Annotated in this window: 54 protein-coding genes and 2 pseudogenes (2 of these 56 running past the window's edge); 20 read left to right on the plus strand and 36 right to left on the minus strand. The window is 66.4% G+C overall.

Annotation, left to right across the window (positions count from 1 at the left end; all coding sequences use genetic code 11):
- The 7 genes and pseudogenes from cls to icd all read right to left on the minus strand — a co-directional run.
- Positions 1 to 357 carry the 5' end (the start) of a cardiolipin synthase gene (gene cls / locus AC3WQR_RS03170; RefSeq protein WP_139706230.1) on the minus strand. The gene continues 1092 nt to the left of window position 1, outside the view, so 357 of the gene's 1449 nt are visible here — the first part of the coding sequence; the start codon lies at positions 355 to 357; the stop codon falls past the left edge of the window.
- A gap of 100 nt (positions 358 to 457) precedes the next feature.
- The gene (gene clpA / locus AC3WQR_RS03175) at positions 458 to 2779 is read right to left on the minus strand and encodes an ATP-dependent Clp protease ATP-binding subunit ClpA (RefSeq protein ID WP_062471453.1); all 2322 of its coding nucleotides are present in this window, start codon (positions 2777 to 2779) and stop codon (positions 458 to 460) included.
- A 67-nt stretch (positions 2780 to 2846) separates the two neighbouring features.
- A complete protein-coding gene (gene clpS / locus AC3WQR_RS03180; protein WP_062471456.1) occupies positions 2847 to 3206 on the minus strand; it encodes an ATP-dependent Clp protease adapter ClpS in 360 nt (119 codons plus the stop codon).
- Between the two features lie 140 nt (positions 3207 to 3346).
- Positions 3347 to 3931, minus strand: coding sequence for a hypothetical protein (locus AC3WQR_RS03185; protein WP_492741139.1), 585 nt, complete (start codon positions 3929 to 3931; stop codon positions 3347 to 3349).
- 743 nt (positions 3932 to 4674) lie between these two features.
- A pseudogene (gene tssB, locus AC3WQR_RS03190) lies at positions 4675 to 4962 on the minus strand (type VI secretion system contractile sheath small subunit); the annotation flags it as partial.
- A gap of 96 nt (positions 4963 to 5058) precedes the next feature.
- On the minus strand, positions 5059 to 7764 hold the full coding sequence (gene tssH, locus AC3WQR_RS03195) for a type VI secretion system ATPase TssH (protein WP_492741140.1): 2706 nt from the start codon (positions 7762 to 7764) through the stop codon (positions 5059 to 5061).
- 360 nt (positions 7765 to 8124) lie between these two features.
- Positions 8125 to 9384, minus strand: a complete 1260-nt coding sequence (gene icd / locus AC3WQR_RS03200; RefSeq protein ID WP_492741141.1) for an NADP-dependent isocitrate dehydrogenase — start codon at positions 9382 to 9384, stop codon at positions 8125 to 8127.
- A gap of 219 nt (positions 9385 to 9603) precedes the next feature.
- On the opposite strand from icd, the gene AC3WQR_RS03205 reads away from it, so the two are divergent.
- From AC3WQR_RS03205 to AC3WQR_RS03215, 3 genes are all read left to right on the plus strand, one after another.
- Positions 9604 to 9942, plus strand: a complete 339-nt coding sequence (locus AC3WQR_RS03205; protein ID WP_062471494.1) for a hypothetical protein — start codon at positions 9604 to 9606, stop codon at positions 9940 to 9942.
- Between the two features lie 152 nt (positions 9943 to 10094).
- Positions 10095 to 10280 (plus strand): hypothetical protein, encoded by a 186-nt coding sequence (locus AC3WQR_RS03210; RefSeq protein WP_062471496.1) that lies wholly within the window; start codon positions 10095 to 10097, stop codon positions 10278 to 10280.
- Positions 10281 to 10371: 91 nt separating this feature from the next.
- Positions 10372 to 10842, plus strand: a complete 471-nt coding sequence (locus AC3WQR_RS03215) for a DUF192 domain-containing protein (protein WP_492741142.1) — start codon at positions 10372 to 10374, stop codon at positions 10840 to 10842.
- Between the two features lie 69 nt (positions 10843 to 10911).
- On the opposite strand, the gene AC3WQR_RS03220 is transcribed toward AC3WQR_RS03215, so the two are convergent.
- Both AC3WQR_RS03220 and xseA read right to left on the minus strand, forming a co-directional pair.
- Positions 10912 to 11493, minus strand: a complete 582-nt coding sequence (locus AC3WQR_RS03220; protein ID WP_095745206.1) for a superoxide dismutase — start codon at positions 11491 to 11493, stop codon at positions 10912 to 10914.
- 50 nt (positions 11494 to 11543) lie between these two features.
- Positions 11544 to 12857: an exodeoxyribonuclease VII large subunit gene (xseA, locus tag AC3WQR_RS03225; RefSeq protein ID WP_492741143.1), complete on the minus strand. Its 1314-nt coding sequence runs from the start codon at positions 12855 to 12857 to the stop codon at positions 11544 to 11546.
- Between the two features lie 312 nt (positions 12858 to 13169).
- Here xseA and AC3WQR_RS03230 point away from each other — a divergent pair, with 312 nt between their 5' ends.
- The 6 genes from AC3WQR_RS03230 to adk all read left to right on the plus strand — a co-directional run bounded on the left by AC3WQR_RS03230 (position 13170) and on the right by adk (position 17094).
- Positions 13170 to 13802 (plus strand): MotA/TolQ/ExbB proton channel family protein, encoded by a 633-nt coding sequence (locus tag AC3WQR_RS03230; RefSeq protein WP_070060550.1) that lies wholly within the window; start codon positions 13170 to 13172, stop codon positions 13800 to 13802.
- A 145-nt stretch (positions 13803 to 13947) separates the two neighbouring features.
- Complete coding sequence (locus AC3WQR_RS03235) at positions 13948 to 14373, plus strand: ExbD/TolR family protein (RefSeq protein ID WP_062471507.1); 426 nt, start codon at positions 13948 to 13950, stop codon at positions 14371 to 14373.
- Positions 14374 to 15369 carry a tetraacyldisaccharide 4'-kinase gene (lpxK, locus tag AC3WQR_RS03240; RefSeq protein WP_492741144.1) on the plus strand — a complete coding sequence of 332 codons (996 nt, stop codon included), beginning with the start codon at positions 14374 to 14376 and terminating at the stop codon, positions 15367 to 15369. It begins immediately after the preceding gene.
- Positions 15350 to 15532, plus strand: a complete 183-nt coding sequence (locus tag AC3WQR_RS03245) for a Trm112 family protein (protein ID WP_013541700.1) — start codon at positions 15350 to 15352, stop codon at positions 15530 to 15532. Before lpxK ends, AC3WQR_RS03245 begins: the two co-directional genes overlap by 20 nt.
- Positions 15529 to 16302: a 3-deoxy-manno-octulosonate cytidylyltransferase gene (gene kdsB, locus AC3WQR_RS03250; RefSeq protein WP_492741145.1), complete on the plus strand. Its 774-nt coding sequence runs from the start codon at positions 15529 to 15531 to the stop codon at positions 16300 to 16302. The genes AC3WQR_RS03245 and kdsB overlap by 4 nt, the downstream gene beginning before the upstream one ends.
- 135 nt (positions 16303 to 16437) lie before the next feature.
- Positions 16438 to 17094 (plus strand): adenylate kinase, encoded by a 657-nt coding sequence (adk, locus tag AC3WQR_RS03255; protein ID WP_492741146.1) that lies wholly within the window; start codon positions 16438 to 16440, stop codon positions 17092 to 17094.
- A gap of 30 nt (positions 17095 to 17124) precedes the next feature.
- Here the strand turns inward: adk and AC3WQR_RS03260 are convergent, their stop codons facing one another.
- On the minus strand, positions 17125 to 18111 hold the full coding sequence (locus AC3WQR_RS03260; RefSeq protein ID WP_492741147.1) for an asparaginase: 987 nt from the start codon (positions 18109 to 18111) through the stop codon (positions 17125 to 17127).
- Positions 18112 to 18184: 73 nt separating this feature from the next.
- Between AC3WQR_RS03260 and lexA the strand changes: the two genes are divergently transcribed.
- The 9 genes from lexA (at position 18185) to AC3WQR_RS03305 (ending at position 27379) form a co-directional block, all read left to right on the plus strand.
- Positions 18185 to 18868: a transcriptional repressor LexA gene (gene lexA / locus AC3WQR_RS03265; RefSeq protein WP_062471522.1), complete on the plus strand. Its 684-nt coding sequence runs from the start codon at positions 18185 to 18187 to the stop codon at positions 18866 to 18868.
- 140 nt (positions 18869 to 19008) lie between these two features.
- Positions 19009 to 19392 (plus strand): hypothetical protein, encoded by a 384-nt coding sequence (locus AC3WQR_RS03270; RefSeq protein ID WP_492741148.1) that lies wholly within the window; start codon positions 19009 to 19011, stop codon positions 19390 to 19392.
- A 158-nt stretch (positions 19393 to 19550) separates the two neighbouring features.
- Positions 19551 to 20558: a D-2-hydroxyacid dehydrogenase family protein gene (locus tag AC3WQR_RS03275; RefSeq protein WP_062471528.1), complete on the plus strand. Its 1008-nt coding sequence runs from the start codon at positions 19551 to 19553 to the stop codon at positions 20556 to 20558.
- Positions 20559 to 20562: 4 nt separating this feature from the next.
- On the plus strand, positions 20563 to 21723 hold the full coding sequence (locus tag AC3WQR_RS03280; protein ID WP_492741149.1) for an MFS transporter: 1161 nt from the start codon (positions 20563 to 20565) through the stop codon (positions 21721 to 21723).
- A 133-nt stretch (positions 21724 to 21856) separates the two neighbouring features.
- Complete coding sequence (locus tag AC3WQR_RS03285; protein ID WP_070060543.1) at positions 21857 to 23377, plus strand: 3-hydroxyacyl-CoA dehydrogenase; 1521 nt, start codon at positions 21857 to 21859, stop codon at positions 23375 to 23377.
- Positions 23378 to 23388: 11 nt separating this feature from the next.
- Positions 23389 to 24168, plus strand: a complete 780-nt coding sequence (locus AC3WQR_RS03290; protein ID WP_070060542.1) for an oxepin-CoA hydrolase, alternative type — start codon at positions 23389 to 23391, stop codon at positions 24166 to 24168.
- 60 nt (positions 24169 to 24228) lie between these two features.
- Positions 24229 to 24948: a Crp/Fnr family transcriptional regulator gene (locus AC3WQR_RS03295; RefSeq protein WP_062471540.1), complete on the plus strand. Its 720-nt coding sequence runs from the start codon at positions 24229 to 24231 to the stop codon at positions 24946 to 24948.
- Between the two features lie 12 nt (positions 24949 to 24960).
- Positions 24961 to 26067 (plus strand): phosphotransferase, encoded by a 1107-nt coding sequence (locus tag AC3WQR_RS03300; protein WP_492741150.1) that lies wholly within the window; start codon positions 24961 to 24963, stop codon positions 26065 to 26067.
- A 34-nt stretch (positions 26068 to 26101) separates the two neighbouring features.
- Positions 26102 to 27379 (plus strand): acyl-CoA dehydrogenase family protein, encoded by a 1278-nt coding sequence (locus AC3WQR_RS03305; RefSeq protein ID WP_062471546.1) that lies wholly within the window; start codon positions 26102 to 26104, stop codon positions 27377 to 27379.
- 103 nt (positions 27380 to 27482) lie between these two features.
- Here the strand turns inward: AC3WQR_RS03305 and AC3WQR_RS03310 are convergent.
- From AC3WQR_RS03310 to AC3WQR_RS03330, 5 genes and pseudogenes are all read right to left on the minus strand, one after another.
- Positions 27483 to 27966 (minus strand): annotated as a pseudogene (locus AC3WQR_RS03310) (GNAT family N-acetyltransferase).
- Positions 27963 to 29300 carry a phosphoglucosamine mutase gene (gene glmM, locus AC3WQR_RS03315; protein ID WP_492741151.1) on the minus strand — a complete coding sequence of 446 codons (1338 nt, stop codon included), beginning with the start codon at positions 29298 to 29300 and terminating at the stop codon, positions 27963 to 27965. The pseudogene AC3WQR_RS03310 and the gene glmM overlap by 4 nt, the downstream one beginning before the upstream one ends.
- The gene (folP, locus tag AC3WQR_RS03320; RefSeq protein ID WP_159277089.1) at positions 29297 to 30109 is read right to left on the minus strand and encodes a dihydropteroate synthase; all 813 of its coding nucleotides are present in this window, start codon (positions 30107 to 30109) and stop codon (positions 29297 to 29299) included. The genes glmM and folP overlap by 4 nt, the downstream gene beginning before the upstream one ends.
- 115 nt (positions 30110 to 30224) lie before the next feature.
- The gene (gene ftsH, locus AC3WQR_RS03325; protein WP_062471558.1) at positions 30225 to 32141 is read right to left on the minus strand and encodes an ATP-dependent zinc metalloprotease FtsH; all 1917 of its coding nucleotides are present in this window, start codon (positions 32139 to 32141) and stop codon (positions 30225 to 30227) included.
- Positions 32142 to 32307: 166 nt separating this feature from the next.
- The gene (locus AC3WQR_RS03330; protein ID WP_159277090.1) at positions 32308 to 32976 is read right to left on the minus strand and encodes an RlmE family RNA methyltransferase; all 669 of its coding nucleotides are present in this window, start codon (positions 32974 to 32976) and stop codon (positions 32308 to 32310) included.
- Between the two features lie 33 nt (positions 32977 to 33009).
- Here AC3WQR_RS03330 and AC3WQR_RS03335 point away from each other — a divergent pair, with 33 nt between their 5' ends.
- Positions 33010 to 33489, plus strand: coding sequence for a YhbY family RNA-binding protein (locus tag AC3WQR_RS03335; protein WP_062471564.1), 480 nt, complete (start codon positions 33010 to 33012; stop codon positions 33487 to 33489).
- A 41-nt stretch (positions 33490 to 33530) separates the two neighbouring features.
- The gene (locus AC3WQR_RS03340) at positions 33531 to 34250 is read left to right on the plus strand and encodes a glycosyltransferase (RefSeq protein WP_167395020.1); all 720 of its coding nucleotides are present in this window, start codon (positions 33531 to 33533) and stop codon (positions 34248 to 34250) included.
- 36 nt (positions 34251 to 34286) lie between these two features.
- On the opposite strand, the gene AC3WQR_RS03345 is transcribed toward AC3WQR_RS03340, so the two are convergent.
- The 21 genes from AC3WQR_RS03345 to rpsB form a co-directional block, all read right to left on the minus strand.
- Positions 34287 to 34709, minus strand: a complete 423-nt coding sequence (locus AC3WQR_RS03345) for a DUF4149 domain-containing protein (RefSeq protein ID WP_447743848.1) — start codon at positions 34707 to 34709, stop codon at positions 34287 to 34289.
- 5 nt (positions 34710 to 34714) lie between these two features.
- Complete coding sequence (greA, locus tag AC3WQR_RS03350) at positions 34715 to 35191, minus strand: transcription elongation factor GreA (protein WP_056518766.1); 477 nt, start codon at positions 35189 to 35191, stop codon at positions 34715 to 34717.
- A 66-nt stretch (positions 35192 to 35257) separates the two neighbouring features.
- Positions 35258 to 36127, minus strand: a complete 870-nt coding sequence (kdoO, locus tag AC3WQR_RS03355) for a Kdo hydroxylase KdoO (RefSeq protein WP_095947722.1) — start codon at positions 36125 to 36127, stop codon at positions 35258 to 35260.
- A gap of 12 nt (positions 36128 to 36139) precedes the next feature.
- Positions 36140 to 39388 (minus strand): carbamoyl-phosphate synthase large subunit, encoded by a 3249-nt coding sequence (carB, locus tag AC3WQR_RS03360; RefSeq protein ID WP_095745193.1) that lies wholly within the window; start codon positions 39386 to 39388, stop codon positions 36140 to 36142.
- Entirely contained in the window at positions 39381 to 40565 is a 1185-nt protein-coding gene (gene carA / locus AC3WQR_RS03365; RefSeq protein WP_062471578.1) for a glutamine-hydrolyzing carbamoyl-phosphate synthase small subunit, read from the minus strand. Before carA ends, carB begins: the two co-directional genes overlap by 8 nt.
- 142 nt (positions 40566 to 40707) lie before the next feature.
- Entirely contained in the window at positions 40708 to 41493 is a 786-nt protein-coding gene (locus AC3WQR_RS03370; RefSeq protein WP_492741152.1) for a TrmH family RNA methyltransferase, read from the minus strand.
- A 7-nt stretch (positions 41494 to 41500) separates the two neighbouring features.
- On the minus strand, positions 41501 to 42232 hold the full coding sequence (gene rnhB, locus AC3WQR_RS03375; RefSeq protein WP_492741153.1) for a ribonuclease HII: 732 nt from the start codon (positions 42230 to 42232) through the stop codon (positions 41501 to 41503).
- Complete coding sequence (gene lpxB / locus AC3WQR_RS03380) at positions 42204 to 43352, minus strand: lipid-A-disaccharide synthase (RefSeq protein WP_492741154.1); 1149 nt, start codon at positions 43350 to 43352, stop codon at positions 42204 to 42206. Before lpxB ends, rnhB begins: the two co-directional genes overlap by 29 nt.
- A gap of 10 nt (positions 43353 to 43362) precedes the next feature.
- Positions 43363 to 44151: an acyl-ACP--UDP-N-acetylglucosamine O-acyltransferase gene (gene lpxA / locus AC3WQR_RS03385; RefSeq protein WP_095745191.1), complete on the minus strand. Its 789-nt coding sequence runs from the start codon at positions 44149 to 44151 to the stop codon at positions 43363 to 43365.
- 25 nt (positions 44152 to 44176) lie between these two features.
- The gene (fabZ, locus tag AC3WQR_RS03390; RefSeq protein WP_255221048.1) at positions 44177 to 44659 is read right to left on the minus strand and encodes a 3-hydroxyacyl-ACP dehydratase FabZ; all 483 of its coding nucleotides are present in this window, start codon (positions 44657 to 44659) and stop codon (positions 44177 to 44179) included.
- Complete coding sequence (gene lpxD, locus AC3WQR_RS03395) at positions 44656 to 45633, minus strand: UDP-3-O-(3-hydroxymyristoyl)glucosamine N-acyltransferase (RefSeq protein ID WP_492741155.1); 978 nt, start codon at positions 45631 to 45633, stop codon at positions 44656 to 44658. Before lpxD ends, fabZ begins: the two co-directional genes overlap by 4 nt.
- A gap of 14 nt (positions 45634 to 45647) precedes the next feature.
- Positions 45648 to 46193 carry an OmpH/Skp family outer membrane protein gene (locus tag AC3WQR_RS03400; protein ID WP_070060531.1) on the minus strand — a complete coding sequence of 182 codons (546 nt, stop codon included), beginning with the start codon at positions 46191 to 46193 and terminating at the stop codon, positions 45648 to 45650.
- Complete coding sequence (gene bamA / locus AC3WQR_RS03405) at positions 46194 to 48626, minus strand: outer membrane protein assembly factor BamA (RefSeq protein ID WP_062471595.1); 2433 nt, start codon at positions 48624 to 48626, stop codon at positions 46194 to 46196.
- A gap of 38 nt (positions 48627 to 48664) precedes the next feature.
- The gene (rseP, locus tag AC3WQR_RS03410) at positions 48665 to 50038 is read right to left on the minus strand and encodes an RIP metalloprotease RseP (protein WP_492696033.1); all 1374 of its coding nucleotides are present in this window, start codon (positions 50036 to 50038) and stop codon (positions 48665 to 48667) included.
- A gap of 24 nt (positions 50039 to 50062) precedes the next feature.
- Positions 50063 to 51250: a 1-deoxy-D-xylulose-5-phosphate reductoisomerase gene (ispC, locus tag AC3WQR_RS03415; RefSeq protein ID WP_492741156.1), complete on the minus strand. Its 1188-nt coding sequence runs from the start codon at positions 51248 to 51250 to the stop codon at positions 50063 to 50065.
- Positions 51247 to 52092 carry a phosphatidate cytidylyltransferase gene (locus AC3WQR_RS03420; protein ID WP_070060528.1) on the minus strand — a complete coding sequence of 282 codons (846 nt, stop codon included), beginning with the start codon at positions 52090 to 52092 and terminating at the stop codon, positions 51247 to 51249. Before AC3WQR_RS03420 ends, ispC begins: the two co-directional genes overlap by 4 nt.
- A gap of 24 nt (positions 52093 to 52116) precedes the next feature.
- Positions 52117 to 52842, minus strand: a complete 726-nt coding sequence (gene uppS / locus AC3WQR_RS03425; protein WP_095947730.1) for a polyprenyl diphosphate synthase — start codon at positions 52840 to 52842, stop codon at positions 52117 to 52119.
- Between the two features lie 8 nt (positions 52843 to 52850).
- Positions 52851 to 53411 carry a ribosome recycling factor gene (gene frr / locus AC3WQR_RS03430; protein WP_062471609.1) on the minus strand — a complete coding sequence of 187 codons (561 nt, stop codon included), beginning with the start codon at positions 53409 to 53411 and terminating at the stop codon, positions 52851 to 52853.
- 11 nt (positions 53412 to 53422) lie between these two features.
- Positions 53423 to 54145, minus strand: a complete 723-nt coding sequence (gene pyrH, locus AC3WQR_RS03435; RefSeq protein WP_390344160.1) for a UMP kinase — start codon at positions 54143 to 54145, stop codon at positions 53423 to 53425.
- A gap of 99 nt (positions 54146 to 54244) precedes the next feature.
- Positions 54245 to 55168 carry a translation elongation factor Ts gene (gene tsf, locus AC3WQR_RS03440; RefSeq protein WP_369632686.1) on the minus strand — a complete coding sequence of 308 codons (924 nt, stop codon included), beginning with the start codon at positions 55166 to 55168 and terminating at the stop codon, positions 54245 to 54247.
- 81 nt (positions 55169 to 55249) lie between these two features.
- Positions 55250 to 55846 carry the 3' portion of a 30S ribosomal protein S2 gene (gene rpsB, locus AC3WQR_RS03445; RefSeq protein ID WP_062471618.1) on the minus strand. Its footprint extends 159 nt past the window's final position, so 597 of the gene's 756 nt are visible here — the last part of the coding sequence; its start codon lies beyond the right edge, outside the window — the gene reads right to left on this strand; the stop codon is at positions 55250 to 55252.

Below are 55846 nucleotides of genomic sequence, written 5' to 3' on the forward strand. Positions count from 1 at the left end.
GCCCGTGGCGCTCGACACCGGCAGGCCGCAGGCGGCGGTGCCCAGCCGGGCCATCTGCTGCAGCGCCGGTGGCGCATGCTGCGAGGCGTCACGCAGCCGCGCCAGGTCGGCCTGCGCATGGGCGTTCGCGCGGTTGCGCAGGCGCTTGAGCCGCTGCTTGCGCAGCCGCTGCGGCCCCAGGAAGTAATAGACGATGAAGCCCGCGAACGGCAGCAGCGCCAGCGACAGGATCCAGCTCATGGTGGACACCGGCGCGCGCTTTTGCATCACGATCCAGATCGACAGCACGGCGATGTAGCCGCTCCACGCCAGGGAGAGGCCGGTTTTCCATTCGTGGCTGAGTTCGGGGAGGATCAAGGCAAAAGCGGTTGAAGGCGGAGTGTTTTCGGCCGGCCCAAAGAAAAAGGCCAGCAGCGAATGCTACCGGCCTTTGACTTCGTTCCTCGAAGCGGCGGGATCAGCCCGTGGCGGCTTCCTCGGCTTCGGGCTTCGACTTGCCTTCCTTCTTCGGGATCGGCTGGATGTCGAGCAGCACTTCGTCCTTCTCGTCGAGGTCGACTTCCAGGCGACCGCCGTCGGTCAGGCGACCGAACAGAAGCTCGTCGGCCAGCGCACGACGGATCGTGTCCTGGATCAGGCGCTGCATCGGGCGTGCGCCCATCAGCGGATCGAAGCCCTTCTTCGCCAGGTGCTTGCGCAGCTTGTCGGTGAAGGTGACCTCGACCTTCTTCTCGCTGAGCTGGGTTTCCAGTTGCAGCAGGAACTTGTCGACCACGCGCAGGATGACCTGTTCGTCGAGCGCCTTGAAGTTGACGATGGCGTCCAGACGGTTGCGGAATTCAGGCGTGAACAGGCGCTTGATGTCGCCCATTTCATCGCCGGCCTGCCGCGCGTTCGTGAAGCCGATGGTCGCCTTGTTCATGGTCTCGGCACCCGCGTTCGTCGTCATGATGATGATGACGTTGCGGAAGTCGGCCTTGCGCCCGTTGTTGTCGGTCAGCGTGCCGTGGTCCATGACCTGCAGCAGCACGTTGAAGATGTCCGGGTGCGCCTTCTCGATTTCGTCGAGCAGCAGCACCGCGTGCGGCTTCTTCGTGACAGCCTCGGTCAGCAGACCGCCCTGGTCGAAACCGACGTAGCCCGGAGGCGCGCCGATCAGGCGGCTCACCGCGTGACGCTCCATGTACTCCGACATGTCGAAGCGGATCAGCTCGATGCCCATGATGTAGGCCAGCTGCTTCGCCGCTTCGGTCTTGCCGACGCCCGTGGGGCCGGAGAACAGGAACGAGCCGATCGGCTTGTCGCCCTTGCCCAGGCCCGAACGCGCCATCTTGACCGCGGAGGCCAGCACTTCGAGTGCCTTGTCCTGGCCGAACACCACGCTCTTGAGGTCGCGCTCGATCGTCTGCAGCTTGCTGCGGTCGTCGTTGCTGACGTTGGCCGGGGGAATGCGCGCGATCTTCGCGACGATTTCCTCGACCTCGGTCTTGCTGATGGTCTTCTTGCGCTTGCTCGGCGGCAGGATGCGCTGAGCGGCGCCGGCTTCGTCGATGACGTCGATCGCCTTGTCAGGCAGGTGACGGTCATTGATGTACTTGGCGCTGAGCTCGGCCGCGGCCTGCAGGGCCGCCACGGCGTACTTCACGCCATGGTGTTCCTCGAAACGCGACTTCAGGCCCTTGAGGATGTCGACGGTTTCCTGCACCGACGGCTCGACCACGTCGACCTTCTGGAAACGACGCGACAGGGCCGCATCCTTCTCGAAGATGCCACGGTATTCCGTGAAGGTGGTGGCGCCGATGCACTTGAGCTGGCCGCTGGAGAGCGCCGGCTTGAGCAGGTTCGACGCATCGAGCGTGCCGCCCGAGGCTGCGCCCGCACCGATCAGGGTGTGGATTTCGTCGATGAACAGGATGGCGTTCGGCTTGTCCTTGAGCGACTTGAGCACGCCCTTCAGGCGCTGTTCGAAGTCGCCGCGGTACTTGGTGCCGGCCAGCAGCGCGCCCATGTCGAGCGAGTAGACCTGCGCCTCGGCGAGGATCTCGGGCACGTCGCCCTGGGTGATGCGCCATGCCAGGCCTTCCGCGATCGCGGTCTTGCCCACGCCGGCCTCGCCCACGAGCAGCGGGTTGTTCTTGCGCCGGCGGCACAGGATCTGGATCACGCGCTCGACCTCGTATTCGCGGCCGATCAGGGGATCGATCTTGCCGTCCTTGGCGAGCTGGTTGAGGTTTTGCGTGAACTGCTCGAGCGGCGAGGCCTTCTCGTTGCGTTCGCCGCCACCCTCTTCGCCCTCGCCTTGAGGCGCTTCGCCGCTGCCCTTGACGGCTTCCGGCGGATCGCTCTTCTTGATGCCGTGGGCAATGAAATTGACCACGTCCAGTCGGGTGACGCCCTGCTGGTGCAGGTAGTACACGGCGTGCGAATCCTTCTCGCCGAAGATCGCGACCAGCACGTTGGCGCCGGTGACTTCCTTCTTGCCGTTGCCGGTGGACTGCACATGCATGATGGCGCGCTGGATCACGCGCTGGAAACCCAGGGTGGGCTGGGTGTCGACATCATCGGTACCCGCCACTTGCGGCGTGTTGTCCTTGATGAAGTTGGTGAGCGACGCCCGCAGGTCGTCGACGTTCGCCGAGCAGGCGCGCAGAACTTCCGCGGCGCTCGGGTTGTCCAGCAAAGCGAGCAGCAGATGTTCCACGGTGATGAACTCGTGGCGTTGCTGCCGGGCCTCGACGAAGGCCATGTGCAAGCTGACTTCCAGTTCCTGGGCAATCATGTGATTTCCTTTTGCCTTGCTGTAAATAAGTTCTCAGATGGGTTGGAGCGCGTGCAATTCAACTGGTTCACGCGACCGGTTCGCTGACACATTGCAGCGGGTGCCCTGCCTGCTGCGCGGCCTCCATCACCTGATTGACCTTGGTGGCCGCCATGTCGCGGGAATAAACCCCACAGACACCCCGGCCATCGAGGTGGATCTTGAGCATGATCTGGGTCGCCGTTTCTCGGTCCTTGCTGAAGTATTCCTGCAGGATGACGATCACGAACTCCATCGGCGTGTAGTCGTCGTTCAGCATGACGACCTGGTACATCTGGGGCGGCGCCGTTTTTTGCGGGCGGCGCTCCAGAACGACCGAATCTCCGTCGTCGCCCGCCGGTTTCTGCGCCGGTGGGGTGCTGGGAGTTTTGGGAATTCTCGTTGCCATGAAAAAGATTCTATAGAGCGTGCAAGCACCGTGCCGACGCCAACAGACTTGGTGACGCCTATTCGACAAATCAAGAGGCATGCGTCGTGTACGACAGCACGAAGACAGACGTAAAAAAACCGGCAGATTGCCGGTCTTTTTTACAGATTGCGCAGAACGGGACCTTTGGGCGCCGGCAATTTCCGGCCCGGCACCCGGGTCGGAACCGGCAGATCGGGCGGCAGGGCGTCGATTTCTTCGTCGGTGAGTTCGCGCTCGGGAGCCCACTCTGCTTCCTCGTGAACGGCGGCGGGCAGCGTGAACGGGACTGGCGAGTTCTGCAACTCCGAATCCTCGTGCAAGGCCGGTACTGGTGGCAATGGTCTCGGCCGCTGCGGGGGTGAGGGTGCAACGGGCGGAGCAACCGGCCCTCCTCTAATGCCCGTCAAGGTGGGGGGCGCTGGCGACAACGCCTGCCATTCAGCCAGCCGCCGCGCATCCTGCTCCGCCTGCCAACGCGCCAGTGCCAAGCGTTGCGCTTTCTGGTGCGCGGTCTGCTGCTGCCCGAGCAGCGCCAGCTCGGCGCGGATCGCCAGCCGCATCTGTTCGCGCTCCGAATCCGAGGCACGGCGCTGCGTTTCGAGCTGCTTGCCGAGCTTGTGCGAGAACGCCCAGAGGCCCAGCAAGGCGCCAGCGGCGCCGACCGCGAAGCAGACGACAAGAAAATTGGCCTGGATCAGCGTCACAGCGAAACCTCCTCGTCGGCGTCCCACTTGCGCAGCAGATCGAGTGGAATGGCATCGGCCACCTGGGAAAACCGCAGGCCGGTCATGCGTTCGGCCTGCTTGAGCAACACGGCGACAGGACTGCTTGGTTCGTGGTTCTCGAACCATCGGCGGGCCTTGCGAATGTCACGCAGGATGTCGTCGCGTGTCGCCAGGCCCTCACCGGCTGGCGTGCTTGCCGGCCACGACGGAAGCGGGTCAGGTCTTGTTGCGGCCGCGACAGGCGGCGCCGATGCCCCGGTTCGCTGGAATGGGGCCAGCAACCGCACCAGCGCATGCAGTGGAGGCGCGTCCAGCCCCAGGTGCTGGGCGGCCCAGGCGACGATCTGCGCCGCCGCCTCGGCCGCTTGCGCCAACAGGCGCAGCGGCGCCTGGTCGTCGCCCGACGCAGCGGCCGCGAGGTCTGCCAGCTGCTGCGCCATGGCCTCCGGACTGGCTGCGTCCGGCGCCCGGGGCATCGCAAAGGCGCGCTCGACTTCACGCACCGTCAGGTGCCGCGCGGCATTGGCTGCAATGACGACTTCTCGCACGTCGCTCAACAGGCCCTCCGGATCGGCCAGCGCAGCGAGCGCATTGGCGCGCACGGCCGGGTCGCGCTCGCCTTCGATCACCAACTGGGGGTGCACCGCTTCGGGCCAGGTCCGCAGCGCCTCGACCAGCAGCACCAACGACTGCGCAAGCCCTGCCGCCTGCGCCAGCCGGGTGAGCTGGCCTTCGCCCGTCAGCGTGTTGGGGACGGCGAATGCCACGCGCGGCTGGATGGCCTTCATTCGCTCATCGAAGTTGTCGATGTCGATATCGAGGAACTTTCTCTCGGGCACAGGAGGCAAGGCCTGCGTCGGCTTGCCGGACAGATCGGACAAGACGCCCATCACGAAAGGCAATTCGATCTTCTTTTCGGACCCGTAGATTTCCACGTCGTACTCGATCTGCACGCGTGGTGCCCTGTTGCGGGCAATGAACTTCTGACTGCTGTTGTTGTTGGTGGCCATGAAAACTCCCTGGTGAAAAAACAGACAAGAACCTGGCATCGCGCCTCTTCGGGGGCAACGACGCATCTCCTGCGCCAACGAGACGGCTCGGTGGACTCAGGCGAACTCGGTGTGACAGACGATGGCGCCTCCTCCTTGCAAGGTCGGGTTGGCGCTGTCACTCGGCTTCACGTCGGCAGTCATGCGCCGGATCTTTTGCCGCGCTTGAAGCGCATCCAGCCACTGCCGGGAAAGAATCGGCAGGAGACGTTGTTCGATGAAGCCGATCAGACGGCGAGCCCCGGTTTCGTAGGCACCGCAGTGGCCGACGATTTCATTGAGCAGCGCAGGCGTGTAGTCCAGCGCAATGTCATGCTGCGCATGCATGCGCTCGACCACGCGATCCAGGTGCAAGCTCACGATGTCGCGCAGTGCGTCCGGGGCCAAGGGCAGGTAAGGCACCACGGTCAACCGGCCAAGGAATGCCGCAGGAAAGACCGTTCGCAGCGCCGGCTGGAGTGCATCGCGCAGAGCCTCGACATCGGGCACCAGCAAGGGATCTTCGCTCAGAGCGGTGATGAGTTCAGCACCAGTGTTGCTCGTCAACAGGATCGTGGTGTTTCGGAAATCGACACGACGCCCTTCCCCATCTTCCATCCACCCCTTGTCGAACACCTGATAGAAGATCTCGTGCACATCCGGATGGGCCTTTTCCACCTCATCGAGCAGGATCGTGCTGTAGGGCTTTCGGCGCACGGCCTCCGTGAGCACGCCACCTTCACCGAAGCCGACGTAACCCGGGGGCGCGCCTTTCAAGGTCGACACCGTGTGCGACTCCTGGAACTCGCTCATGTTGATGGTGATGAGGTTCTGCTCACCGCCATACATGGCTTCGGCCAATGCCAATGCCGTTTCTGTCTTGCCCACACCCGAAGGGCCGGCCAGCAGGAACACCCCCACCGGCTTGTTCGGATCCGTCAGGCGCGCCCGCGCCGTCTGCATGCGCTCCGTGATCGCCGCGAGCGCAGGCCCCTGGCCGATCACGCGCGCTTCCAGTCTTGATTGAAGCGCAACGACCGCCGCGACTTCGTCGGTGACCATCCGACCTACGGGAATCCCCGTCCAGTCGGCCACGATGCCCGCAACCACGGCCTCGTCCACCTGGGGAAAAATCAGAGGCAACTCCTTCTGGTGCGCGGCAAGCTCGAGTTCGAGGGCCTCCAGCTGCGCCGAGGGTGCATTCCCCTCGGCGCAGCTCAGCTCTTTCGCCTCCTCCCCCTTCTTGGTCCTCAATCCATGAATCGTGCGAACCAGTGCAAGCTCGTCTTGCCATCGCGCTTCGTGCAAGGTCAACGCCTGCTGCGCGGCATCGAGTTGGGATCGAGCTTTGTCGAGGCGCAACGCTCTTGCATCACTCCCCTGGGCAACGACACCCTCCTGACTCAGCAGTTCGAGCTCAACCTGGAGGGCTGCGATGCGGTGCCGCCATTGCTCGACTTCAGGCGGCGGCGCGTGAAGCGACATGGCAACGCGCGCACATGCGGTGTCCAGGAGACTGATCGCCTTGTCGGGCAGCTGGCGTGCAGGGATGTAGCGATGCGACAGCGTCACGGCGGCGCGCACGGCCTCATCGAGCACGAGCACGCCGTGGTGCTCGGCAAAGGTGGCAACAAGGCCACGCACCATCTCGATCGCAGCAACCTCGTCGGGCTCTGCCACCTGCAGCGTCTGAAAGCGTCGCGTCAGCGCTGGGTCTTTCTCGATGTGGCGCTTGTACTCGCTCCAGGTGGTGGCACCGATCGTGCGCAAGGTTCCCCGTGCAAGCGCTGGCTTGAGCAGGTTGGCGGCATCGCCTGTTCCGGATTGCCCGCCCGCACCGACCAAGGTGTGCACCTCGTCGATGAAGAGGATGACGGGCTGCGCCGATTTACCCGCTTCTTCCAGCAAGGCTTTGAGGCGGGACTCGAACTCCCCGCGCATGCTTGCGCCGGCCAACAGCGCTCCGACATCGAGACTCCACAGGCGGCAGTTCTTCAGATCGGGAGGAACCTCGCCTTGCGCGATGGCCAACGCGAGCCCCTCGACCACCGCGGTCTTGCCGACGCCCGCGTCTCCTGTGAGCAAGGGATTGTTCTGGCGGCGACGCAGCAGGATGTCGACCATCGTGCGGATCTCGTGTCCGCGCCCGATGACCGGATCGATCTGCCCTTGAGACGCGCGCTCGGTCAGATCCGTGCAGTAGCGCCGCAACGCCGACTTTCCATCCAACGCCGCATCGGCGAGCGCGGCGCTGGCTTCACCAGGCAGCGCTGATAGCAGACCGGCGCCATCGTGCGGTCCTTCCTGCCCTTCGGGGGAGCCGACCACGATGGCACCGATGGCCTCCGTCAGTTGATCTGCAGGGATTCGCTGGAATGCAGGCGAGATGCCAAGAAGCACGCGCCGCAGGTCAGGCGTCTGAAGCAGCGCAGCAAACAACCAAGCACCACGCACGCAATGCGCGCCGAACTCGAGACTCGAGAGCACCCACGCGCGCTCGATGGCAGCTTCGATGTGACTGGAGAAATCGGTCAGCGAGGTGGCACCCGATGGCAAGCTGGACAAGGCCGATGCGAAGTCTTTCTCGATGGCTTGCGCGTCGATCTGGTAGTGCCGGCAGATGCGGTGCAGGTCGCTGTCGTTGAGCTGCCAGAGCTGGTGAATCCAGTGCGTCAGTTCGACATAGGGATTGCCGCGCAGCTTGGCAAAGGCGGTGGCGGATTCAATGCCGCGAAACAAAGTGAGGTTGAGCTTGCCGAACAGCGCTCGCCGAGAGATCGTCATTGCGCGATCTGCCGTGCAGCGTGCACGCCCTGTTCGATCGGGTCGTCTGCGAGGCCCCCTGTTGCCAGGCAGATTCCTGCGTTCTTTTTCCCCACTTCGCGCCCCCTATGCTTCTTGGAATGGGCGCGATTCTGGCGGCTCGCCGCGAGGCAAACACAGCACAGTTTCTACCAATAGTTAAACGAAGGACGGAGCCTATTGATCTGTGATGTTTGCCCGCAGCTCCTTACGTTCAGAGCACAAAGGAGGTAATTCACTAACGATATCGCGAGGGCGACAAGCAAGAAAAAACCCTCGAGTCCTTTCGGAAGCTCGAGGGCTTGATAAGGGTCCGACGTTTCTCGACGTCAGCGATCGCAATTACATGTTGTCGATCATGACCTGACCGAAGCCAGAGCAGCTCACTTGCGTCGCGCCGTCCATCAGGCGCGCGAAGTCATAGGTGACCTTCTTGCTGGCGATCGATTTTTCCATCGAGCTGATGATCAGGTCGGCCGCTTCGGTCCAGCCCATGTGGCGCAGCATCATTTCGGCGGACAGGATCTCGGAACCCGGGTTCACATAGTCCTTACCGGCGTACTTGGGGGCCGTGCCGTGGGTGGCCTCGAACATGGCGACGGTGTCGCTCAGGTTCGCACCCGGTGCGATGCCGATGCCACCGACCTGTGCGGCCAGCGCGTCGGACACGTAGTCGCCGTTGAGGTTCAGCGTGGCGATCACGCTGTATTCCGCAGGGCGCAGCAGGATCTGCTGCAGGAACGCATCGGCGATGCTGTCCTTGACGGTGATTTCCTTGCCCGTCTTGGGGTTCTTGAACTTCATCCACGGACCTCCGTCGATCAGCTCGGCGCCGAATTCCTTGGCAGCCAGGTTGTAGCCCCAGTCACGGAAGCCACCTTCGGTGAACTTCATGATGTTGCCCTTGTGGACCAGGGTCACGCTCGGCTTGTCGTTGTCGATCGCGTACTGGAAGGCCTTGCGCACGAGGCGCTCGGTGCCTTCGCGCGAGACGGGCTTGACGCCGATGCCCGAGGTGTTGGGGAAGCGGATCTTCTTGACGCCCATCTCGTCCTGCAGGAACTTGATGAGCTTCTTGGCCTTGTCGCTTTCGGCTTCGAACTCGATGCCGGCATAGATGTCTTCCGAGTTCTCGCGGAAGATGACCATGTTGGTCTTTTGCGGCTCGCGCACCGGGCTGGGCACGCCCTCGAAGTACTGGATGGGCCGCAGGCAGACGTACAGGTCGAGTTCCTGGCGCAGCGCCACGTTCAGCGAGCGGATGCCGCCGCCGACGGGCGTGGTCAGCGGGCCCTTGATGGACACCACGTAGTCGCGCACCGCATGCAGGGTTTCCTCGGGGAGCCAGACGTCGGGGCCGTAGACCTTGGTCGACTTCTCGCCGGCGTAGACCTCCATCCAGTGGATCTTCTTCTTGCCGCCGTAGGCCTTGGCCACTGCGGCGTCCACCACCTTGAGCATCACCGGCGTGATGTCCAGCCCGGTGCCGTCGCCTTCGATGAACGGAATGATCGGCTGATCGGGCACATTGAGCGAATTGTCAGCGTTGACCGTGATCTTCTGGCCTTCGGTCGGGACTTTGATGTGCTGATAGCTGGACATGAGGGGGCTTGACTCCGGGAGTGACGTAATTCGAACGACTGTCTGCGAATTCAGACAGCGAGGGAGAATCGCTGTACAGCGCGCTAACAAATCGCTGTACATTTTAGACGCAACCCATCAGCGGACAATTGTCAACCGTAGGGCGATAGAGCCCGTTACTGGCTGACCTTCTGCTCGCCGGGAGGCGTTTCCAACCAATTCTCGATAGAGGAATCATCAATGAGCAAACTTCTCGCAGTCATGATCGCTGGCCTGTTCGCCGCTGGCGCGTACGCCCAGAACCCGGCCGGTACCACGCCCGAACAAGGCAACGCGACCAACAGCAAGCCGCAAGCTCGCGCTGAAGCCAAGAAGGAAGCCAAGCCCGCTGGTCAAGTGGCTCCCGCTGCTGGCGACATCGCCAAGACGCCTGAAGGCGGCGCCTTCGGTGCCGACAAGGCTGGCGTTGCTGGCGAAAAGCGCGCCAAGACCCGCGACGATCGTCGTCGCAACAAGGACGGCAGCGTGAAGCGCAAGGCCACGCAAGGCGGCACGCCTGACATGCCCGGCGCCAAGTAAGCTGGTCTGTCCCCCTAAGAAAAGCGCTCTCCGGAGCGCTTTTTTTCGTTCGCAGTTTTGTTCAACCACTGTCAACCGGGGTTCTTGAGGTCCGTTGAATGGAGGCCTTCCGCAGGGAGGTGATCCATATCAACAATCTCAAAGGATTTCTCATGAACAAGCTGATCGCAGCCCTGGTCGCCGGCCTCTTCGCAGCCGGTGCATTCGCCCAAGCCGCCGAACCCGCGCCCGCAGCGCCGGCCGCTCCCGCGGTCCACAAGGCCAAGGCCAAGCACACGGTCAAGAAGCACAAGGTGCGTCACGTCTCCAAGGCCCACGCGGCCGCCAAGAAGGTGTAAGCTTTCGAGCTCCCGGCAATGCCCGCTTCAGCGGGCATTTTTATTGGTCACGGGCCGAACTCGTGTGTCCTGGCCCCGAAAGAGTCATCCGATGTTTCAGCGTCTCGCCGCGCTGCTTCTGGTGTCCGCGTCCTTCTTGGCGCCGGCCCACGCGCAGCAGCAAATCCAACCGCAACCCCAAACCGATCTGGCACGCACGCAGTTGTCGGTCGGCCTCTACAAGATCGATGCGCAGGTGGCGCAATCGCCCCGCGAGCGCGAGATCGGCCTGATGTTCCGCAAGACGATGCCGCAAGCCGAAGGCATGATCTTCGTCTTCGAGCAGCCGGCCACGCAGTGCTTCTGGATGCGCAACACCCTGTTGCCGCTGACCGCCGCCTTCGTGGCCGACGATGGCCGCATCGTCAATCTGGTCGACATGCAGCCGATGACCGAGAACTCGCATTGCTCCGAAGAGCCGGTGCGCTACGTGCTCGAGATGAACCAGGGCTGGTTCGCCAAGAAGAACATCAAGAAGGGCGCAAAGCTGGGCGGAGAGCTGTTCTCGACCGCCAAGCGCTGAGCAACTCAGCACCCGTAAAAAAGCCGACCCGCAGGTCGGCTTTTTTCATGGCAAGCGCCAGGTCCGGCTTCAGCCGAAGTTCTTCGCCGCGAAGTCCCAGTTGGCCAGCTTGGCCAGGAAGGTTTCGACGAACTTCGGGCGCAGGTTGCGGTAGTCGATGTAGTACGCGTGTTCCCACACGTCCACCGTCAGCAGCGCGGTGTCGGCGGTGGTCAGCGGCGTGCCGGCGGCGCCGGTGTTCACGATGTCCACCGAACCGTCGGCCTTCTTCACCAGCCACGTCCAGCCCGAACCGAAGTTGCCGACGGCCGACTTCACGAAGGCTTCCTTGAAGGCGTCGTAGCTGCCCCACTTGGCGTCGATGGCCTTGGCCAGCGCGCCGGTGGGTGCGCCGCCGCCTTGCGGCTTCATGCAGTTCCAGAAGAAGGTGTGGTTCCAGATCTGGGCGGCGTTGTTGTAGATGCCGCCGCTGGACTTCTTGACGATCTCTTCGAGCGTCATCGCTTCGAACTCGGTGCCCTTTTGCAGGTTGTTCAGGTTCACCACGTAGGCGTTGTGGTGCTTGCCGTGGTGGTACTCGAGCGTTTCCTTCGAATACTCGGGGGCCAGCGCGTCGATGGCGTACGGCAGGGGTGGGAGCACATGTTCCATGGTTTTTTCTCGTGGGTTGGTTGTGGGGAATGAAGGATTCTAGGAAGTAATCAGGGGGGCGGCGTCAGACGTGTTCCCGTCGCGCCGCCGGGCGTCACGGTCAGGTCGATTGAGCCATCGGAAAGGCGTGCGACCACGGCATCGCCGGCCTGCAGGCTGCCTGCGCTGACGACCGCACGGCCTTCGCCATCGGTCAGCAAGGCATAGCCGCGCTGCAGCACCAGAGCCGGGTCGAGCAGGCGCAGGCGCAGGGCCACGCGCTCGAGTCGCTCGCGCCGCTGCGTCAGCGAACGCGCGAACTTCGCGGAGAAATCGGTGGCGATGACCTGCGGCACCTGCGCCAATCGCTCCCGACGCGACAGCACCGCGTAGTGCAGCCGCTGCGCGTGGTGCGCCAGCCGCAACTGCTGGCGCGCGACCAGGCCCGATGGGCGGCCCAGCCGCGCGGCCGCCTGGTCCAGCCGTTGGCCGAGCACGTCGAGCCGCCCGCCCAGCGCATCGCCGAGCCGCTCGTCGAGCAGGTCGAGCGCGCCGAGCCACAGGTCGCGCGGCGCGCTGACGAGTTCGGCGGCAGCCGTCGGCGTCGGCGCGCGCAGGTCGGCACAGAAATCGGCGATGGTGAAATCGGTTTCGTGCCCCACGCCGCTGATCACCGGCACGGGACTCTGCACGATGGTGCGCGCCAGCGTTTCGTCGTTGAAGGCCCAGAGGTCCTCGATGGAGCCGCCACCGCGCACCAGCAGGATCACGTCGACGGCCGGCTCCAGCGTGTAGAGCGACTGCAAGGCGCGCACCAGTTCGGCCGGCGCGTTGGCGCCCTGCACTGCCGCCGGCGCCAGCACCACGGGAATATGTGGGACGCGCCGCCGCAGCGCGGTCACGACGTCATGCAGCGCCGCGGCCCCCAGCGAGGTGACAACGCCCACGGCACGCGGCATGGAGGGCAGCGCGCGTTTGCGCGCCGGGTCGAACAGACCTTCGGCCTCGAGGCGTGCCTTGCGCTGCAGGAACTGCTCGAACAGCGCGCCCTGCCCCGCGCGCCGCAGGCTTTCGACCACCAGTTGCAGATCGCCGCGCGGTTCGTACACCGCCAGCCGACCGCGCACCTCGACCTGGTCGCCGTCGCGCGGCGTGAAGTCGAGCAGACTCGCCGCGCGACGGAACATCGCGCAGCGCAGCTGGCCGGATTCGTCCTTGAGCGAGAAATAGCAATGGCCGCTCGACGCGCGCGAGAAACCGGAGATTTCCCCGCGCACCGAGACCGGGTTGAAACGCGCATCGAGCGCATCGGCCACCGCGCGGCACAGCGCGCCCACGGCCCACACGCGCGGCCCGGGCGCGGCATTCGGCTCCCTGAAGCTCATCGCGCCCCTCCGCCGCCGAGCGCCACTCTTCCACAACGGGCGCCGCGCCCCCCACTTTGGAGGGGTATGGTGGAACAGATGCACGAGTTCTCGTGCAAGCTGTTGATTTCATTAAAAAAAGTGCTGCTCAAAATTCAATCGATCTAACGGAAAGCCCGTCCCATGCGGGTTCGGAGACATTGCGCGATGGGTTAATCACAAAGTTATCCACAGAATCTGTGCGTCCTTGCCGACACGCAAACAAGCCGCGAGCCGATGGTGGCTCGGTGGATAATCGCCGCGCATTTGCAGTCTACGGGCCGGAGGATTTTCTTGTTTTCCATCATTGTTGCCGCGGGCTGGCCAATCTGGCCATTGCTCGCCTGTTCGGTCATCGCACTCGCGCTGGTCATTGAACGTTTCACCAGCCTCAAGACCGTCAAGGTCCTGCCGCCGAAGCTGCTGGACGAGACCATCACCGTGTCGCGCGGCGCGGTTCCCGGCCCGGATGTCGTGACCAAACTGGAAAGCAACTCGATGCTCGGCCAAGTGCTGGCCGCCGGCCTGCGCGCGCTGAACGCCAACCCGCGCTGCACCGAAGAAGACCTGCGCGCCGCCATGGAGGCCTCGGGCCGCACCGTGGCGCACAAGCTGGAACGTTACCTGCCGGCGCTGGCCACCATCGCCTCGGCCGCGCCGCTGCTCGGCCTGCTGGGCACGGTGATCGGCATGATCGAGATCTTCGGCTCGCAGTCGCCCGGCAGCGGTGCCGTCGGTTCGGGCAATCCGGCGCAGCTGGCGCACGGCATTTCGATCGCGCTGTACAACACGGCCTTCGGCCTGATCGTGGCCATCCCCACGCTGATCTTCTGGCGCTACTTCCGCAGCCGCGTCGACGAGTACCTGCTGAACCTCGAACTCTCGGGCGAGCGCTTTGCGCGCCACTTGAACGCACTTCGCAAATGACGGCCATCGCAGCAACCGACGGCCGCCACACCAGGGACACCGCGGAACCGGCTTCGCCGGGCCGCAGGTGTCGCCCCCGGAAGGGGGTTGGCGTAGCGACACGAAGTGCGCGCAGCCTGGGGGTGAGCCTATGACTCGGGGCCGCATGCAGTTTCGCCACGGCGCGCGCGACGAGCCGGAGATCAACCTGATCCCGTTCATCGACGTGCTGCTGGTCGTGCTGATCTTCCTGATGCTGTCGACCACCTACAGCAAGTTCACCGAGATGCAGCTGCGGCTGCCGACCGCGGACGTCGACGCCCAGCGCGACTACCCGAAGGAAGTGATCGTGGCGGTGTCGGCCGACGGCCGCTACGTGATCAACAAGTCGCCGCTGGCGGACCGCAGCGTCGACACCGTGGCCGCCGCGCTCGGCGCCGCCGCCACCGGCGGCAAGGACAGCGTCGTGATCATCAGCGCCGATGCCGCCAGCCCGCACCAGGCCGTGGTGACGGTGATGGAGGCCGCGCGCCGCGCCGGCCTGATGCAGATCACCTTCGCCGCCCAGTCGACGGCCCAGGCCGGTCACTGAGTGTCGACCGGCGCGCGGCTGCAGGACGCCTGGCTGCGCCGCGGTGCGCCGGCCTGCCTGCTGTGGCCGCTGTCGCAGGTCTACGGCGCCCTCTTCGCGCTGCGGCGCGCCTTCTACCGATGGGGTTGGCAGAAAACCGGACGCGTGCCGGTTCCCGTGATCGTGGTCGGCAATGTGATCGCGGGTGGGGCCGGCAAGACACCGGTTGTGATGGCGGTCGTGCGCCACCTTCAGGCACGTGGCCTGCGGGTGGGTGTGGTGTCGCGCGGCTACGGCCGCCGCACCGACGACTGCCGTGAAGTCCAGGCTGACAGCGATCCGCAGGACGTCGGCGACGAACCCGCGTTGATCCACCATGCCACCGGCGCGCCGGTCTTCGTGGCTCGGCAGCGCATCAAGGCCGCACTCGCCCTGCTCGAACGGCACCCGGCCACGCAGGTCATCGTCAGCGACGACGGCCTGCAGCATCTGGCGCTGGCGCGCGACATCGAGATCTGCGTGTTCGACGACCGCGGTGTCGGCAACGGCTGGCTACTGCCCGCCGGCCCCCTGCGCGAGCCGTGGCCGCGTCGCTGCGACCTGCTGCTGCACAGCGGCGAGCGGCCTGCCTTCGCCGGTGGCTACACCGCAACCCGCGAACTGGCGCCGTACGCCCTTGCGAAGGACGGTCGACGCATCCCGCTGAGCACACTCACCGGCCAGCCCGTGATCGCGCTCGCCGCCATCGCACGGCCGGAAGCCTTCTTCACGATGCTGCGCGCGCACGGCCTCACGCTCGCGGACACCTTCGCGCTGCCCGATCACCACGACTTCAGCGACTGGCAACGCCCGGCCGGTCCCGCCCTGCCCCTCGTCTGCACCGAAAAAGACGCCGTCAAGCTCTGGCACCAGGCGCCCGACGCGCTCGCCGTGCCGCTGCACTTCGAACCCTCGCCGGCGTTCTTCGCCGCCCTCGACGCGAAGCTATCATCGCTCGATGGATACCAAGCTGCTTGAACTGCTCGTCTGCCCCGTCACCAAGGGCCCGCTGACCTGGAACGCCGAGAAGCAGGAGCTCTGCTCGCGCAGCGCGCGTCTGGCCTACCCGGTGCGCGACGGCATCCCGGTGCTGCTCGAGAACGAGGCCCGCACGCTGTCCGACGAAGAGCTGGGCCTGTGAGTTTCACTGTTCTGGTGCCGGCCCGGCTGGCTTCGACGCGACTTCCCAATAAACCGCTGGCCGACATCGCCGGACTGCCGATGGTCGTGCGCGTAGCGCAACGTGCCCGCCAGTCCAGCGCCGCCCGCGTGGTGGTGGCCGGCGACGACGCCACCATCATCGACGCCTGCAAGGCGCACGGCGTCGAGGCCCTGCTCACCCGCCAGGACCACCCCAGCGGCACCGACCGGCTGGCCGAAGCCTGCGAGCAGCTCGGACTCGACGGCGACGCGATCGTCGTCAACGTGCAGGGCGACGAACCGCTGATCGACCCCGCGCTGATCGACGCCGTTGCCGCCACGCTCGCCGCGCGCCCGCAGGCCGCGATGAGCACCGCCGTCCACGCGATCGACTCGCTGGCCGACTTCATGAACCCGAACGTGGTGAAGGCCGTGCTCGACGCACAAGGCCATGCGCTGTACTTCAGCCGCGCGCCGATCCCCTGGTGGCGCGACGGCTCGTCGGGCGGCGCGGCGCCGTCTGTGCTGCCCAGCCCCGCACCGCTGCGCCACATCGGCATCTACGGCTATCGCGCAGGCTTCGTGCGGCAATTTCCGTTGCTGTCGCCCGCCCCTGTCGAAGCCACCGAGGCGCTCGAACAGTTGCGTGCGCTGTGGCACGGACACCGCATCGCGGTGCATGTGAGCGATGTGGCACCGGGCCCCGGGATCGACACGCCCGAAGACCTGGCACGCGTGCGCGCCGTCTTCGCGGCCGGCTCGCCTGCGTGAGCTGCAGGCCGCCCCGAGGGAGACGGCGGCAATTTGTCACGGGGACGCATGCTATCCTCGATGCAATTCCGCCTCGGCGCGCCTGAGGGTGCGCATGGGGCGCGACACAAAATCTAAGAACCTTCCGAGGACACCATGAGACTTATTTTGCTGGGCGCGCCCGGAGCAGGCAAAGGCACGCAAGCGACCTTCATCTGCCAGAAATACGGCATCCCCCAAATCTCGACCGGCGACATGTTGCGCGCCGCGGTCAAGGCAGGCACCCCCCTCGGGCTGCAGGCCAAGACGATCATGGATTCGGGTGCACTGGTCAGCGACGACCTGATCATCAACCTCGTGAAGGAACGCATCGCGCAGCCCGACTGCAACGGCGGTTTCCTGTTCGACGGCTTCCCGCGCACCATTCCACAGGCCGACGCCATGAAGGCGGCCGGCGTCAAGCTCGACTACGTGCTCGAGATCGACGTGCCCTTCGGCGACATCATCGAACGCATGAGCGGCCGCCGCTCGCACCCGGCCTCGGGCCGCACCTACCACGTCAAGTTCAATCCGCCGAAGGTGGAAGGCAAGGACGACGTGACCGGTGAAGAGCTGATCCAGCGCGAAGACGACAAGGAAGAGACCGTGCGCAAGCGGCTCGACGTCTACAGCCAGCAGACCCGTCCGCTGGTCGACTACTACTCGGCCTGGGCCAAGACCGACCCGGCCGCCGCGCCGAAGTACCGCGCCATCCAGGGCGTGGGCACGGTCGACGAGATCAAGCAGCGCGCGCTTGCCGCACTGAACAGCTGATTCAGCGGCTGATTCGTCAGCCTCTTTCTCCTAGCCGCCCTCCGCCTCCGGCAGGGCGGCCACTCCCAAGAGTTCCAGCACCAGCGTAACCCGCGCCTTCACCGGCGTGAGTGCGCCCGCATCCCGCAGCCCGTCACCGGGTTTCGGCAGGATGCGTCCGTTCGCGCAGCGCGTGGCGCGCAGTACCGCCACGCCGCCGTCCTGCGCCTTCAGCGCCGCGGCTTCCAGCGCGTGGTGCACGGTGCCGTTGCCGGTCGTGGCCACGACCAGGCCGCGCAAGGGCTCCGCCGACGGGAGGAGCAACGCCTCCACGATCGCACCGCTCGCGCCCGCGTGGCTCATGACAATCTCGACGCGGGGCCACGGCTTCGACACGGCCGTCAGCCGCGCCGCATCGAACGGCGCTCCCTGCGGCCACGCACGCACGCGCCGCACTTCGCCCTCTTCCACGTAGCCGACCGGCCCCGCGTCGCCCGACGCGAAGGCATCAAGGCGGTAGGTGTGCACCTTCTGCACATCGAGGCCGCTGTGGATCGTGCCCGCGCACACCACCGTCACGCCCTGCGCGCCCGGTGTCGAGGCCACGGCAAGCGCGTCGCGCACGTTCTGCGGGCCATCGGGCGACAGGGCCGTCGCCGGGCGCATCGCGCAGGTCAGCACCACCGGCTTGGCCGGTGCCAGCACGGCGTGCAGGAAGAAGGCCGTCTCCTCCAGCGTGTCGGTGCCGTGCGTGACCACGATGCCCGCCACGTCAGGCTGCGCCAGCCAGTGCGCGCAGCGCGCGGCCAGCTGGCGCCAGGTGTCGGCGTCCATGTCCTTGCTGTCGAGCTGCGCCACCTGCTCCGCCACCAGCGTCACGCCGGCCGGCGCCTCGATGCCGCCCAGCAGGTCCGCCACGCCCACCTGTCCGGCGGTGTAGCCGATGTTGTCGCCGCTGCTGGCGGCCTTGCCGGCAATGGTGCCGCCGGTGCCCAGCACCACCACGCGGCGCGTCTCGGACGAAGAGGAATGAGTCATGGCTTGTCAACTTTTGAAAACTGGTTAAAAATACAGGTACTGGATATCTAGCCAGTGCCGCAAGGAAACCACTATGCAGTTCGCAGTGAAGCTTACCGCCCGCCAGCAGCAGATCCTGGACCTGATCCAGGGCGCCATCGCACGCACCGGTGCGCCGCCCACGCGCGCCGAAATCGCCAACGAGCTGGGCTTCAAGTCGGCCAACGCCGCCGAGGAGCACCTGCAGGCCCTGGCCCGCAAGGGCGTGATCGAACTCGTCAGCGGCACCTCGCGCGGCATCCGCCTCAAGGGCGATGCGCTGCGCTCGCTCCACGAAACGCGCCACCGCGAAGGCAACCAGTTCTCGCTCTCGCTGCCCGGCATGGCCCAGCTCGCGCTGCCGCTCATCGGCCGCGTGGCGGCGGGTTCGCCCATCCTTGCGCAAGAGCACGTCGACCAGACCTACTACGTCGAGAACACGCTCTTCCAGCGCCAACCCGACTACCTGCTCAAGGTGCGCGGCATGTCGATGCGCGACGCCGGCATCATGGACGGCGACCTGCTCGCCGTGCAGGCCACCAAGGAAGCGCGCAACGGCCAGATCGTGGTGGCACGCCTGGGCGAAGAAGTCACCGTGAAGCGCCTGAAGCGCAACAAGCAGGTGATCGAGCTGCACGCCGAGAACCCCGACTACCCGACCATCATCGTCCAGCCCGGCGAGCCCTTCGAGATCGAAGGCCTCGCGGTCGGCCTCATCCGCAACACGATGCTGATGTAGCCCCGGGCCTGCTGCCCACACGCAGCACCTCATCCGGCCGCGACAGGTGGCGGGCGTATGGCGCGAAGTCGCCATCACCCTGTCGTGGCCGATTCAAGAAATCCTGCCTGTGTTCAACCTCATACTTTTTTGGAGTTCACATGGGAATCGCCCTCCTCGCCATCGCCGACCTCTGGTCGCCCCTGCAATCGCTGGCCACCCGCTGGATGCCCGCCCGCCGCCCGTCGCATGGTGAGAGCGGCGACGCTGCCGCCGGCCTTCGCTATGTGGCCATTCGCCCGGCCTGCACGGCGCGCCCCGCTGGCGGTTCCGCACCTGTCAGTTCGCCATCCGCCGCCGCAGCGCCCGCCCGTCCGCTGCGCGTGGTCCGCGTGGTCGACCGCCAAGGCACGCAGCGCGGCTGCGCCAACCGGGTCGTGATTTCCGGCCGCATGGCCGACGTGTGCGCCGAACTCGACCGGCTCGCCGCACTGGAAGCCGCAGAAGCCGGCAGCGGCGCGCCCCGCCCCAGCCACCTGCACTGAGAAGGTGCGAACGAGCCCGTCGTGCCTGCGCACCCCGCACGCGCACAGCGGATTCACCCCTAACGGTCTGAAACAGGCCTCCCGGGCGCCATCTGGCGCGGGGTATCCAAACGTTCACACGTGCGACGCGCCGATGCTGCGAGGCACAATGGCATGCCATGAACATTGTGATCCTCGACGACTACCAGGACGCCGTGCGCAAGCTGCAGTGCGCTGCCAAGCTGGACGCTTACGCCGCCAAGGTCTACACCAACACGGTCAAGGGCATCGGCCAACTGTCGGTTCGCCTCAAGGATGCGGACGTCATCGTGCTCATCCGCGAGCGCAGCCAGATCTCCCGCCAGCTGATCGAGAAGCTGCCCAAGCTCAAGCTGATTTCCCAGACCGGTCGCGTCGGCGGCCACATCGACGTCACGGCCTGCACCGAACGCGGTGTGGCGGTGGCCGAGGGCTCGGGCTCGCCGCAGGCGCCCGCCGAACTCACCTGGGCGCTGATCATGGCGGCCATGCGCCGCCTGCCGCAGTACATCAGCAACCTCAAGCACGGGGCCTGGCAGCAGTCGGGCCTCAAGTCGGCATCGATGCCGCCGAATTTCGGCGTGGGCTCGGTGCTCAAGGGCAAGACGCTGTGCATCTGGGGCTACGGCCGCATCGGCCAGCTGGTGGCCCGCTACGGGCAGGCCTTCGGCATGCAGGTCGTGATCTGGGGCCGCGAGGCCAGCTGCGCCAAGGCGCGCTCCGACGGCTTCCAGGTGGCGCAGAACCGCCACGAATTCTTTGCCGCCGCCGACGTGCTGTCGGTGCACCTGCGGCTCAACGAGGACACCCAGGGCCTCGTCAAGCTCGAAGACCTCTCGCGCATGAAGCCGACGGCGCTGTTCGTCAACACCTCGCGCGCCGAGCTGGTCGAAGCCGATGCCCTGCTGGCCGCGCTCAACCGCGGCCGCCCCGGGCTGGCGGCCATCGACGTGTTCGAGAGCGAGCCGCCGCTGCAAGGCCATGCGCTGCTGCGCCTCGAAAACTGCATCTGCACGCCGCACATCGGCTACGTCGAGCAGGAAAGCTACGAAAGCTACTTCGGCCAGGCGTTCGACAACGTCGTGAGCTTCATCAAGGGCAACCCCACGAACATCGTGAACCCCGGCGCGCTGCAGGTCCGGCGGTGAGCGCATGAGCCGGCCCGCGCCGCAGCGAGGCGCGCTCTGGGCGCTGCTGGCCGGCAATTTCGTGATCGGCACGGGCGTGATGGTCGTGCCGGGCACCCTCAATGAGATCAGCGCCTCGCTGGCGGTCCAAGTCGCCACCGCAGGCCAGCTGATCAGCGCAGCAGCCGTCGTGATGTGCCTGGGCGCCCCGCTGCTGGCCGCCGCGGTCGCCGGCTGGGACCGCCGCAAGCTGCTGGCCCTCACCCTGCTCTGGTACGCCGCGTGGCACGTGGTCGCGGCGCTCGTACCCAGCTTCGGCGCGCTGCTGCCGGTGCGCATGCTGACGGTGATCGCGCCCGCCATCTTCACGCCCCAGGCCGCGGCCTGCGCCGGCATGCTGGTGCCGCCCGAGCAGCGCGGGCGCGCCGTCACCTTCGTCTTTCTCGGCTGGTCGGTGGCCTCGGTGCTGGGCCTGCCGATCGGCGCGCTGATCGGCGGCCACCTGGGCTGGCGCATGGCCTTCATGGCCATTGCGGCGCTCAGCGTCGTGAGCGCGGCCTCGGTCTGGCTCACGCTGCCCAGCGGCATCCGGCCCGCCGCGCTCACGGCCGCCGCCTGGTCGCGCGTGCTGCGCAGCCCGGTACTGATGGGCATCGTGTCGGTCACGGCGCTGCAGGGCGTCGGCCAGTTCGTGCTGTTCAGCTATTTCGGCCCGCTGCTCAAGCAGGGCTTCGGCGCCGATGCCAACACGCTGAGCCTGATGTGGGCGCTGTTCGGCGCCTTCGGCCTGCTGGGCAACATGGTGGTGAGTCGCTACATCGACCGCGTCGGCGCCGGGCGCATGGTGCTGCTGACGACCGGGCTGATCGCGCTGAGCCTGCTGCTGTGGCCGCTGGCCAGCACGCTGGCGTGGCTGGCCGTGGTGCTCGTGCCCTGGGGCCTGGGCTGCTTTGCCACCAACTCCTCGCAGCAGGCGCGCCTCGTGGGGCTGGCGCCCGCCCTGGCGCCGGGCTCGGTGGCGCTCAACAGCTCGGGCATCTACATCGGCCAGGCCCTGGGCGCGGCGCTGGGCGGCTGGCTGCTGGCGAACGACGCCACCGAGTGGATGAGCCGGGTCGGTTTTGCACTGATGCTGCTGGCGATGGGCCTGAGCATCGCCATCGACCGCAGCCGCCGCCCGGCCTGAATCCGATGCCCCGCGTAACACCCGGGGCGCGGGCCTCCCGCGAGATTGCAAAATCGGAGCTTTCGTCCGTGTCGCGCACCCGCGCCGGCACGGCCGCCCCGGACACCCACCAACCCATGAGAACCTTGATCCCATGACAGTGAACTACCCCCGAATCGGCGTGATCGGCGCCGGCGCCATGGGGCGCGGCATCGCGCAGATCGCCGCCCAGGCCGGCAGCGAAGTGCTGCTGCTCGACAGCTTCGCAGGCGCCGCCGAGCGCGGCCGCGAAGCCCTCGCCGCCCAATGGAACAAGCTGCACGAGAAGGGCAAGATCGACGCCCCCACGCGCGACGCCTATGTGGCGCGCGTGAAGGCGGTCGACGGCATGCAGGCGCTCGCAGGCTGCGACCTCGTGGTCGAGGCCGTGGTCGAGAACCTCGAGGTCAAGCGCACGCTGTTTCGCGAGCTCGAAGACGTGGTCGCGCCCACCGCCACGCTGGTCACCAACACCTCGTCGCTGTCGGTCACGGCCATCGCGGCCGGCCTGCAGCACCCCGCGCGCTTTGCGGGCTTCCACTTCTTCAACCCCGTGCCACTGATGAAGGTGGTCGAGGTGGTGGCGGGCTTCAAGACCTCGCCCGAGGTCTGCCAGAAACTGGCCGGCTACGCCACGCAGATGGGCCACAGCGCCGTGCAGGCGCAGGACACGCCCGGCTTCATCGTCAACCACGCGGGCCGCGGCTACGGCACCGAGGCACTGCGCATCGTCGGCGAAGGCGTGGCCGACTTCGCCACCATCGACCGCATCCTGAAGGACCAGGCCGGCTTTCGCCTCGGCCCGTTCGAGCTGCTCGACCTCACGGCGCTCGACGTGTCGCACCCGGTGATGGAGTCGATCTACCACCAGTACTTCGAAGAGCCGCGCTTCCGCCCGAGCGTGATCACCGCGCAGCGCCTGGCCGCCGGCGCACTCGGCCGCAAGACTGGCGAAGGCTTCTACCGCTATGAAGACGGCGTGATGCAGCAAACGCCCGAAGCGCCGGCGCCGGTGATCGAAGGCACGCCCGCGGTCTGGGTGTCGCCGCGTGCCGCGCGCCGCGCCGAGCTGCTGCGCCTGGTGAACACGCTGGGTGCGCAGATCGACAGCGGCAGCGCTCCCGCACCGCAGTCGATCATCCTGGTCGCGCCGCTGGGCTTCGACGTGACGACGGTCGCGGCCGTCGAGCGGCTGGACGCCACGCGCACCGTCGGCATCGACATGCTGATCGACGACGCCGCCACCAAGCGCCGCGTGCTCGCCACCAACCCGGCCACGCGCCGCGACGTGCGCGACGCCGCGCACGCCCTCTTCGCGCGCGACGGCAAGGCCGTGAGCGTGATCCGCGACAGCGGCGGCTTCGTCACGCAGCGCGTGATCGGCGCCATCGTCAACATCGCCGCCGACATGTGCCAGCAGCGCGTGTGCACGCCGGCCGACCTCGAGACCGCCGTGCAGCTGGGCCTGGGCTACCCGCGCGGTCCGCTCGCCATGGGCAACCTGTACGGGCCGACCAACATGCTCGAGGTGCTGTTCAACCTGCAGACCGTCTACGGCGACCCGCGCTATCGCCCGAGCCCGTGGCTGCGCCGCCGCGGCGCGCTGGGCCTGAGCCTGCTGCACGAAGAAGAATAAGCACGCACACCATGACCGCCGAACTCAAGAGCACCAGCGAAGGCAGCACCATGGTGCTGACCATCGTCAACCCGACCCAGCGCAATGCGCTGGGCCCCGAGATCTATGCCGCCGGCATCGAGGCGCTGAACGGCGCCGAGAGCAGCGACGAGATCCGCAGCGTCGTCATCGTGGGCGAAGGCGCCTGGTTCTGCGCCGGCGGCTCGCTGCAGCGGCTGCTGGCCAACCGCCAGCTCGACCGCTCGGTGCAGGCCGAGAGCATCGAGGGCCTGCACAACTGGATCGACTCGATCCGCACCTTTCCCAAGCCGGTCATCGCGGCCGTCGAGGGCGCGGCGGCCGGCGCCGGCTTCTCGCTCGCGCTGGCCTGCGACTTCGTGGTGGCCGCTCGCGACGCCGTGTTCGCGGCCTCGTACAGCAACGTGGCGCTGTCGCCCGACGGCGGCCTCAGCTGGCACCTCGGGCAGGCGCTGCCGCGCCAGCTGGCGAGCGAATGGCTGATGAACGGCGAGCGCATCGAGGCCGCGCGCCTGCATGCCTTCGGCCTCGTCAACGAGCTCACCGACAGCGGGCAGGCACTGGCCGGCGCGATGGCCCTGGCCACCCGCCTGAACGCGCGCGCACCCAATTCGCTGGCCAGCATCAAGGAGCTGCTGAGCGACGCGCGCGGCGCCACACTGGCGTCGCAGCTATCGCAGGAGCGCGATCATTTCGTGCGCAACCTGCACCACGCGAACGCGGGCATCGGCATTGCCGCGTTCCTCGACAAGACACCGCCACGCTACGAGTGACGCCTCACGGCGTCGCTCCCGAGACACCCCACAGCTTTTCAGTCGCCGAGAGGACAGACCATGGACGACCCCATTCTTACCATCGAAGAACGTGAAGCGATCAACAGTGGTCGCTGGTTTTCTTCCCTATCTCCATCGCTACGGCACGACATCCTCCGATGCGCCTTTGTCAAACGCTACAAGGACGGCGACCTGCTCGCCGCGCGCGGCGACCCGCCCGAGCACTGGATCGCCTGTGCCAAGGGGGCGTTGCGCGTGAGCTCGACCGCGGTGTCGGGCAAGCAGGTGACGCTGACCTACGTCGAGCCGGGCATCTGGTTCGGCGACGTGGCGATGTTCGACGGGGAGCGGCGCACGCACGACACGTACTCGCACGGCGACACCACCGTGCTGTGCGTGGCGCGGGCCGACTTCCAGAAGATCCTGGCCACGCACGTCGAGCTGTACGAAGCGCTGATGCGGCTGCAGGCACGCCGCATCCGCACGCTGTTCGGGCTGGTGGAAGACCTCAACACCCTGCCCTTGCGCGCACGCCTGGCCAAGCAGCTCATCCACCTGGTGCGCAGCTATGGCGTGCCCAACCTGGACGACGGCAGCCAGACGCGCATCGGCCTGCAACTGGCGCAGGAAGAACTCGCGCAGCTGCTCGGCGCCTCGCGCCAGCGGGTCAACCAGGAACTCAAGACGATGGAGCGCGAGGGCACCATCCGGATCGAGCCGGCCGGACTGGTCGTGCTGGACCGCTCGGCGCTGATGCACATCTCTGAAGCAGACAACTAAAAAAGATTCGACATGAGCCAGGACTTCTCCAGTTTCATCGGCACCCGCGCGGTGTCCCAACAGCACACCTTCGACGTGGACGCGCTCGCGGCCTGGCTCGAAAAGAACCTCGAGGGCTTCCAGGGTCCGCTGACGGTCGAGATGTTCAAGGGCGGTCAGTCCAACCCGACCTACAAGCTGGTCACGCCCACGCAGAGCTACGTGATGCGCGCCAAGCCCGGTCCGGTCGCCAAGCTGCTGCCCTCGGCCCATGCGGTCGAGCGCGAATACAAGGTGATGAGCGGCCTGCAGGGCACCGATGTGCCCGTGCCGCGCATGTACTGCCTGTGCGAAGACGAGTCCATCATCGGCCGCGCCTTCTACATCATGGAGTTCATGCAGGGCCGCGTGCTGTGGGACCAGTCGCTGCCCGGCTTCAGCAACGCCGAACGCGCTGCCTACTACGACGAGATGAACCGCGTCATCGCGGCGCTGCACACGGTCGACTTCGCCGCCCGCGGCCTGGGCGACTACGGCAAGCCCGGCAACTACTTCGAGCGCCAGATCGGCCGCTGGAGCAAACAGTACAAGGCCTCGGCCGACGGCGCCGGCGAACTCTCGCAGCCCATCGAGGCCATGGAGCGCCTGATCGACTGGCTGCCCGCCCACATGCCGGCGAGCGCACGCGACGAAAGCAAGGTCTCGATCGTCCACGGCGACTACCGCCTGGACAACGTGATGTTCCACGCCACCGAGCCGCGCATCATCGCGGTGCTCGACTGGGAGCTCTCCACGCTGGGCCATCCGCTGGCCGACTTCAGCTACCACTGCATGTCGTGGCACATGCCCCCCACCACCGGCCGCGGCATCGGCGGCGTGGACGTGGCGGCGCTGGGCATTCCCACCGAGAGCGAATACATCGCCCGCTACTGCGAGCGCACGCGCATCAGCACGCCCGAGGCGCTGGCGCCCGACTGGAATTTCTACCAGGCCTACAACCTGTTTCGCATGGCCGCCATCCTGCAGGGCATTGCGAAACGGGTCGAAGCCGGTACTGCATCGAGCGAGCAAGCCGTGGCGTCCGCCCGTGGCGCACGGCCGATGGCCGAGATGGCCTGGCAATTTGCCCAAAAGGCATAGCCAGCCCTCCCCCTTAACCCCACCAGGAGACAGCATGGATTTCGAATATTCGGCCAAAACCAAGGAGCTTCAGAAGCGCGTTCTCGCCTTCATGGAAGACCACATCTACCCGGCCGAAGCCGAGTACAGCGCCGAACTGGCCGCAAACACGGTCGCCGGCAAGCGCTGGAGCGCCCTGCAGACCGTCGAGAAGCTCAAGGCCAAGGCCAAGGCACAAGGCCTGTGGAACCTGTTCCTGCCAGTCGACAGCGCCTCGGCCTCGGGCTATGAGGGTGCGGGCCTGACCAATCAGGAATACGCCCCGCTGGCCGAGATCATGGGCCGGGTGCCATGGGCCTCCGAAGCCTTCAACTGCTCGGCGCCCGACACCGGCAACATGGAAACCATCGCCCGCTACGGCTCGGAAGAGATCAAGGCGCGCTGGCTCAAGCCGCTGCTCGAAGGCCAGATCCGCTCGGCCTTCGCGATGACCGAACCCGACGTCGCCTCCAGCGATGCCACCAACATCGCCACGCGCATCGAGCGCCAGGGCGACGAGTACGTCATCAACGGCCACAAGTGGTGGATCTCCGGTGCCGCCGATCCGCGCTGCGCCGTGTTCGTCACCATGGGCAAGACCGATCCCGAAGCGCCCAAGCACTCGCAGCAGAGCATGGTCATCGTGCCGGCCGACGCCAAGGGCATCCGCATCGTGCGCCCGCTGAACGTGATGGGCTATGACGACGCGCCGCACGGCCACGTCGAGATGTACTTCGAGAACGTGCGCGTGCCCGTCGGCAACATCCTGCTGGGCGAAGGCCGTGGCTTCGAGATCGCACAGGGCCGCCTTGGCCCCGGACGCATCCACCACTGCATGCGCCTGATCGGCCTGGCCGAGCGCGCGCTCGAGCTGATGTGCAAGCGCGCCTCGTCGCGCGTGGCCTTCGGCAAGACCGTCGCCTCGCAGACCGTCACGCAGGAACGCATCGCCGAAGCACGCTGCAAGATCGACATGGCCCGCCTGCTCACGCTGAAAGCCGCCTGGCTGATGGACGTGGCCGGCAACAAGGTCGCGCGCACCGAGATCGCCATGATCAAGGTGGTGGCGCCCACCATGGCCTGCCAGGTCATCGACTGGGCCATGCAGGTCCACGGCGGCGGCGGCATGTGCGACGACTTCCCGCTGGCCTCGGCCTATGCGCAAGCGCGCACGCTGCGCTTTGCCGACGGTCCGGACGAAGTGCACCGCAACGCGATCGCCAAGTGGGAGTTGGGCAAGTACGCCGCCGACAAGTCGGGCGCCACCGCCGACGCGCCTGTCACGCGCTTCTGATCCGGGAAAAAGAAAGGGCGCGATCGCCGCGCCCTTCTCTTTCTAATCTGACCATGCCGCCTACGCCTTGCGCGTCGGCGGCATTTTTATTTACCGCATTCGGTCAGAGCTTCTTCTGCAGGAAGACGGCATGGCCGAATTCCGGATCGAGCTGGTAGCTGACGAAACCCTCGCGCTCGTAGCTGTGCAGCGCGGGCGCATTGCCCGACAGCACCTCGAGCGTGAGCTTGCAGGCGCCGCGCCGGCGGGCTTCCTGCTCCACCAGTGCAAACATCTGCTGCGCCACGCGCTGGCCGCGGTACGACCACGTCGTGCACATTCACCAGCGGCTGGCAGGCGAAGGTCGAAAAACCTTCGATGCAGTTGATGAGACCCACGGGCGTGTCGCCGTCGAAGGCCAGCACGCTGAACGCCTGCGGACGCGCGGCGAGCGCAGCAGGCAGGCCTTCGCGCACGGATGCCGGCAGCGGTGTGCCACCGCCGGCGGGGTCTCGCGCGTAGCTGTCGAGCAGCTCGACCACGGCCGCAGCCTGCAGCGGATCGCGGTAGTCGGCCAGGCGGGTTTCGATGCGGCCCGTCGTCGTCATGCGGCGGGCTTGAGCGTGGCCGCAAGGCGCTCGGCGCAAGACTGCGACTGCTTCGGATCGCGCGCCTCGACCATCACGCGCACCAGCGGCTCGGTGCCACTCGCACGGATCAGCACGCGGCCCGCATCGCCCAGTTCGGCTTCGATGCGCTTGGTTTCGCTGGCGAGCGCCTGGTTGCTCTTCCAGTCCTGGCCGGGCGCGAGGCGCACGTTGATCAGCGTCTGCGGGAACAGCGTGACGCCTTCGAGCAGCTGCGCCACCGTCTTGCCGCTGCGCACGCAGGCCTGCAGCACCTGCAGCGCGCTGACGATGCCGTCGCCCGTGGTGTGGCGGTCGAGCGCCAGCAGGTGGCCGGAGCCTTCGCCGCCGAGCAGCCAGCCGCGCTTGTCGAGCTCCTCGAGCACGTAGCGGTCGCCGACCTTGGCGCGCACGAACTCGATGTCTTGTGCGCGCAGGGCCATCTCGACGGCCTTGTTGGTCATGAGCGTGCCGACCACGCCCGCCGGCTTCTCGCCGCGCGCGACGCGTTCGGTCACCATCAGGTACAGCAGTTCGTCGCCGTTGAACAGGCGGCCGCTGGCATCGACCAGCTGCAGCCGGTCGGCGTCGCCATCGAGGGCGATGCCGTAGTCGGCCTTCTGCGCCGTCACGGTGGCGACCAGCGCCTCGGGGTGCGTGGCGCCGAAACCCTTGTTGATGTTGAGCCCGTCGGGCGCGCAGCCGATGCTGGTGACGTCCGCGCCCAGTTCGTGGAACACGTTCGGCGCCACCTGGTAGGCCGCGCCGTGGGCCGCATCGACCACCAGCTTCATGCCGCGCAGCGACAGGTCGTTGGCGAAGGTGCTCTTGCAGAACTCGATGTAGCGGCCGTCCGCATCATTGAGGCGGCGGGCCTTGCCCAGGTTGGCCGAATCCACCCAGACGGGTTCTTCCTCGAGCGCCGCCTCGACAGCCAGCTCCCAGGCGTCGTCGAGCTTGGTGCCCTGCGCGCTGAAGAACTTGATGCCGTTATCGGGAAAGGCGTTGTGGCTGGCGCTGATCACCACGCCCAGGCTGGCACGCTGGGCGCGCGTGAGGTAGGCCACGCCCGGCGTGGGCAGCGGGCCGAGCAGCACCACGTCGACGCCGGCGGAGTTGAAGCCCGACTCGAGCGCCGACTCGAGCATGTAGCCCGAGATGCGGGTGTCCTTGCCGATCAGCACCGTGGGACGGGCCTGGGTCTTCTTGAGCACGCGGCCGACGGCGTGTGCGAGGCGCAGCACGAAATCGGGGGTGATGGGCGATTGGCCGACCGTGCCGCGGATGCCGTCGGTGCCGAAATACTTACGGGTCATGTTGTTGCTCTTTGAAGGTGTTCTTGCGGTGCTTCCGCGCGCATGGCACGCCATACGGCGAGGGCGGCGACGGTGTCGCGTACGTCGTGCACCCGAACGACCGCCGCACCTCGGTCCACGGCCAGCACGGCGGCGGCCACGCTGGGCACGGTACGCCCGGATGCATTGTCGATGCCGGTGACGGCCCCGATGGAGGACTTGCGGGACCAACCTAGCAACAAGGGGTAACCGGTTGCCAACAATTCCCGCTGTCGACCGAGGAGCGCGAAGTTCTGCGCCACGCTCTTGCCGAAACCGACGCCCGGATCGAGCGTGATGCGCGCGGGGTCGATGCCCAACGCCGTCAGGGGCGCCAGTTGCGCGTCCCAGAAAGCCAGCACCTCGGGAATCACGTCGCCCTGCATCGGCAGCGCCTGCATGGTCTGCGGGTCGCGGTGCATGTGCATCAGGCAGATGCCGCAGGTCGGGTGCGCCGCCACGGCCTCGCGCGCGCCGGGTTGGCGCAGCGCCCAGATGTCGTTGACGATGTCCGCGCCCAGGTCGAGCACGGCGCGCATCACCTCGGGCTTGTAGGTGTCGATCGACAGCGGCACGTTCAGCTTCACGGCCTCGCGCACCACGGGCAGCACGCGCGCCAGCTCGGCGTCGAGCGGCACGGCGGGGCTGCCGGGGCGGGTCGATTCACCGCCGATGTCGAGGATGTCGGCGCCGTCCTTCAGCAACTGCTCGCAGTGCTTCAGCGCCGTCTCGGTCGACGCGTGCGCGCCGCCGTCGGAGAAGGAATCGGGCGTGACGTTGACGATGCCCATCACGCGCGGCTGCGCGAGATCAATCCTGAAACGCGAGGTCTGCCAAACCGCACCATCTGGCTCACCATGGAAAACGGGGCCAGGGGCCCCGTTGTTGCTTGATTTCAAGCCCACCTCAAGCGGCGGTCGGCGCCGGGTCAGGATTGACGGCCGGCGTGCCACCACTGCCGCCGCTGCCCGAAGGCGGAATGCGCGGCGTCCAGTCCTTGGGCGGACGCGGTGCGCGGCCGGCCATGATGTCGTCGAGCTGTTCGCTGTCGATGGTTTCCCATTCGAGCAGCGCCTTGGCCATGGCGTGCATCTTGTCGCTGTTCTCTTCGATGAGGCGGCGCGCCAGGGCGTATTGCTCGTCGATGATGCGGCGCACCTCGCCGTCGACCTTTTCCATGGTCTGCTCACTCATGTTCGTGGTCTTGGTGACCGAGCGGCCCAGGAACACTTCGCCTTCGTTCTCGGCGTAGACCATCGGGCCCAGCGCATCGGTCATGCCGTAGCGCGTGACCATGTCGCGGGCGATGGAGGTCGCGCGCTCGAAGTCGTTGCTGGCGCCGGTGGTCATCTGGTGCATGAACACTTCTTCGGCGATACGACCACCGAACAGCATGCTGATCTGGTTCAGCATGTACTCGCGGTCGTAGCTGTAGCGGTCCTGCGACGGCAGGCTCATGGTCACGCCGAGGGCGCGGCCACGTGGAATGATCGTGACCTTGTGGACCGGGTCGCACTTGGGCAGCAGCTTGCCGATGAGGGCGTGGCCGGACTCGTGGTAAGCCGTGTTGCGGCGCTCTTCCTCGGGCATGACCATGCTCTTGCGCTCGGGGCCCATGAAGATCTTGTCCTTGGCCTTCTCGAAGTCCTGCATCTCGACCACGCGCGCATTGCGGCGGGCGGCCATCAGAGCGGCTTCGTTGCACAGGTTGGCCAGGTCGGCACCCGACATGCCGGGCGTGCCGCGGGCGATGACGCTCGGGTTCACGTCCTGGCCCAGCGGGACCTTGCGCATGTGGACGGCCAGGATCTGCTCGCGGCCGCGGATGTCGGGCAGCGTGACGTACACCTGACGGTCGAAACGGCCCGGACGCAGCAGTGCGGCGTCCAGGATGTCCGGGCGGTTGGTGGCAGCAACCACGATCACGCCGAGGTTGGTTTCGAAGCCGTCCATCTCGACCAGCATCTGGTTGAGGGTCTGCTCGCGCTCGTCGTTGCCGCCGCCGAGGCCGGCGCCGCGCTGGCGACCCACGGCATCGATTTCGTCGATGAAGATGATGCAGGGCGCGTTCTTCTTGGCGTTCTCGAACATGTCGCGCACGCGGGCCGCGCCCACGCCGACGAACATTTCAACGAAGTCGGAACCCGAGATCGAGAAGAACGGCACCTTGGCTTCGCCGGCGATCGACTTGGCCAGCAGCGTCTTGCCGGTGCCCGGAGGGCCGACCAGCAGCAGGCCGCGCGGAATGCGGCCGCCGAGCTTCTGGAAGCGTTGCGGGTCTTTCAGGAAGTCGACGACTTCACGGACTTCTTCCTTGGCCTCGTCGCAACCTGCGACGTCGGCGAAAGTGACCGTGTTGTTGTTCTCGTCCATCATGCGGGCCTTGCTCTTGCCGAAGCTGAACGCCCCGCCCTTGCCGCCGCCCTGCATCTGGCGCATGAAGTAGATCCAGACGCCGATCAGCAGCAGCATCGGGCCCCAGCTGACCAGCAGGGTCATGAGGAGCGAGCCTTCTTCGCGCGGCTTGACGTCGAACTTGACGTTGTGGTCGATCAGGTCGCCCACCAGACCGCGGTCGAGGACCGTGGCAGTCGTGCGGATCTTGCGATCGTCGTTGGTGACCGCGACGATCTCGCCGCCACCGGCGCCTTCAGGAATGATGGCGCTCTTGATCTGGTTGTTGCGGACCTGGTCCAAAAACTCGGAATAGCTCACCGTTCCCGAGCCGACGCCACCGCGGGTGTCGAACTGCTTGAACACAGTGAACAACACCATGGCAATGACGAGCCATACGGCAACTTTGGAAAACCACTGATTGTTCAAACGAAGCTCCAGTCGAAAGCGCGTGACGGGAATATGAAATACGCGCTGAGGGTACGCAATTGCGCCCCATTTTAGGCTTTTCAAGCTGCGAAAAGCGGACATTTCCCTATAGCAGCCATAGGCTGACAAGGGTTTGCGCCCCTGGAGGGCACCCCACGGCAAGGTATCAATGCGTATCGGATGCCTTCAATCCCCTGCCGATGAGGAAGGTCTCGGCCGATTTGTCGCGCGATGCCTTGGGCTTGAGCGGCTTCACGACGCGGAAATTGGCCTTGAACATCTTGACCAATTCGTCGTACCCGCTGCCGTGGAAGACCTTGGCCACCAATGCCCCTTCGGGCTTCATGTGGTGCTGGGCGAAGTCGATGGCCAGCTCGATCAGGTGCGCCACCCGGGCGGCGTCGGCCGAATGGATGCCCGACAGGTTGGGCGCCATGTCGGACACCACCAGGTCGGCCTTGCGGCCGTCCAGCACCGCCAGGAGCTGCGCCAGCAGCGCGTCCTCGCGGAAATCGCCCTGCAGGAAGGTCACGCCCTCGATGGGCTCCATCGGCAGCAGGTCGAGCGAGATGATGGTGCCGTTGAGGTCGCCGACCGCCGCCCCGCCCGGCGACATGCGCCGCCGCAGGTACTGGCTCCAGGCGCCCGGGGTCGAGCCGAGGTCGACCACCAGCTGGCCGGGCTTGACCAGCCCGAGCGACTCGTCGATTTCCTTGAGCTTGTAAGCCGCGCGGGCGCGGTAGCCCTCTCTGGTCGCGAGCTTCACGTAGGGGTCGTTGATGTGGTCGTGAAGCCACGCCTTGTTGACTTTTTTGCTTTTGGCTTTGGTGCTCATGAGGGTGTTCGTGTACGCGTCGATAATACGGGGATGCCCGCCATTCAACTTACCCCTGCCGAGCGCAAGGTGCACCGCGCCGAAGCTCACCACCTGGATCCGATCGTCATGGTCGGTGGAGACGGGCTCACCCCTGCCGTGAAAAAGGAGGCCGACGCGGCGCTGAAGGCCCATGGCCTGATCAAGGTGCGCGTCTTCTCCGACGACCGCCTCGCCCGTGACGCCATGCTCCAGGAGCTCGCCGACGAGCTCGACGCCGCCCCGATCCAGCACATCGGCAAGCTGCTCGTGCTGTGGCGCCCGAAGCCCGAAAAAGAGCGTGTGATCGACGAAGACCGCATGCCCGGCCCGCGCGACGTGAAGATCGTCAAGTACAGCAAGCGCGGCGGCCAGCGCCCTGAAATCAAGACCCTGCGCGTGCTCGGCAACCAGCGCCTCACCCCTGGCGGCACCATCAAGCGCGCCAAGGCCAAGCGCCCGCTGTCGGCCAAGAAACGCAACCAGGCGGACTGAACTTGGTGGCAGCGCAAGGCGCCCAGCGCCATATCCTCTGCATGAAGTGGGGCACCAAGTACGGCCCCGAGTACGTCAACCGGCTCTACGCCATGGTGCGCCGCCACCTCAGCGGCGACTTCAAGTTCGTCTGCCTGACCGACGATGGCAACGGCATCCGCCCCGAAGTGACGTGCCTGCCCATTCCGCCGCTCAACCTCCAGCTGGCCCCGGGCCAGCGTGACGGCGCCTGGAAGAAGCTCACGACCTTCGAGCAGGACCTGCACGGCCTGCGCGGCACCGCCCTCTTCCTGGACGTCGACGTGGTGATCGTCGGCAGCCTGGACGCCTTCTTCGAGCAGCCCGGCGAATTCCTGATCATTCACGACTACGCCCGCCCCTGGCGGCGCGAGCGGATCACGGGCAATTCATCGGTCTACCGCTTCGAGCTGGGCGCCCATGCCGACGTGCTGGCGTACTTTCGCGCCAACATGGACAAAGTGCAGGCCGAGTACCGCAACGAGCAGGCCTACCTGTCGGACGTGCTGCACAAGCAGGGCAAGCTGGCCTACTGGCCGGCCGCCTGGTGCCCGAGCTTCAAGTACCACGGCATCCCGACCTGGCCGACCAACTACTGGGAAGAGCCCTTCGTGCCCGAAGGCGCCCGCGTGATGGTGTTCCACGGCGAGTGCAACCCGCCCGATGCGCTGGCGGGACGGCGCAACCGCGCCTTCCGCTACATCCGGCCGGCGAGCTGGGTCGCCAAGCACTGGAAAGAGTAAAGCCGGAGGGAGGCGGCGATGCGCCGCCGCCCCGGTTCAGCGTGGCGCCCGAGCGGCGGCGCCCATGCGCCACAGCAACGTGCCGGCGCAGGCCCACTGAACGAAGTACATGCCCGAGCCCACGGCATGCCACAGCTTGAGGTTGTCGCGCGCCACGATGCGTGGCGCCACGGCGTACTGCTGCAACAGCGCCAGCAGCAACGCCGCCAGCACCAGGAAGATGGCCGTCAACACCGGCCCGGTCATGCCGTCGTCGGCCTTCTGGCGGAAATGGATCAGCAGGATCAGCCCGCAGCCGATGGCGATCCAGCTTTGCGCCTCGAACAGCTGGGCGGCGAAATTGCCGGCCACCGCCGGGTTGCCGAGCCTGGCGAACAGCATCGGCACCACCAGGAAACCGATGGTGCTGAGGCTGCCCCACCAGAGGGCCGCCAGCATCAGCGCGACGCGGTCTTTCATCCGGCTCAGAGGTAGCGAACCGCCACGATCTCGTAGCGCTTGAGGCCGCCCGGCGCCTGCACTTCGGCCGTGTCGCCCTCTTCCTTGCCGATGAGCGCGCGTGCGATCGGGCTGGAGATGTTGATCAGGCCGAGCTTCAGGTCGGCTTCGTCTTCGCCCACGATCTGGTACTTGACGGCATCGCCCGACTCTTCTTCCTCGAGCTCGACGGTCGAACCGAACACCACCTTGCCGCCGGCATCGAGCTCGCTCGGGTCGATGATCTGCGCGGCCGAGAGCTTGCCTTCGACTTCCTGGATGCGGCCTTCGATGAAGCCCTGGCGGTCCTTGGCGACTTCGTATTCGGCGTTTTCGCTCAGGTCACCCTGGGCGCGTGCCTCGGAAATGGCGTTGATGACCCAGGGACGGTCGACCGTCTTGAGCTGGTGCAGTTCGGCGCGCAGTTTTTCAGCGCCGCGCTTGGTGATCGGAATGGTGGCCATGTTGTTGGTTCTCCATAAAGCGAAACCGCCGAACGCTGCCGTTCGGCGGTCGATTGAGGGAATTGATCAGACGAGTGTGCGTCCGGTCAGCCGGCTCAGGATGGCGAGCGGGCTCGATTCGGGATTGTATTGCTTCGATGCGGCCAGATGAAGGGTCTGCTCGAGCATGTACTGGCCCGCCATCACGGCGTGCGAGGTCTGGTCCGAGAAGCACACCCACACCGAACCCGGCGGGAATTTCGCCGTTTCCTGGGGCGAGTTTTCCTGGTACGCCATGTCCGACTTCATGCCGTCGTGCAGCTGCAGCATCAGGTGGTCGTACTCGCTGCGGAACGACTTGGTGACGTGCAGCGCCTGCAGCAGCTTGGCCTGCCAGCGCGCATAGGGCTTGGCCCGCGGCAGGAAGCGTTTGGCGATGTCCTCGAAAGGCTCGCCCACCCGCCACACGCGCGGTGCGCCGTCGGGATTGACGTTGGTGAACACGCGCAGGATGCGCTCGCCGTAGTTGGGACGTGACGGGAACGCATCGACGTGCAGGCGCCGGTCGTCGGCGCGCCACGACTGCACGCGCGTCTCGACCTGGGCCGGCCGGTAACTGGTCGGTGCCAGGCGCAGGGCCGGCGTGTAGTGCGGCAGCAGGCCATGGATGAGCTGCTGCGCCTGCGTGCGAAAACGCTTCACCATCGCCGCCGCGGCGCGCTGCACCGCCTCGTCGCCTACGGCACCCTTGAGCTTGCCGTGGGCATCGAGGCTGATGTTGCGCACGTCGGGCGACAGCAGGCTGGGCGTCAGCAGGCTGCGCTCTTCAGGCAGTAGCTCGAAGCCCAGCCGCGGAAAGTACAGCACCTTGCCGGCTTCCAGTTCCGCGATCCACGCCTCGTTGGGCGTGGCCGCGTTCCAGTCCGCGAGGTCCAGTTCGACCAGCTGCGTTTCCATGGCGGTGCCCGGTCAGGCGGCGGCCAGCTGCGCGTGCATCTCCTGCACCGAGATCACGCCCAGCTCGTCCATGAAGCCCATGCCTTCGACCGCGGCTTCGGCGCCGAAGATCGTGGTGAAGGTCGTCACGCGTGCCAGCAGTGCCGAGGTACGGATCTGGCGCGAGTCGGTGATCGCGTTGCGGCGCTCTTCCACCGTGTTGATGACCAAGGCAATCTCGTTGTTCTTGATCATGTCCACGATGTGCGGGCGGCCTTCGGTCACCTTGTTGACCGTCTCGCAGGCGATGCCGGCGGCGCTGATGGCCGCGGCGGTGCCCTTGGTGGCGACCAGTTCGAAGCCCAGCTTGGCCAGGCCGCGCGCCACTTCGACGGCGCGCGCCTTGTCGTTGTTCTTCACCGAGATGAAGGCCTTGCCCGACTTGGGCAACAGCGTACCCGCGCCCAGCTGCGACTTCACGAAGGCTTCGCCGAAGGTCTTGCCCACGCCCATGACTTCGCCGGTCGACTTCATCTCAGGGCCGAGGATGGTGTCCACGCCCGGGAACTTGACGAACGGGAACACGGCTTCCTTCACGCTGAAGTACGGCGGCGTCACTTCCTTGGTCACGCCCTGCGACGCGAGCGACTGGCCGGCCATGCAGCGTGCCGCCACCTTGGCCAGCTGGATGCCCGTGGCCTTGCTCACGTAAGGCACGGTGCGCGACGCACGCGGGTTCACTTCGAGCACGTAGATGACGTCCTTGCCGTCCTTCTGCTGGATGGCGAACTGCACGTTCATCAGGCCGACCACGTTCAGCGCCTTGGCCATGGCGGCGCTCTGGCGCTTCAGCTCGGCCACCGTGTCGGCGTTCAGGCTGTAGGGCGGCAGCGAGCAGGCGGAGTCGCCCGAGTGCACGCCGGCCTGTTCGATGTGCTCCATCACGCCGCCGATCAGCGTGCCGCCTTCGGCGTCGCGGATGCAGTCGACGTCGCACTCGACGGCGTCGTTCAGGAAGCGGTCGAGCAGCACCGGCGAGTCATTGCTGACCTTCACGGCCTCGCGCATGTAGCGCTCGAGGTCGCGCTGCTCGTGCACGATTTCCATCGCGCGGCCGCCGAGCACGTAGCTCGGGCGCACCACCAGCGGGTAGCCCAGGGCCGCAGCCTTTTCGAGCGCTTCGGGTTCGGTGCGCGCGGTGGCGTTCGGCGGCTGGCGCAGGCCCAGCTCGTGCAGCAGCTTCTGGAAGCGCTCACGGTCTTCGGCCGCATCGATCATGTCGGGCGAGGTGCCGATGATCGGCACGCCGTTGGCTTCGAGGTCGAGCGCGAGCTTCAACGGCGTCTGGCCGCCGTACTGCACGATCACGCCGAGCGGCTTTTCCTTGTCGACAATCTCGAGCACGTCTTCGAGCGTGAGCGGCTCGAAGTACAGGCGGTCGGAGGTGTCGTAGTCGGTCGACACGGTCTCGGGGTTGCAGTTGACCATGATGGTCTCGTAGCCGTCTTCGCGCATGGCGAGCGCGGCATGCACGCAGCAGTAGTCGAACTCGATGCCCTGGCCGATGCGGTTGGGACCGCCGCCGAGCACCATGATCTTCTTCTTGTCGGTCGGGTCGGCTTCGCACTCGTCCTCGTAGGTCGAGTACATGTAGGCGGTGTTGGTCGCGAACTCGGCCGCGCAGGTGTCCACGCGCTTGTAGACCGGGCGCACGCCCAGGGCGCGGCGCTTCTCGCGGATGGCCGTGTCGGTGGTCTTGAGCTGCTTGGCCAGGCGACGGTCGGAGAAGCCCTTCTTCTTGAGCGCGAGCAGCGTGTCCTTGTCGATGTCGTCGAGCGACTTGGTTTCCAGCTCGAGTTCGATCTTCACGATCTCTTCGATCTGCACCAGGAACCACGGGTCGATCTTGGTCAGCGCGAACACTTCATCGACGCTCAGGCCCATGGCGAAGGCGTCGCCCACGTACCAGATGCGCTCGGGACCGGGCTCGCCCAGTTCCTTCTCGAGCACTTCGCGGTCCTGCGTCTTCTCGTTCAGGCCATCGACGCCCACTTCGAGGCCGCGCAGGGCCTTCTGGAACGATTCCTGGAAGGTGCGGCCCATGGCCATCACCTCGCCCACCGACTTCATCTGCGTCGTGAGACGCGAGTCGGCCTGCGGGAATTTCTCGAACGCGAAACGCGGGATCTTGGTGACCACGTAGTCGATCGAGGGTTCGAACGACGCGGGCGTGGCACCGCCGGTGATTTCGTTGCGCAGCTCGTCGAGCGTGTAGCCCACGGCCAGCTTGGCGGCGACCTTGGCGATGGGGAAGCCCGTGGCCTTGGAGGCCAGCGCCGAGGAACGCGACACGCGCGGGTTCATCTCGATGACGACCATGCGGCCGTCCTTCGGGTTGATTGAGAACTGCACGTTCGAGCCGCCGGTGTCGACGCCGATCTCGCGCAGCACGGCCAGCGAGGCGTTGCGCAGGATCTGGTATTCCTTGTCGGACAGCGTCTGCGCGGGGGCCACGGTGATCGAGTCGCCGGTGTGCACGCCCATCGGGTCGAGGTTTTCGATCGAGCAGACGATGATGCAGTTGTCGGCCTTGTCGCGCACGACTTCCATCTCGTACTCTTTCCAGCCGAGCAGCGACTCTTCGATCAGCAGCTCGTTGGTGGGCGAGGCTTCGATGCCGCGCTTGCAGATGGTCTCGAACTCTTCCGGGTTGTAGGCGATGCCGCCGCCGGTGCCGCCCAGCGTGAAGCTGGGGCGGATGACGACCGGGAAGCCGACCGTCTTCTGCACGGCCCACGCCTCGTCGAGCGTGTGGGCGATGCCCGAACGCGCCGAGCCCAGGCCGATCTTGGTCATCGCGTCCTTGAACTTCAGGCGGTCCTCGGCCTTGTCGATGGCTTCGGGCGTGGCGCCGATCAGCTCGATCGGGCGGTTCGTGGCCGTACCGGTGTACTTGTCGAGCACGCCGTTGCGCCACAGGTCGAGCGCGCAGTTCAGCGCGGTCTGGCCGCCCATGGTCGGCAGGATCGCGTCGGGACGTTCCTTGGCGATGATTTTTTCAACCGTCTGCCAGGTGATGGGCTCGATGTAGGTGACGTCGGCCGTGGCCGGATCGGTCATGATCGTCGCGGGGTTGCTGTTGATCAGGATGACCTTGTAGCCCTCTTCGCGCAGCGCCTTGCAGGCTTGCACGCCGGAGTAGTCGAACTCGCAGGCCTGGCCGATGATGATCGGGCCGGCGCCGATGATGAGGATCGATTTGAGGTCGGTGCGCTTAGGCATTCTTGTGCTCCGTCTTGTGCTTTTCCATGAGTGCCGTGAAGCGATCGAACAGGTAGCCGATGTCGTGCGGGCCCGGCGAGGCTTCGGGGTGGCCCTGGAAGCAGAACGCGGGCTTGTCGGTGCGCGCCAGGCCCTGCAGCGTGTTGTCGAACAGGCTGATGTGGGTGGGACGCAGGTTGGCCGGCAGCGACTTCTCGTCGACCGCGAAGCCGTGGTTCTGGCTGGTGATGCTCACGCGGCCGTTGTCCAGGTCCTTCACCGGGTGGTTCGCGCCGTGGTGGCCGAACTTCATCTTGAAGGTCTTCGCGCCCGAGGCGAGCGCCATGATCTGGTGGCCCAGGCAGATGCCGAAGGTGGGAATGCCGGTTTCGATCAGTTCCTTGACGGCGCTGATGGCGTAGTCGCAGGGCTGCGGGTCACCGGGGCCGTTGGCCAGGAAGATGCCATCGGGCTTGAGCTTGAGCACGTCGGCCGCGGGCGTCTGCGCCGGCACCACGGTGATGCGCGCGCCGCGCTGCGCGATCATGCGCAGGATGTTCTTCTTGACGCCGTAGTCGAACGCAACCACGTGGAACTGCGGCGTGATCTGCACGCCGTAGCCCGCGCCGAGCTTCCACTCGGTCTCGGTCCATTCGTAGGTCTGCTTGACCGACACCACCTTGGCCAGGTCGAGGCCAGCCATGCTGGGCGCGGCCTTGGCGGCGGCGATGGCCTTGTCGATCAGCGCCTGCGTCACGGTCTCGCCCGCAGCCAGGCCCAGGATGCAGCCGTTCTGGGCGCCGTGGGTGCGCAGGTGGCGCGTGAGCTTGCGGGTGTCGATGTTCGCAATGGCCACCGTGTTGCCGGACACGAGGTACTCGGTCAGCGTGGCAGTCTTGCGGAAGTTGGACGCGACGAGGGGCAGGTCCTTGATGATCAGGCCTGCGGCATGGATCTTGTCGGCCTCGATGTCCTCGCCGTTGACACCATAGTTGCCGATGTGCGGATACGTCAGGGTGACGATCTGCTGGCAGTAGCTGGGGTCGGTGAGGATTTCCTGGTAACCGGTCATCGCGGTGTTGAACACCACTTCACCGGTCGTGGAGCCGGCGGCTCCGATCGAGTTGCCGAGAAAGACCGTGCCGTCTGCGAGCGCCAGGATGGCGGGCGGGAAACTTCCCTTGAGAGACAAAAGCACTGGGTTCTCCGGATGGTTACGGTCGCCCGGAGCCCCAGGCGCGTTGCCTGCGGACTGCTGCTTAAGGGGATTTTGGCGTTGAAGGCGGCCGGGCGACGCTGATTTGCGAGTAAGCCCCCGATTGTAGCCCGGACTGGGTGTGTTATTTGGCCTGTAGGGCCGCTCCGCTTGCGTGCAGGCAGATGGCGGCGGCCGCGGCCACGTTGAGCGACTCCTCGCCGCCCGGCTGCGCGATGCGGATGTGGTGGGCAGCCCGGGCCTCCAGCGCAGCCGAAACGCCCTGCCCCTCGTGGCCCATCAGCCAAGCGCAGGGGTGCGGCAGATCGGCCTTGTGCAGCCATTCGCCCCGGTGCGAACTGGTGGCCACCAGGGGCACCCGCAGCGCGTCGAGCGCGTCGATGTCCACGCCTTCGACCAGCCGGAGGCCGAAGTGGGCCCCCATGCCGGCACGCAGCACCTTCGGCGCCCACAGCGCGGCCGTGCCCTTGAGCGCGATCACCTGGGTGAAGCCGAAAGCCGCCGCGCTGCGCAGGATGGAGCCGGCATTGCCGGCATCCTGCAGGCGGTCGAGCACCACGCTCGGGGCGTCGGGCAGGATTTCGGGCCGTGGCGGCAGGTCGAGCACGAAGCCCATCGGCGCGGGCGACTCCAGGCCACTCACTGCGCGCAGCAGATCGTCGGCGACCACTACCGTTTTGATAGCACTGCGCACCCATTCGGCGGGTGCAGAGGGCCAGAACGCTTCCGAAAACACCGCCACCGCCGGCCGGACGCCGCGGGCCAGCGCCGCACGGCACAGGTGATCGCCCTCGAGCCAGAGCCGGCCGAGCTTGCGGTAGGCGCCCGGGTCTTGCGCGAGCTTGCGCAAATCCTTGAGCAAGGGGTTGTCGCGCGAGCTGATGTGGCTCGGGCCGGTGTCGGTGGTCATGGCGGGCTCAGGGGGCGGCGCGCGGATCGAGGCGCGCGCCATGGTTTTCGGCGGCGCCGATCACGTGGGCGACCGAAACCTCGCCGGCCATGACATTGACGCCTGACGTTGCAGCAGCCGTGCGCGCCAGCGCCGCCGCCACCGGGCTGAACGACCGGCGGTGATGCACGCAGGCCCCGTGGCGCTGGAGCGCCTCGAGGTGTTCGCGCGTGCCGTAGCCCTTGTGGCCGGCAAAGCCGTAGTGGGGAAATTCGTCGTGCAGTTGCGTGCAAAGCCGGTCGCGGTGCACCTTGGCCAGGATGGACGCGGCCGAGATCGCCTTGACCCGCGCGTCGCCCTTGACGATGGCCTCGGCCAGCACGTCGAGCCGGGGCAGCCGGTTGCCGTCCACCAGCACCTTGACCGGCTTGAGCCGCAAGCCTTCGACCGCGCGACGCATCGCGAGCATGGTGGCCTGCAGGATGTTGAGGCTGTCGATCTCCTCGACCGAGGCCTGCGCGATCGAGCAGCACAGCGCCTTGGCCAGGATCTGGTCGTGCAGGCGTTCGCGCTGCAGCGCCGTGAGCGTCTTGGAGTCGGCCAGGCCGCGGATCGGGCGCAGGTCGTCGAGGATCACGGCCGCGGCCACCACGGGGCCGGCCAGCGGTCCGCGCCCTGCTTCGTCGACGCCCGCCATCAGGCCGGGCGCGTCCCACACCAGCGGGGCCTGCTCAGCCTTCAAGAACTTTCTGGATCGCATCGGCGCACAGTGTGGGCGTGTCGCGCTGCAATTGCACATGCAGCGCTGAAAATCTTTGTTGCAGCGCCTGCGTCTTCGCGGGCGCGTCGAGCCATTCGAGCGTGGCCTGTGCCAGCGCCTCGGGCGAGGCGGCTTCCTGCAGCAATTCGGGCACCACGAACTCGCGGCACAGGATGTTCGGCAGCCCGACCCAGGGCTGCAGCTGCTTGCGCTGCATGAGGCGCCACGAGAGCCCGTTCATGTTGTAGGCGATGACCATCGGGCGCTTGAACAGCGCCGCCTCGAGCGTGGCCGTGCCGCTGGCGATCAGCGTGACGTCGCAGGCGGCGAGCGCGGCATGGGACTGGCCGTCGAGCAGCTTCACCCGCCCTGCCATGCCGGCGGCCTGCAGCAGGCTTTCGACCTCGCCGCGCAACCCCGGCAGGATCGGCGCGATGAACTGCAGCTTCGGCTTGGCCTTCTGCATCAGCGCCGCGGCCGCGAAGAAGCGGGCCGCCAAGTAGCGTATTTCCGAACGCCGGCTGCCGGGCAGCAGCGCAACGACCTGCGCCTCGGGGTCCAGCCCGAGTGCGGCGCGGGCGGCGGCGCGGTCGGGCGTCATCGGGATCACGTTGGCAATCGGATGGCCCACATAGCTCGCGGCCACGCCCTGCTTTTCGAGCAATTCGGGCTCGAACGGGAAGATGCACAGCACGTGATCGGCGGCGGCGCGGATCTTGTCGATGCGGTCGGCGCGCCAGGCCCAGATCGAGGGACAGACGAAATGAACCGTCTTGATGCCCTCGCTGCGCAGGCCGGCTTCGAGGTCGAGATTGAAATCGGGCGCGTCGACACCGATGAACAGCTCGGGGCGCTCGCGCAGCAGTCGGGCCTTGAGCTGGCGGCGGATGCCAGCGATCTCGGCGTAGTGCCGAAGCACCTCGATGTAGCCGCGCACGGCCAGCTTTTCCTGCGGCCACCAGCTCTGGAAGCCGTGGGCCAGCATGCGCGGACCGCCGATGCCGACGGTCTGCAAGGCCGGCCAGCGGGCTTCGAGGCCGTCGAGCAGCAAACCCGCGAGCAGGTCGCCGGACGCTTCGCCCGCGACCAGCGCGAAGCGGCGCTGTTCGTTCGTGCTCATCGCGCCCATGTCAGCGCGCGATGCCGCGCGTTGAATGGGCGAGGAAGGCCTCCATCAGCGCGACATCGCCGGCGGCCTCGGGCATTTCCGCTGCGAGCTCGGCGATGGCGGCGCGCGCCTCTTCGAGCGTCTTGCCCTGGCGGTACAGCAGGCGGTGCATCTGCTTGACCGCTGCGAGCCGCTGCGCCGAGAAATCGCGCCGGCGCAGACCCACGATGTTGAAGCCGCGCACGGCCAGCGGATTGCCATCGACCAGCATGAACGGCGGCACGTCCTGCGAGATCGCGCTCGCAAAACCGACCATGGCGTGCGCGCCCACCGAGACGAACTGATGGATGCCGGTCAGGCCGCCGATCGTGACCCAGTCGGCCAGATGCACGTGCCCAGCCAGCGTGGTGTTGTTGGACAGCGTCGTGTGGTTGTCGACCCGGCAGTCGTGCGCGATGTGCGTGTACGCCATGATCCAGTTGTCGTTGCCGACACGCGTGATGCCCCCTGCCCCGGGCACGCCGAGGTTGAAGGTGCAGAACTCGCGGATCACGTTGCGGTCGCCGATGGTGAGCTCGGTGGGCTCACCCGCGTATTTCTTGTCTTGCGGGATCGCGCCGAGCGACGAGAACTGGAAGATCCTGTTGTCGCGCCCGATGGTGGTGCGCCCTTCGATCACGCAGTGCGCGCCGATGGTGGTGCCCGCGCCGATCCGCACGTGCGGGCCGATCACGGTGTAGGGACCGACCGACACCGAGGCGTCGAGCTGGGCCTTCGGGTCGACGATCGCGGTCGAATGAACCTGGGTCATGCCTTGCAAGAGACGATGAGCCGGATCAGCTGTTGATCTGGCGCATGGCGCACATCAGCGAGGCTTCGCACGCCAGTTCGCTGCCCACGAGCGCACGGCCCTTGAACTTCGAGATGCCGGCCTTCATGCGCTCGATCTCGACTTCCAGCGTGAGCTGGTCGCCCGGCTCCACGGGGCGCTTGAAGCGCGCGCCGTCGATGGCCGCAAAGTAGTAGACCGTGTTGTCGTCGGGCACGATGTCGAGCGAGCGGAACGACAGCAGCGCCGCGGCCTGCGCCATGGCTTCGAGCATCAGCACGCCCGGCATCACCGGACGGTGAGGGAAGTGGCCGTTGAAGAAGGGCTCGTTCATCGTCACGTTCTTGAGCGCCGTGATGCGCTTGCCCTTCTCCATGCTCAACACCCGATCCACCAGGAGAAACGGGTAGCGATGCGGCAGCAACTTGAGAATTTGGTGGATATCGAGCGTCGTGTCCGTCATGGTGTTCTGTTCCTGCATCGTCGTCATTGTTTCGAGGGGGCTTTTTCCAGCGCCTTCAGTCGTTCGCGCAGGCTGTGCAACTGCTTGAGCGTTGCCGCATTCTTTTCCCAGTTCGCATTGTCATCGATCGGAAACATGCCGGTGTACTGGCCGGCCTTGCGGATGGAGCGTGTCACCACGGTCGCCGCCGACACATGCACGCCGTCGGCCACCGTGAGGTGGCCCAGCACGATGGCGCCGCCGCCGAAGGTGCAGTGGGCGCCGATGGTGGCGCTGCCGGCCACGCCGACGCAGCCCGCCATGGCGGTGTGCTTGCCGACGCGCACGTTGTGGCCGATCTGGATCAGGTTGTCGAGCTTCACGCCGTCTTCGATCACGGTGTCGTCGAGCGCGCCGCGGTCGATGCAGGTGTTGGCGCCGATCTCGACGTCGTTGCCGATGCGCACCGCGCCCAGCTGCTCGATCTTGACCCAGGCGCCCTGGTGCGGCGCGAGGCCGAAGCCGTCGGCCCCGATCACCACACCGGGCTGCAGCAGGCAGCGTTCGCCGATGGTGCAGTCTTCGCTGACCGTGACGCGCGACTTCAGCACGGTGCCCGCACCGATGCGCGCGCCCCGCTCCACCACGCACAGCGCGCCGATGCGCGCGGTGGCGTCGACCTGAGCTTCGGGATGGATCACGGCGGAAGGATGGATGCGATCGGCTTCCGGGCGCGCATGGTGCGCTTTCCACAGCTGCGTCAGGCGCGCAAAGTAGTAGTACGGATCGGGCGTGACGATGTAGGCGCCACGCGCCGCGGCGGCCTCGCGCATGGCGGGCGACACGATGACACAGGCCGCCTTGGAGGCGGCCAGTTCCTGCTGGTATTTGGGATGGCTCAGGAAGCTGAGCGCATCGGGCTGTGCATTCTGAAGCGGCGCGAGCCGCTCGATGGACAGCGTGGCATCTCCATGAAGCTCGCCCCCGAGGGCGTCAACGATGGCTCCGAGCTGCAGCGACACGCCGGTTCGCGGCGTTACTTGCCGGCCGCAGGCGCAGAGGAGCCGACCGACGCGTTGAGCGCCTTGATCACCTTGTCGGTGATGTCGTGCTTCGGGTTGATGTAGATCGCTTCCTGGAGGATGGCGTCGTACTTTTCGGCTTCGGCGACCTGCTTGACCACGCGGTTGGCGCGCTCGTAGACCTGCTGGAGCTCTTCGTTCTTGCGCGCGTTCAGGTCTTCCTGGAACTCGCGGCGCTTGCGCTGGAAGTCGCGGTCCTGGTCGACCAGCGAACGCTGGCGCGAGACGCGCTGGCTTTCCGACAGGGTCGGTGCCTCGCGCTCGAACTTCTCCGAGGCCGTCTTCAGCGCATCGCCCTGCACGGTCAGGTCCTTTTCGCGCTTGAGGAATTCAGCCTCGAGCTTGGCTTGCGCGGTCTTGGCCGGCTGCGCTTCGCGCAGCACACGGTCGGGGTTCACGAAACCGATGCGAAAGCTTTCCTGGGCCTGCGCGGGCGCAGCCATGAGGGCAAAAGCGGGAATCAGGAACGCGCCGGCGGCAGCGCGAATCAAATGCTTCATTTAGAAAGACGTTCCGATCTGGAATTGGAGGCGCTGAATTCTATCCTTCGGGATCACGACGAACCCGGTGCTCGGATCCGTCACTTCCTTCTGGGATTTGACGGGGAAGGCGTAGGCCAGGCGCAGCGGGCCCAGCGGCGAGATCCAGCTGATGCCCAGGCCGACCGAGGCGCGCAGCTTCTTCTGGGCCTTCCATTGCTCGTCCGTCACGTTGGGTGCACGGGAGCCGAACACGTTACCGACGTCGAAGAAGCCGTACAGGCGCAGCGTGCGGTCGTTGCCGGCGCCGGGGAACGGCGTGCTCAGCTCGGCGTTGAAGATAGCCTTCTTGGTACCGCCCAGTGCCGCGCCTTCGGTCTGGCCGAGCAGCGGCTGGTCGCGCGGGCCCAGCGAGTTCTGCTCGAAACCGCGGATCGACCCCAGGCCACCGGCGTAGAAGTTCTTGAAGATCGGGTAGACCTTGCCACCGAAGGCCTTGGCATAGCCCACTTCGCCGTTGATGGCGAAGGTGTACTGCTTGTTGATCGCGAAGAACTGCTGGTACTGGTAGCTGGTCTTCAGGTACTTCATGTCGCCGCCCACGCCCAACTCGAGGTTGGCGCGCTGCAGGCGGCCGGTGGTCGGGACCAGCGCGCTGTCGCGGCTGTCGCGGCCCCAGCCCACGGTCAGCGGGATGCCCCAGACGCTCTTCTGGTCGCAGCTGGTGACGAACCAGCCGGTCGCGTCCTTGCCGCAATGGAAGTAGTTCAGGTACGACTGCGGCGTGGTGAGGCCGGCGAGCGCCGAGCGGTTCGGGTCGAACGCGTAGCGCTCCAGGCCGACGCCGAAGAAGACGGTGTCGAGTTCGCTGAACGGCACGCCGAAACGGATCGAGGCGCCCTGGTTCACCAGCTTGTAGTCGCCGTCTTCGTTCGTGGAGTACGGACGCGTCGTCGTGTGGTAGACGCTGATCGTGCGCGAGATGCCGTCCTTCGTGAAGTACGGGTCGGTGGTGGTCAGCGACAGCGTGCGGTTGTACTTGCTGGTGTTGACCTGCACGCCCAGGAAATTGCCCGAGCCGAACACGTTTTCCTGCGAGATGCCGAAGGTCAACGCGACCTTTTCCGCGCTCGAGTAGCCGGCACCCAACTGCAGCGTGCCGGTGGGCTTCTCGGCCACGTTGACGGTCAGGTCGACCTGGTCGGGCGAGCCGGGCACTTCCTGGGTCTCGACGTTCACTTCGGTGAAGAAGCCCAGGCGGTCCACGCGGTCGCGCGAGACCTTGATCTTGTCGCCGTCGTACCACGAGGCTTCGAACTGGCGGAACTCGCGGCGGATCACTTCGTCGCGCGTCTTGTTGTTGCCGCCGACCGACACGCGGCGCACGTACACGCGGCGCGAGGGCTCGGCCTGCAGCGTGAGCGTGACGCGGTTGTTCACGCGGTCGATGTCCGGACGCGCCTGCACGCGGGCGAAGGCGTAGCCGAAGGTGCCGAAGTAGTCGCTGAAGGCCTTGGTGGTCTCCGTGACTTGCTCGCCGTTGTAGGGCTCGCCGGGCTTGATCGTGATGAGCGACTTGAACTCGTCGTCGCGGCCCAGGTAGTTGCCGTCGAGCTTGATGCCCGCCACCACGAACTTCTCGCCTTCGGTGATGTTCACCGTGACGCTCAGGTCCTTGCGGTCCGGCGAAATGGCGACCTGGGTCGAATCGATGCGGAACTCGAGGTAGCCGCGGGTGATGTAGTAGCTCTTCAGTGTCTCGAGGTCGGCGTTGAGCTTGGCGCGCGAGTACTGGTTCGACTTGGTGTACCAGCTCATGAAGCCGCCGCTGTCCTGGTCGAACAGGCTCAGCAGCGTCGATTCGCTGAAGGCCTTGTTGCCGACCACGTGCACTTCGCGGATGCGGGCGGATTCGCCTTCGGTCACGGTGAACGTCAGGTTCACGCGGTTGCGCTCGATGGGCGTGACGGTGGTCACGACGTTCGCGTTGTAGAGGCTGCGGCTCACGTACTGGCGCTTGAGCTCCTGCTCGGCGCGGTCGGCCAGGGCCTTGTCGTACGGGCGGCCGTCGGCCAGGCCGATTTCACGCAGCGCCTTCTGCAGCGCCGCCTTGTCGAATTCCTTGGCGCCGACAAAGTCGACGTCGGCGATGGTGGGCCGCTCTTCGACGATCACCACCAGCACGTTGCCGTTGACGTCGATACGCACGTCCTTGAACAACCCCAGGTCGAACAGCGCGCGGATCGCGGCCGAGCCGCGTTCGTCGCTGTAGGTGTCGCCCACACGCAGGGGCAGCGACCCGAAGATCGTGCCGGCCTCGACGCGTTGCAAGCCTTCGACGCGGATATCGCGCACCGTGAAAGGCTCGACGGCCCAAGCGGCCGTGGCCGCCAGCGTGCTGGCCACCACCGCGGCAACGCTACGCAGGCGAAAGCGACTGAAGTTTGTGTTCATCTGTGAATTGGGCCGGCACGGAAAGGGCCGGCAGAAAGTTAACCAAAGAGCCGCGTGACGTCGTTGAAGAGTGCGACCGACATCATCACCAGCAGCAAGGCGACACCGCCACGCTGCAGCCGTTCCATCCAGGCGTCGGAGACGCTTTTCCCGGTCAGGCCCTCCCAAAGATAATACATCAGGTGCCCCCCATCGAGGACCGGCAGCGGCATCAGGTTGAGCACCCCGAGGCTCACGCTGATGAGCGCGAGAAAGACCAGGTACTGCGTCAGACCGAGGCTGGCGGACTTGCCGGCGTAATCAGCAATTGTTAAGGGACCGCTCAGGTTCTTGATCGAGGCCTCACCGATCAGCATCTTGCCCATCATGCGAACCGTGAGCGCGGACACCTCCCAGGTGCGCACCACGCCACGCCAGACGCCGTCGATGACGCCCTGGCGCACCGTGACCATCTCCGGCGGCGCGCCGACGTAGGCGCCGATGCGCGCGACCTTGGTGGCGCCCTCTTCGCGCACTTCCGGCTTGACTTCGAGCGAGAGCGGCTGGCCGCCGCGCTGGAGCTGCCAGGTCTGTGTGCGCGCCTGCCCGGAGGCATCGATCGAGGCACGGATGACTTCGCGCAGCTGCTGCCCGTCGAGGATGGGGGTGTCGCCAATGGCCAGGACCAGGTCGCCGTGGCGAAGGCCCGAACGCTCCGCCGCGCTGCCCGCCATGACCTCGCCGATCTCGGGACGGGTCAGCGGTGCGACCACGCCGATCTTGCGGAACATCTGCGGATCGGCGTCCTTGGCCTCCATGCGGCTCAGCGGCAGGACCAGTTGACGGCCGGGGCGACCGCCCTCACCCGCCACTTCGAGCGTGAGGTCGCGGCCGTCGAGCGCGCCGCGCGTCATGCGCCAGCGCAGGTCTTCGAAGGACTGGACCGGTGACAGGTCGCCGTCGAAACCGGCCTGGGTGATGTGTTCGCCGCCGCGCAGGCCGGCCGCCTCGGCCAGCGACGCCGCCACGGGCCGGGCCAGCTTGGCCACGGGCTCGTCGACGCCGATCCAGTTGACCGCCGTGTACAGAACGACCGCCAGCAGCAGGTTGGCGATCGGACCGGCGGCCACGATGGCCGCGCGCGAACGCAGCGGCTGGGTGTTGAAGGCGCGGTGCCGCTCTTCGGGCGCCACGGGACCTTCGCGCTCGTCGAGCATCTTGACGTAGCCGCCGAAGGGAAAAGCACCGATCACGAACTCGGTCTGCTGCCCCGGATGCTGGCGCTTGGGCTGCCAGCGCAGGAGGGCCTTGCCGAAGCCGACCGAGAAGCGCTCCACCTTGACGCCGCAGGCCACGGCCACGCGGTAGTGGCCGTATTCATGGACCGCGATGAGGACGCCGAGAGCGACCACAAAAGCTATGACGGTGAGCATCGGGGTCCTCTGCGCTGTAGGGAATCAGGCCGCGAAACGTGCCGCGGCGGCATTCGCCGCCTCGCGGGCGCTGGCGTCGAGCGCCAGCAGGTCGGCCAGCGATGCCGGCTTTGAGGGCATGACCGCCTCCAAAGTTTCCAGGTTGACCGCATGAATGCGATCGAAACGCAGGCGCCGGTCGAGAAAGGCGGCCACAGCCACCTCGTTGGCCGCGTTCAGCACCGCCGTGGTGCCCGACGCAGCGCGCAAGGCCTGCCACGCCAGGCCCAGGCCGGGGAACAGCGCAGGATCGGGCGCGTCGAAGGTCAGCGAGTCCATCTGGCGGAAATCGAGCCGTGCCGCCCCGCTTTCGATGCGCTCCGGCCAGGCCAGCCCGACCGCGATCGGCACGCGCATGTCGGGCGTGCCGAGTTGGGCGATGACCGAGGCGTCGGTGAACTGCACCATCGAATGGACCACGCTCTGCGGGTGGATGACGACCTCGATCTGCTCCGGCGACACGCCGAACAGGTGTCGCGCCTCGATCACCTCGAGCGCCTTGTTCATCATCGTGGCCGAGTCGACCGAGATCTTGCGGCCCATGACCCAGTTCGGGTGCGCACAGGCCTGCTCGGGCGTCACGGCGCCCAGCGTGTCGGGTGCCCGGGTGCGGAACGGGCCGCCCGAGGCGGTCAGGATGATCTTGTCGATGCGCCGCGCCCAGGTGGACGGGTCTTCGGGCAGCGACTGAAAGATGGCCGAATGCTCGCTGTCGATGGGCAGCAGCGTGGCGCCGCCCTCCTGCACCGTGCGCATGAACAGCTCGCCACCGACGACCAGCGCTTCCTTGTTGGCCAGCAGCAGGCGCTTGCCGGCGCGCGCGGCGGCCAGGCACGGCGCCAGGCCGGCAGCACCGACGATGGCGGCCATCACGGCGTCGACTTCGTCATCCGACGCTATTTTTTCGAGAGCATCATCGCCCATCAGGACGCGGGTCGGCAGGTTGTTCTGCTTGAGCTTTTCGGCCAGCAGCGCGGCATGCGGCGCACTGGCCATGACGGCGAAGCGCGGCGAGAAGCGCGCGCATTGGGCCAGCAGCTCGTCGACCTTGGTGGCCGCCGAGAGCGCAAACACCTCGAAGCGTTCGGGGTGACGGGCAATGACGTCGAGCGTGCTGACACCGACCGAACCGGTCGAGCCAAGCACCGTGACACGTTGTTTGGGAGTGTTCACAGGAAAGCCAGCATCATGGCAATGGGAAGTGCCGGCAAGAGGGCATCCACGCGGTCGAGCACGCCGCCGTGGCCGGGCAGCAGCCGGCTGCTGTCCTTGGCGCCGGCGCTGCGCTTGATCAGCGATTCAACGAGGTCGCCGACGACGCTCATCGCCGCCAGGAACACCGCCCCGATCAACAGCAGCCACCAGCCGCGCTCATGCAGGCGGGTGTAGAGGCTGGGCACCGTGGCGCCCAGGCTCTTGTCGGCCCAGACCCAGGCGAACGCCAGCACGATGACGCCGGCCATGCCGCCCCAGACACCTTCCCAGCTCTTGCCGGGACTGATGGCCGGCGCCAGCTTGGCGCGGGTGAACTTCAGGCCGAAGGCGCGGCCGGCGAAATAGGCGAACACGTCCGCCACCCAGACCAGCACCAGGATCGACAGCAGGAAGTTGATGCCGACCATGCGTGCCTGCACCGCCGCGAGCCATGCGACCCACAACGCCAGCAGGCCGCCCACCAGCCGCAGTCCGCGCGGAATGCGCGGCCAGCCGGGCACTGCGACGCGCAGCAGCGCCGCGCCGCCGAGCACCCAGGCCGCGCTGGCCAGGGACCACATGAGGAACAAGCGCTGCTCCAGCAGCCCCAGCCACCACGACAGCCCGCACAGCGCCACCATCTCGGCACCCAGGAACAGCGACATGCCCTGCCCATAGCCGTTCAGGCGCCCCCACTCCCACGCGGCGGCGCCGATCAGCACCAGCATCACGCAGGCGAAGGGAATGTGGTTTCGGTAGAACAGCGCCGGCAGCAGGATCGCGAGCAGCACGATCGCCGTGAGGATGCGTTGTTTGAGCATGCGGAGGGTGGTGTCGGGCCGTTGTCAGGCCGCGGAAGCCGAGACCTGCGCCGAGGTCTGGCCGAAGCGACGCTCGCGGCCCTGAAACGCGGCAATGGCCTCGTCCAGCGCAGCCTCGTCGAACTCGGGCCACAGCTTGTCGCTGAAGAACAGCTCGGCGTAGGCACTCTGCCAAAGCAGGAAATTCGACAGCCGCTGCTCGCCACCCGTGCGGATGAACAGGTCGGGGTCGGGCACGTGGGCCAGCGCCATGGCGCGATCGAGGTTCATCTCGGTCATGGGCAGGCCCTGCTCGGCGAGCTTGGCCGCGGCACGCGCGATGTCCCAGCGTCCGCCATAGTTGAAGCAGATGTTGAGAATCAGACGCGAGTTGTGGGCCGTGGTCTGCTCGGCTGACACCAAGCCGGCCACCATCTTGTCGGACAGGCCGGCGCGTTCGCCCACGAAATGCAGCCGCACGCCATCGGCGTTGAGGCGCGGCACTTCGCGTGCGAGTGCCCCGACCATCAGCTGCATCAGGCCGGAGACCTCTTCAGGGGGACGGTTCCAGTTCTCCGAGGAGAACGCGAACACGGTGAGCACGCCCACGCCACGGTCGGCGCAGGCCTTGACGCAGCGCCGCAGCGACTCCACGCCCTGCTTGTGCCCCGCCACGCGGGGCAGGAAGCGCTTGGTGGCCCACCGGCCGTTGCCATCCATGACGATGGCAACGTGGTGCGGAGGGGTCGTCGTCTGCGGCGAGGAGGCCATGCGGAGCCTCAAACGGCCATGATCTCCGCTTCTTTCGCGGCGACCAGACGGTCGATTTCCGCGATGTGCTTGTCGGTGACCTTCTGGATGTCGCCTTCGGCGCGTTTCTGGTCGTCTTCCGAGGCCAGCTTGTCCTTCACGAGCTTCTTGACGGCTTCGTTCGCGTCGCGGCGCAGGTTGCGCGTCGCGATCTTGGCGCTTTCGCCTTCGTTGCGGACCAGCTTGGTCATTTCCTTGCGGCGCTCTTCGCTCATGGCGGGCAGCGGCACGCGGATCAGGTCGCCCATCGACGCGGGGTTCAGGCCCAGGTCGCTTTCGCGGATGGCCTTCTCGATCTTGGCGCCCATGCCCTTTTCCCAGGGCTGGACGCTGATCGTGCGCGAGTCGAGCACCGACACGTTGGCCACCTGGCTCAGCGGCACCTGCGAGCCGTAGTACTCGACGTGGATCGAGTCGAGCAGCGCCGAGTTGGCACGGCCCGTGCGGATCTTGGTGAGGTTGTTCTGGAAGGCGGCGAGCGACTGGTTCATCTTCGCGTCGGTCGCACTGCGAATGTCTGCAATGGTCATCTCAATTACTCCTAGGCATGCACCAGCGTGCCCTCGTCCTCGCCCATCACGACGCGCTTGAGGGCGCCGTTCTTGAAGATCGAGAACACCTTGATCGGCAGCTTCTGGTCGCGGCACAGCGCGAAGGCCGTGGCGTCCATGATGCCGAGATTCTGCGCAATCGCCTCGTCGAAGGTGAGCGAGGCGTAGCGCGTGGCTTCGGGGTGGGTCTTGGGATCGGCGGTGTAGACGCCGTCCACCTTGGTCGCCTTGAGCACCAGCTCAGCGCCGATCTCGGCACCGCGCAGTGCGGCGGCCGTGTCGGTCGTGAAGAAGGGGTTGCCGGTACCGGCCGCAAACACCACGACCTTGCCCTCTTCGAGGTACTGCAGGGCCTTGGGGCGCACATAGGGCTCGACCACCTGCTCGATGGCGATGGCGGACATCACGCGGGCCACGAGGCCCTGCTTGTCCATCGCGTCGGCCAGGGCCAGCGAGTTCATGACGGTGGCCAGCATGCCCATGTAGTCGGCCGTGGCGCGGTCCATGCCGACGGAGCCTCCCGCGACACCGCGGAAGATGTTGCCGCCGCCGATCACGACCGCCACCTGGACGCCCATGTTCACGACCTCGGCCACCTCTTCGACCATGCGCACGATGGTGGCGCGGTTGATGCCGAAGGCGTCATCGCCCATCAATGCCTCACCCGACAGCTTCAACAAGATTCGCTTGTGGGCTGGGCGGGCATCAGACATGGGCATTTTCCTTAGAGGGTTGGCGGGGGCGAGTGTAAAACGTGGCGGTGAAAAAGCGGCGGCACGCTGTCGCGCACCGCCGCTTGGAGGCCTGCCGGATCAGGCGGCAGCCTTGGCAGCAGCGACCTGGGCAGCGACTTCGGCAGCGAAGTCGTCGACCTTCTTCTCGATGCCTTCGCCGACCACGTACAGGGTGAAGCCCTTGATCGTGGTGTCGGCGGCCTTGAGCATCTGCTCGACGGTCTGCTTGTCGTTCTTCACGAACGGCTGGTTGTGCAGCGAGACTTCCTTGAGGTACTTCTGCACGCCGCCTTCGATGCGCTTGGCAACGATGTCGGCCGGCTGCGGCTTCTTGCCTTCGGCTTCGGCCGTCTTGCGGTCTTCTTCAGCCTTGCCGGCGGCCACTGCGCGCTCTTTTTCGATCAGGTCGGCGGGCACGTCCGATGCCTGGATGGCGACCGGCTTCATGGCGGCGATGTGCATCGCGACGTCCTTGGCCGAGGTGTCGTCACCTTCGAATTCGACCATCACGCCGATGCGCGTGCCGTGCAGGTACGACGCCAGCTTGCCGTTGCCCGTGAAGTGCTTGAAGCGGCGGAAGCTCATGTTCTCGCCGATCTTGCCGATCAGGCCCTTGCGCACGTCTTCGAGCGTGGGGCCGAAGCCGTCCTGCTCGTAAGCCAGCGCGCCCAGTGCGGCGATGTCGGCCGGGTTGTTCTTGGCGACCAGCATCGCGGCAGCGTTGGCCATGGCCAGGAAGCTGTCGTTCTTGGTGACGAAGTCGGTTTCGCAGTTGATTTCGATCATGCCGCCGGCAGCGCCGTCGACGAAAGCCGTGACCACGCCTTCAGCGGTGATGCGGCCCGATGCCTTGCCAGCCTTGTTGCCGAGCTTGATGCGCAGCAGCTCTTCGGCCTTTTCCATGTTGCCGTCGGCCTCCGTCAGGGCCTTCTTGCATTCCATCATGGGCGCATCGGTCTTCGCGCGCAGTTCGCCGACCATGCTTGCGGTGATTGCAGCCATTTGTGTATCTCCGTAAATCCAAAAATCAGGTTAAAAAAAAGGGGCACCAAAGCCCCTTCTTCAGGCTCGCGAACGCGCCTATCAGGCCGAAGCGCCTTCTTCGACTTCGACGAATTCGTCGCCGCTGCCTTCGGCAACGGCCTTGACCACGTCACCACCGGCGCTGTTGCGGCCTTCGATGATCGCGTCGGCGATGCCACGGGCATACAGCGTGACGGCCTTCGACGAGTCGTCGTTGCCGGGGATCACGTAGTCGATGCCTTCGGGCGAGTGGTTGGAGTCGACCACGCCGATCAGCGGGATGCCGAGCTTCTTGGCTTCGGCCACGGCGATCTTGTGGAAGCCCACGTCGATCACGAAGATGGCGTCGGGCAGCGCAGCCATGTCCTGGATGCCGCCGATGTCCTTCTCGAGCTTCGCGATTTCGCGCGAGAACGTGAGCTGTTCTTTCTTGCTCAGGCTGTCGAGGCCGGCTTCTTGCTGGGCCTTCATGTCCTTCAGACGCTTGATCGAGGTCTTGACGGTCTTGAAGTTGGTCAGCATGCCGCCGAGCCAGCGGGTGTCGACGAAAGGCACGCCGGCGCGGCGAGCTTCTGCAGCGACGATTTCACGGGCCTGGCGCTTCGTGCCGACCATCAGGATCGTGCCGCGGTTGGCCGTGAGTTGCTTGGCGTACTT

The organism is Variovorax sp. FW305-3-2-15-B-LB1 (genome assembly GCF_058787635.1).

What these genes read in the sequence shown, in the direction of transcription:
- clpA (WP_062471453.1), bottom strand. Translation starts at nt 2,779, where the DNA reads ATGATTGCCCAGGAACTGGAAGTCAGCTTGCACATGGCCTTCGTCGAG.
- clpS (WP_062471456.1), bottom strand. Translation starts at nt 3,206, where the DNA reads ATGGCAACGAGAATTCCCAAAACTCCCAGCACCCCACCGGCGCAGAAA.
- tssH (WP_492741140.1), bottom strand. Translation starts at nt 7,764, where the DNA reads ATGACGATCTCTCGGCGAGCGCTGTTCGGCAAGCTCAACCTCACTTTG.
- icd (WP_492741141.1), bottom strand. Translation starts at nt 9,384, where the DNA reads ATGTCCAGCTATCAGCACATCAAAGTCCCGACCGAAGGCCAGAAGATC.
- AC3WQR_RS03205 (WP_062471494.1), top strand. Translation starts at nt 9,604, where the DNA reads ATGAGCAAACTTCTCGCAGTCATGATCGCTGGCCTGTTCGCCGCTGGC.
- AC3WQR_RS03210 (WP_062471496.1), top strand. Translation starts at nt 10,095, where the DNA reads ATGAACAAGCTGATCGCAGCCCTGGTCGCCGGCCTCTTCGCAGCCGGT.
- AC3WQR_RS03215 (WP_492741142.1), top strand. Translation starts at nt 10,372, where the DNA reads ATGTTTCAGCGTCTCGCCGCGCTGCTTCTGGTGTCCGCGTCCTTCTTG.
- AC3WQR_RS03220 (WP_095745206.1), bottom strand. Translation starts at nt 11,493, where the DNA reads ATGGAACATGTGCTCCCACCCCTGCCGTACGCCATCGACGCGCTGGCC.
- xseA (WP_492741143.1), bottom strand. Translation starts at nt 12,857, where the DNA reads ATGAGCTTCAGGGAGCCGAATGCCGCGCCCGGGCCGCGCGTGTGGGCC.
- AC3WQR_RS03235 (WP_062471507.1), top strand. Translation starts at nt 13,948, where the DNA reads ATGCAGTTTCGCCACGGCGCGCGCGACGAGCCGGAGATCAACCTGATC.
- AC3WQR_RS03245 (WP_013541700.1), top strand. Translation starts at nt 15,350, where the DNA reads ATGGATACCAAGCTGCTTGAACTGCTCGTCTGCCCCGTCACCAAGGGC.
- adk (WP_492741146.1), top strand. Translation starts at nt 16,438, where the DNA reads ATGAGACTTATTTTGCTGGGCGCGCCCGGAGCAGGCAAAGGCACGCAA.
- AC3WQR_RS03260 (WP_492741147.1), bottom strand. Translation starts at nt 18,111, where the DNA reads ATGACTCATTCCTCTTCGTCCGAGACGCGCCGCGTGGTGGTGCTGGGC.
- lexA (WP_062471522.1), top strand. Translation starts at nt 18,185, where the DNA reads ATGCAGTTCGCAGTGAAGCTTACCGCCCGCCAGCAGCAGATCCTGGAC.
- AC3WQR_RS03270 (WP_492741148.1), top strand. Translation starts at nt 19,009, where the DNA reads ATGGGAATCGCCCTCCTCGCCATCGCCGACCTCTGGTCGCCCCTGCAA.
- AC3WQR_RS03275 (WP_062471528.1), top strand. Translation starts at nt 19,551, where the DNA reads ATGAACATTGTGATCCTCGACGACTACCAGGACGCCGTGCGCAAGCTG.
- AC3WQR_RS03280 (WP_492741149.1), top strand. Translation starts at nt 20,563, where the DNA reads ATGAGCCGGCCCGCGCCGCAGCGAGGCGCGCTCTGGGCGCTGCTGGCC.
- AC3WQR_RS03285 (WP_070060543.1), top strand. Translation starts at nt 21,857, where the DNA reads ATGACAGTGAACTACCCCCGAATCGGCGTGATCGGCGCCGGCGCCATG.
- AC3WQR_RS03290 (WP_070060542.1), top strand. Translation starts at nt 23,389, where the DNA reads ATGACCGCCGAACTCAAGAGCACCAGCGAAGGCAGCACCATGGTGCTG.
- AC3WQR_RS03295 (WP_062471540.1), top strand. Translation starts at nt 24,229, where the DNA reads ATGGACGACCCCATTCTTACCATCGAAGAACGTGAAGCGATCAACAGT.
- AC3WQR_RS03300 (WP_492741150.1), top strand. Translation starts at nt 24,961, where the DNA reads ATGAGCCAGGACTTCTCCAGTTTCATCGGCACCCGCGCGGTGTCCCAA.
- AC3WQR_RS03305 (WP_062471546.1), top strand. Translation starts at nt 26,102, where the DNA reads ATGGATTTCGAATATTCGGCCAAAACCAAGGAGCTTCAGAAGCGCGTT.
- glmM (WP_492741151.1), bottom strand. Translation starts at nt 29,300, where the DNA reads ATGACCCGTAAGTATTTCGGCACCGACGGCATCCGCGGCACGGTCGGC.
- folP (WP_159277089.1), bottom strand. Translation starts at nt 30,109, where the DNA reads ATGGGCATCGTCAACGTCACGCCCGATTCCTTCTCCGACGGCGGCGCG.
- AC3WQR_RS03330 (WP_159277090.1), bottom strand. Translation starts at nt 32,976, where the DNA reads ATGAGCACCAAAGCCAAAAGCAAAAAAGTCAACAAGGCGTGGCTTCAC.
- AC3WQR_RS03335 (WP_062471564.1), top strand. Translation starts at nt 33,010, where the DNA reads ATGCCCGCCATTCAACTTACCCCTGCCGAGCGCAAGGTGCACCGCGCC.
- AC3WQR_RS03340 (WP_167395020.1), top strand. Translation starts at nt 33,531, where the DNA reads ATGAAGTGGGGCACCAAGTACGGCCCCGAGTACGTCAACCGGCTCTAC.
- AC3WQR_RS03345 (WP_447743848.1), bottom strand. Translation starts at nt 34,709, where the DNA reads ATGAAAGACCGCGTCGCGCTGATGCTGGCGGCCCTCTGGTGGGGCAGC.
- greA (WP_056518766.1), bottom strand. Translation starts at nt 35,191, where the DNA reads ATGGCCACCATTCCGATCACCAAGCGCGGCGCTGAAAAACTGCGCGCC.
- kdoO (WP_095947722.1), bottom strand. Translation starts at nt 36,127, where the DNA reads ATGGAAACGCAGCTGGTCGAACTGGACCTCGCGGACTGGAACGCGGCC.
- carB (WP_095745193.1), bottom strand. Translation starts at nt 39,388, where the DNA reads ATGCCTAAGCGCACCGACCTCAAATCGATCCTCATCATCGGCGCCGGC.
- AC3WQR_RS03370 (WP_492741152.1), bottom strand. Translation starts at nt 41,493, where the DNA reads ATGACCACCGACACCGGCCCGAGCCACATCAGCTCGCGCGACAACCCC.
- rnhB (WP_492741153.1), bottom strand. Translation starts at nt 42,232, where the DNA reads ATGCGATCCAGAAAGTTCTTGAAGGCTGAGCAGGCCCCGCTGGTGTGG.
- lpxB (WP_492741154.1), bottom strand. Translation starts at nt 43,352, where the DNA reads ATGAGCACGAACGAACAGCGCCGCTTCGCGCTGGTCGCGGGCGAAGCG.
- lpxA (WP_095745191.1), bottom strand. Translation starts at nt 44,151, where the DNA reads ATGACCCAGGTTCATTCGACCGCGATCGTCGACCCGAAGGCCCAGCTC.
- fabZ (WP_255221048.1), bottom strand. Translation starts at nt 44,659, where the DNA reads ATGACGACGATGCAGGAACAGAACACCATGACGGACACGACGCTCGAT.
- AC3WQR_RS03400 (WP_070060531.1), bottom strand. Translation starts at nt 46,193, where the DNA reads ATGAAGCATTTGATTCGCGCTGCCGCCGGCGCGTTCCTGATTCCCGCT.
- bamA (WP_062471595.1), bottom strand. Translation starts at nt 48,626, where the DNA reads ATGAACACAAACTTCAGTCGCTTTCGCCTGCGTAGCGTTGCCGCGGTG.
- rseP (WP_492696033.1), bottom strand. Translation starts at nt 50,038, where the DNA reads ATGCTCACCGTCATAGCTTTTGTGGTCGCTCTCGGCGTCCTCATCGCG.
- AC3WQR_RS03420 (WP_070060528.1), bottom strand. Translation starts at nt 52,092, where the DNA reads ATGCTCAAACAACGCATCCTCACGGCGATCGTGCTGCTCGCGATCCTG.
- uppS (WP_095947730.1), bottom strand. Translation starts at nt 52,842, where the DNA reads ATGGCCTCCTCGCCGCAGACGACGACCCCTCCGCACCACGTTGCCATC.
- frr (WP_062471609.1), bottom strand. Translation starts at nt 53,411, where the DNA reads ATGACCATTGCAGACATTCGCAGTGCGACCGACGCGAAGATGAACCAG.
- pyrH (WP_390344160.1), bottom strand. Translation starts at nt 54,145, where the DNA reads ATGTCTGATGCCCGCCCAGCCCACAAGCGAATCTTGTTGAAGCTGTCG.
- tsf (WP_369632686.1), bottom strand. Translation starts at nt 55,168, where the DNA reads ATGGCTGCAATCACCGCAAGCATGGTCGGCGAACTGCGCGCGAAGACC.